General features: G+C 67.6%; 57 protein-coding genes (2 of these 57 running past the window's edge). 22 read left to right on the top strand and 35 right to left on the bottom strand.

All coding sequences use genetic code 11. The features are described from left to right. The 3 genes in view from ACFTSF_RS32935 to ACFTSF_RS32925 are tightly spaced (at most 27 nt apart) and all read left to right on the top strand, a layout consistent with a single transcriptional unit that may run on beyond the window. Positions 1–291 carry the 3' portion of an ABC transporter permease subunit gene (locus tag ACFTSF_RS32935; protein WP_380158435.1) on the top strand. Its footprint begins 666 nt before the window's first position, so only the last 291 of its 957 coding nucleotides appear in the window; its start codon lies off the left edge, out of view; the stop codon is at positions 289–291. Beyond that, positions 288–1169, top strand: a complete 882-nt coding sequence (locus ACFTSF_RS32930; RefSeq protein ID WP_380158434.1) for a carbohydrate ABC transporter permease — start codon at positions 288–290, stop codon at positions 1167–1169. Before ACFTSF_RS32935 ends, ACFTSF_RS32930 begins: the two co-directional genes overlap by 4 nt. A 27-nt stretch (positions 1170–1196) precedes the next feature. Continuing rightward, positions 1197–2759 (top strand): ABC transporter substrate-binding protein, encoded by a 1563-nt coding sequence (locus ACFTSF_RS32925; protein ID WP_380158433.1) that lies wholly within the window; start codon positions 1197–1199, stop codon positions 2757–2759. Here the strand turns inward: ACFTSF_RS32925 and ACFTSF_RS32920 are convergent. Together ACFTSF_RS32920 and ACFTSF_RS32915 are read right to left on the bottom strand one after the other, a co-directional pair. Then, entirely contained in the window at positions 2738–3457 is a 720-nt protein-coding gene (locus ACFTSF_RS32920) for an alpha/beta fold hydrolase (RefSeq protein WP_380158432.1), read from the bottom strand. The two genes, ACFTSF_RS32925 and ACFTSF_RS32920, sit on opposite strands and share 22 nt — an antisense overlap. Next, positions 3454–4488 carry a LacI family DNA-binding transcriptional regulator gene (locus tag ACFTSF_RS32915; RefSeq protein WP_380158431.1) on the bottom strand — a complete coding sequence of 345 codons (1035 nt, stop codon included), beginning with the start codon at positions 4486–4488 and terminating at the stop codon, positions 3454–3456. Before ACFTSF_RS32915 ends, ACFTSF_RS32920 begins: the two co-directional genes overlap by 4 nt. 53 nt (positions 4489–4541) lie before the next feature. On the opposite strand from ACFTSF_RS32915, the gene ACFTSF_RS32910 reads away from it, so the two are divergent. The 3 genes from ACFTSF_RS32910 to ACFTSF_RS32900 all read left to right on the top strand — a co-directional run bounded on the left by ACFTSF_RS32910 (position 4542) and on the right by ACFTSF_RS32900 (position 10190). Continuing rightward, entirely contained in the window at positions 4542–7958 is a 3417-nt protein-coding gene (locus tag ACFTSF_RS32910) for a discoidin domain-containing protein (RefSeq protein ID WP_380158430.1), read from the top strand. Positions 7959–7985: 27 nt separating this feature from the next. Continuing rightward, positions 7986–9176 (top strand): alginate lyase family protein, encoded by a 1191-nt coding sequence (locus ACFTSF_RS32905; RefSeq protein WP_380158429.1) that lies wholly within the window; start codon positions 7986–7988, stop codon positions 9174–9176. Between the two features lie 93 nt (positions 9177–9269). Then, positions 9270–10190, top strand: coding sequence for a DMT family transporter (locus tag ACFTSF_RS32900; protein WP_380158428.1), 921 nt, complete (start codon positions 9270–9272; stop codon positions 10188–10190). On the opposite strand, the gene ACFTSF_RS32895 is transcribed toward ACFTSF_RS32900, so the two are convergent. Then, positions 10156–11025, bottom strand: coding sequence for a S41 family peptidase (locus ACFTSF_RS32895; RefSeq protein WP_380158427.1), 870 nt, complete (start codon positions 11023–11025; stop codon positions 10156–10158). The genes ACFTSF_RS32900 and ACFTSF_RS32895 overlap by 35 nt on opposite strands. Positions 11026–11081: 56 nt before the next feature. Between ACFTSF_RS32895 and ACFTSF_RS32890 the strand changes: the two genes are divergently transcribed. Next, positions 11082–11597, top strand: coding sequence for an ArsR/SmtB family transcription factor (locus ACFTSF_RS32890; RefSeq protein WP_380158425.1), 516 nt, complete (start codon positions 11082–11084; stop codon positions 11595–11597). 17 nt (positions 11598–11614) lie between these two features. Here the strand turns inward: ACFTSF_RS32890 and ACFTSF_RS32885 are convergent, their stop codons facing one another. Further along, positions 11615–12826: an acyl-CoA dehydrogenase family protein gene (locus ACFTSF_RS32885; RefSeq protein ID WP_344162149.1), complete on the bottom strand. Its 1212-nt coding sequence runs from the start codon at positions 12824–12826 to the stop codon at positions 11615–11617. Beyond that, positions 12826–14142, bottom strand: coding sequence for an acyl-CoA dehydrogenase family protein (locus tag ACFTSF_RS32880; protein WP_380158423.1), 1317 nt, complete (start codon positions 14140–14142; stop codon positions 12826–12828). The genes ACFTSF_RS32885 and ACFTSF_RS32880 overlap by 1 nt, the downstream gene beginning before the upstream one ends. A 171-nt stretch (positions 14143–14313) precedes the next feature. Here ACFTSF_RS32880 and ACFTSF_RS32875 point away from each other — a divergent pair, with 171 nt between their 5' ends. Together ACFTSF_RS32875 and ACFTSF_RS32870 are read left to right on the top strand one after the other, a co-directional pair. Then, positions 14314–15246, top strand: a complete 933-nt coding sequence (locus ACFTSF_RS32875) for a bacteriocin fulvocin C-related protein (RefSeq protein WP_380158422.1) — start codon at positions 14314–14316, stop codon at positions 15244–15246. Continuing rightward, positions 15247–16515, top strand: a complete 1269-nt coding sequence (locus tag ACFTSF_RS32870) for a hypothetical protein (RefSeq protein ID WP_380158421.1) — start codon at positions 15247–15249, stop codon at positions 16513–16515. On the opposite strand, the gene ACFTSF_RS32865 is transcribed toward ACFTSF_RS32870, so the two are convergent. The 14 genes from ACFTSF_RS32865 to ACFTSF_RS32800 all read right to left on the bottom strand — a co-directional run bounded on the left by ACFTSF_RS32865 (position 16483) and on the right by ACFTSF_RS32800 (position 33120). Next, complete coding sequence (locus ACFTSF_RS32865) at positions 16483–17709, bottom strand: RNA polymerase sigma factor (protein ID WP_380158420.1); 1227 nt, start codon at positions 17707–17709, stop codon at positions 16483–16485. The two genes, ACFTSF_RS32870 and ACFTSF_RS32865, sit on opposite strands and share 33 nt — an antisense overlap. 2 nt (positions 17710–17711) lie before the next feature. Continuing rightward, positions 17712–18746, bottom strand: coding sequence for a DUF4037 domain-containing protein (locus tag ACFTSF_RS32860; RefSeq protein WP_380158419.1), 1035 nt, complete (start codon positions 18744–18746; stop codon positions 17712–17714). A gap of 53 nt (positions 18747–18799) precedes the next feature. Beyond that, a complete protein-coding gene (locus ACFTSF_RS32855) occupies positions 18800–19201 on the bottom strand; it encodes a TIGR03668 family PPOX class F420-dependent oxidoreductase (protein ID WP_380158418.1) in 402 nt (133 codons plus the stop codon). Beyond that, the gene (locus tag ACFTSF_RS32850) at positions 19198–20793 is read right to left on the bottom strand and encodes a phytoene desaturase family protein (protein ID WP_380158416.1); all 1596 of its coding nucleotides are present in this window, start codon (positions 20791–20793) and stop codon (positions 19198–19200) included. Before ACFTSF_RS32850 ends, ACFTSF_RS32855 begins: the two co-directional genes overlap by 4 nt. Positions 20794–21572: 779 nt before the next feature. Then, positions 21573–22394, bottom strand: coding sequence for an HpcH/HpaI aldolase/citrate lyase family protein (locus ACFTSF_RS32845; protein ID WP_380158414.1), 822 nt, complete (start codon positions 22392–22394; stop codon positions 21573–21575). 17 nt (positions 22395–22411) lie between these two features. Further along, positions 22412–23599, bottom strand: a complete 1188-nt coding sequence (locus tag ACFTSF_RS32840) for a CaiB/BaiF CoA transferase family protein (RefSeq protein ID WP_380158413.1) — start codon at positions 23597–23599, stop codon at positions 22412–22414. Next, positions 23596–25584 carry an SUMF1/EgtB/PvdO family nonheme iron enzyme gene (locus tag ACFTSF_RS32835; protein WP_380158412.1) on the bottom strand — a complete coding sequence of 663 codons (1989 nt, stop codon included), beginning with the start codon at positions 25582–25584 and terminating at the stop codon, positions 23596–23598. The genes ACFTSF_RS32840 and ACFTSF_RS32835 overlap by 4 nt, the downstream gene beginning before the upstream one ends. Beyond that, complete coding sequence (locus ACFTSF_RS32830) at positions 25581–26480, bottom strand: ribokinase (RefSeq protein WP_380158410.1); 900 nt, start codon at positions 26478–26480, stop codon at positions 25581–25583. The genes ACFTSF_RS32835 and ACFTSF_RS32830 overlap by 4 nt, the downstream gene beginning before the upstream one ends. After that, a complete protein-coding gene (locus ACFTSF_RS32825) occupies positions 26470–27759 on the bottom strand; it encodes an ADP-ribosylglycohydrolase family protein (RefSeq protein WP_380158408.1) in 1290 nt (429 codons plus the stop codon). The genes ACFTSF_RS32830 and ACFTSF_RS32825 overlap by 11 nt, the downstream gene beginning before the upstream one ends. Next, entirely contained in the window at positions 27759–28886 is a 1128-nt protein-coding gene (locus ACFTSF_RS32820; RefSeq protein WP_380158406.1) for an ADP-ribosylglycohydrolase family protein, read from the bottom strand. Before ACFTSF_RS32820 ends, ACFTSF_RS32825 begins: the two co-directional genes overlap by 1 nt. After that, a complete protein-coding gene (locus ACFTSF_RS32815) occupies positions 28886–30241 on the bottom strand; it encodes an ABC transporter substrate-binding protein (RefSeq protein ID WP_380158404.1) in 1356 nt (451 codons plus the stop codon). The genes ACFTSF_RS32820 and ACFTSF_RS32815 overlap by 1 nt, the downstream gene beginning before the upstream one ends. Before the next feature lie 109 nt (positions 30242–30350). Continuing rightward, entirely contained in the window at positions 30351–31184 is an 834-nt protein-coding gene (locus ACFTSF_RS32810) for a carbohydrate ABC transporter permease (RefSeq protein ID WP_344162106.1), read from the bottom strand. Beyond that, entirely contained in the window at positions 31181–32074 is an 894-nt protein-coding gene (locus tag ACFTSF_RS32805; RefSeq protein ID WP_380158402.1) for a carbohydrate ABC transporter permease, read from the bottom strand. Before ACFTSF_RS32805 ends, ACFTSF_RS32810 begins: the two co-directional genes overlap by 4 nt. After that, complete coding sequence (locus ACFTSF_RS32800; protein WP_380158400.1) at positions 32071–33120, bottom strand: LacI family DNA-binding transcriptional regulator; 1050 nt, start codon at positions 33118–33120, stop codon at positions 32071–32073. Before ACFTSF_RS32800 ends, ACFTSF_RS32805 begins: the two co-directional genes overlap by 4 nt. 160 nt (positions 33121–33280) lie before the next feature. On the opposite strand from ACFTSF_RS32800, the gene ACFTSF_RS32795 reads away from it, so the two are divergent. Together ACFTSF_RS32795 and ACFTSF_RS32790 are read left to right on the top strand one after the other, a co-directional pair. Then, a complete protein-coding gene (locus ACFTSF_RS32795) occupies positions 33281–34597 on the top strand; it encodes an MFS transporter (RefSeq protein ID WP_380158398.1) in 1317 nt (438 codons plus the stop codon). After that, positions 34594–35733: an LLM class flavin-dependent oxidoreductase gene (locus tag ACFTSF_RS32790; RefSeq protein WP_380158396.1), complete on the top strand. Its 1140-nt coding sequence runs from the start codon at positions 34594–34596 to the stop codon at positions 35731–35733. Before ACFTSF_RS32795 ends, ACFTSF_RS32790 begins: the two co-directional genes overlap by 4 nt. Here the strand turns inward: ACFTSF_RS32790 and ACFTSF_RS32785 are convergent. The 4 genes from ACFTSF_RS32785 to ACFTSF_RS32770 form a co-directional block, all read right to left on the bottom strand. Beyond that, complete coding sequence (locus tag ACFTSF_RS32785; protein WP_380158394.1) at positions 35730–36680, bottom strand: potassium channel family protein; 951 nt, start codon at positions 36678–36680, stop codon at positions 35730–35732. The genes ACFTSF_RS32790 and ACFTSF_RS32785 overlap by 4 nt on opposite strands. Beyond that, positions 36652–37764 (bottom strand): GNAT family N-acetyltransferase, encoded by a 1113-nt coding sequence (locus tag ACFTSF_RS32780; protein WP_344162088.1) that lies wholly within the window; start codon positions 37762–37764, stop codon positions 36652–36654. Before ACFTSF_RS32780 ends, ACFTSF_RS32785 begins: the two co-directional genes overlap by 29 nt. Before the next feature lie 100 nt (positions 37765–37864). Then, entirely contained in the window at positions 37865–38269 is a 405-nt protein-coding gene (locus tag ACFTSF_RS32775; protein ID WP_380158392.1) for a hypothetical protein, read from the bottom strand. Positions 38270–38285: 16 nt separating this feature from the next. Then, positions 38286–38780: a MarR family winged helix-turn-helix transcriptional regulator gene (locus ACFTSF_RS32770; RefSeq protein WP_380158390.1), complete on the bottom strand. Its 495-nt coding sequence runs from the start codon at positions 38778–38780 to the stop codon at positions 38286–38288. A gap of 81 nt (positions 38781–38861) precedes the next feature. Between ACFTSF_RS32770 and ACFTSF_RS32765 the strand changes: the two genes are divergently transcribed. The 4 genes from ACFTSF_RS32765 (at position 38862) to ACFTSF_RS32750 (ending at position 42851) form a co-directional block, all read left to right on the top strand. Further along, positions 38862–39311: a pyridoxamine 5'-phosphate oxidase family protein gene (locus ACFTSF_RS32765; protein WP_380158388.1), complete on the top strand. Its 450-nt coding sequence runs from the start codon at positions 38862–38864 to the stop codon at positions 39309–39311. A 37-nt stretch (positions 39312–39348) separates the two neighbouring features. Continuing rightward, positions 39349–39954: a hypothetical protein gene (locus tag ACFTSF_RS32760; RefSeq protein WP_344162075.1), complete on the top strand. Its 606-nt coding sequence runs from the start codon at positions 39349–39351 to the stop codon at positions 39952–39954. 276 nt (positions 39955–40230) lie between these two features. Further along, complete coding sequence (locus tag ACFTSF_RS32755; protein ID WP_380158386.1) at positions 40231–40959, top strand: hypothetical protein; 729 nt, start codon at positions 40231–40233, stop codon at positions 40957–40959. A gap of 110 nt (positions 40960–41069) precedes the next feature. Next, positions 41070–42851 (top strand): glycerophosphodiester phosphodiesterase family protein, encoded by a 1782-nt coding sequence (locus ACFTSF_RS32750; protein ID WP_380158384.1) that lies wholly within the window; start codon positions 41070–41072, stop codon positions 42849–42851. Here ACFTSF_RS32750 and ACFTSF_RS32745 read toward each other — a convergent pair whose 3' ends face one another. Then, positions 42852–43904, bottom strand: coding sequence for a glutamate--cysteine ligase (locus tag ACFTSF_RS32745; protein WP_380158382.1), 1053 nt, complete (start codon positions 43902–43904; stop codon positions 42852–42854). Positions 43905–43947: 43 nt separating this feature from the next. Between ACFTSF_RS32745 and ACFTSF_RS32740 the strand changes: the two genes are divergently transcribed. Together ACFTSF_RS32740 and ACFTSF_RS32735 are read left to right on the top strand one after the other, a co-directional pair. Continuing rightward, entirely contained in the window at positions 43948–44685 is a 738-nt protein-coding gene (locus ACFTSF_RS32740) for a HipA family kinase (RefSeq protein ID WP_344162063.1), read from the top strand. Then, on the top strand, positions 44682–45065 hold the full coding sequence (locus ACFTSF_RS32735; RefSeq protein ID WP_344162060.1) for a DUF3037 domain-containing protein: 384 nt from the start codon (positions 44682–44684) through the stop codon (positions 45063–45065). The genes ACFTSF_RS32740 and ACFTSF_RS32735 overlap by 4 nt, the downstream gene beginning before the upstream one ends. 9 nt (positions 45066–45074) lie before the next feature. Here the strand turns inward: ACFTSF_RS32735 and pgm are convergent, their stop codons facing one another. From pgm to ACFTSF_RS32710, 5 genes are read right to left on the bottom strand one after another with little or no spacing between them, the layout of a single operon-like run. Then, a complete protein-coding gene (gene pgm, locus ACFTSF_RS32730) occupies positions 45075–46697 on the bottom strand; it encodes a phosphoglucomutase (alpha-D-glucose-1,6-bisphosphate-dependent) (protein ID WP_380158381.1) in 1623 nt (540 codons plus the stop codon). A 26-nt stretch (positions 46698–46723) separates the two neighbouring features. Further along, the gene (locus tag ACFTSF_RS32725; RefSeq protein ID WP_380158379.1) at positions 46724–47080 is read right to left on the bottom strand and encodes an MmcQ/YjbR family DNA-binding protein; all 357 of its coding nucleotides are present in this window, start codon (positions 47078–47080) and stop codon (positions 46724–46726) included. A gap of 4 nt (positions 47081–47084) precedes the next feature. Continuing rightward, positions 47085–47741 carry a response regulator gene (locus tag ACFTSF_RS32720; protein WP_380158377.1) on the bottom strand — a complete coding sequence of 219 codons (657 nt, stop codon included), beginning with the start codon at positions 47739–47741 and terminating at the stop codon, positions 47085–47087. Next, positions 47716–48957, bottom strand: a complete 1242-nt coding sequence (locus ACFTSF_RS32715; protein ID WP_380158375.1) for a sensor histidine kinase — start codon at positions 48955–48957, stop codon at positions 47716–47718. Before ACFTSF_RS32715 ends, ACFTSF_RS32720 begins: the two co-directional genes overlap by 26 nt. A gap of 12 nt (positions 48958–48969) precedes the next feature. Beyond that, entirely contained in the window at positions 48970–49521 is a 552-nt protein-coding gene (locus tag ACFTSF_RS32710; RefSeq protein WP_380158374.1) for a hypothetical protein, read from the bottom strand. A 186-nt stretch (positions 49522–49707) separates the two neighbouring features. On the opposite strand from ACFTSF_RS32710, the gene ACFTSF_RS32705 reads away from it, so the two are divergent. Then, positions 49708–50262 carry a hypothetical protein gene (locus ACFTSF_RS32705; protein WP_380158372.1) on the top strand — a complete coding sequence of 185 codons (555 nt, stop codon included), beginning with the start codon at positions 49708–49710 and terminating at the stop codon, positions 50260–50262. 115 nt (positions 50263–50377) lie between these two features. Here the strand turns inward: ACFTSF_RS32705 and ACFTSF_RS32700 are convergent, their stop codons facing one another. Then, the gene (locus tag ACFTSF_RS32700; RefSeq protein ID WP_380158370.1) at positions 50378–50872 is read right to left on the bottom strand and encodes a hypothetical protein; all 495 of its coding nucleotides are present in this window, start codon (positions 50870–50872) and stop codon (positions 50378–50380) included. A 171-nt stretch (positions 50873–51043) separates the two neighbouring features. On the opposite strand from ACFTSF_RS32700, the gene ACFTSF_RS32695 reads away from it, so the two are divergent. From ACFTSF_RS32695 to ACFTSF_RS32685, 3 genes are all read left to right on the top strand, one after another. Then, positions 51044–51427 carry a hypothetical protein gene (locus ACFTSF_RS32695; protein ID WP_344162035.1) on the top strand — a complete coding sequence of 128 codons (384 nt, stop codon included), beginning with the start codon at positions 51044–51046 and terminating at the stop codon, positions 51425–51427. Positions 51428–51510: 83 nt separating this feature from the next. After that, on the top strand, positions 51511–51999 hold the full coding sequence (locus ACFTSF_RS32690; RefSeq protein ID WP_380158368.1) for an FBP domain-containing protein: 489 nt from the start codon (positions 51511–51513) through the stop codon (positions 51997–51999). Positions 52000–52019: 20 nt separating this feature from the next. Next, positions 52020–52265: a hypothetical protein gene (locus ACFTSF_RS32685; protein WP_344162029.1), complete on the top strand. Its 246-nt coding sequence runs from the start codon at positions 52020–52022 to the stop codon at positions 52263–52265. Between the two features lie 123 nt (positions 52266–52388). On the opposite strand, the gene ACFTSF_RS32680 is transcribed toward ACFTSF_RS32685, so the two are convergent. From ACFTSF_RS32680 to ACFTSF_RS32670, 3 genes are all read right to left on the bottom strand, one after another. After that, positions 52389–52907: an orotate phosphoribosyltransferase gene (locus ACFTSF_RS32680; RefSeq protein ID WP_380158367.1), complete on the bottom strand. Its 519-nt coding sequence runs from the start codon at positions 52905–52907 to the stop codon at positions 52389–52391. A gap of 9 nt (positions 52908–52916) precedes the next feature. Beyond that, positions 52917–54155 carry an exonuclease domain-containing protein gene (locus ACFTSF_RS32675; RefSeq protein WP_380158365.1) on the bottom strand — a complete coding sequence of 413 codons (1239 nt, stop codon included), beginning with the start codon at positions 54153–54155 and terminating at the stop codon, positions 52917–52919. Between the two features lie 71 nt (positions 54156–54226). Next, the gene (locus tag ACFTSF_RS32670) at positions 54227–54760 is read right to left on the bottom strand and encodes a hypothetical protein (protein WP_344162019.1); all 534 of its coding nucleotides are present in this window, start codon (positions 54758–54760) and stop codon (positions 54227–54229) included. Positions 54761–54880: 120 nt separating this feature from the next. Here ACFTSF_RS32670 and ACFTSF_RS32665 point away from each other — a divergent pair, with 120 nt between their 5' ends. Next, entirely contained in the window at positions 54881–55036 is a 156-nt protein-coding gene (locus tag ACFTSF_RS32665) for a hypothetical protein (RefSeq protein ID WP_344162016.1), read from the top strand. A gap of 147 nt (positions 55037–55183) precedes the next feature. Here ACFTSF_RS32665 and ACFTSF_RS32660 read toward each other — a convergent pair whose 3' ends face one another. After that, a complete protein-coding gene (locus ACFTSF_RS32660; RefSeq protein ID WP_380158362.1) occupies positions 55184–55675 on the bottom strand; it encodes a metallophosphoesterase family protein in 492 nt (163 codons plus the stop codon). A gap of 11 nt (positions 55676–55686) precedes the next feature. Next, positions 55687–56268, bottom strand: the 3' portion of a protein-coding gene (locus ACFTSF_RS32655; RefSeq protein WP_380158360.1) for an oxidoreductase. The gene runs 408 nt beyond the window's last position; only the last 582 of its 990 coding nucleotides appear in the window; the start codon falls outside the window, past its right edge — the gene reads right to left on this strand; the stop codon is at positions 55687–55689.

The raw sequence follows: 56268 nt of genomic DNA, 5'->3' as shown, positions 1-56268 counted from the left end.
CGGATCACCGTCCCGCTGCTGCGCCCCACCGCCGCCGTACTGCTGGTGCTCGGTATCGGCCGGATCTTCTACGGCGACTTCGGCACCATCTACGCGATCGTCGGCGACAACGGGACCTTGTTCCCGACCACCGATGTGATCGACACCTATGTCTTCCGCTCGCTGCGCCAAGCCGGCGACTTCGGCACCACCGCCGCGATCGGGCTGTTCCAGTCCGTCGTCGGATTCGTTCTGGTCGTCGCCGCCGTCCTGGTCCAGCGTCGCTACGCCAAAGAGACGAGCATCCTGTGACCAGCACCGCCGTACGACAGCGCTCGATCGAACCGTTCACCGTGGTCAGCGTGATCGGCGTGACCATCTTCGCGATCGTCTGCCTGATCCCGTTCTGGATGATCATCGCGGGCTCGTTCACCGCGGAGTCCAAACTCTCGGTCAGCGGCTACAGCCTGTTCCCCAAGCCGTTCTCGCTCGATGCCTACCAGACGATCTTCACCGGACCGGCGGTGCTCAGCGCCTATCGGACGAGCGCCTTCATCACCGTCGTCGGGACCGCTCTCTCGCTCGCGGCGACCTCCGGCATCGCGTGGGTGATCGCGCGCCGGTTGCCGTATCTCAGCAAGCCGCTGGCGATCTTCACCTACATCCCGATGCTATTCACCGGTGGACTCGTCCCGCTGTACCTGCTCGTCACCCAGTACCTGAAACTGCAGAACAGTTTGTTCGCGGTGATCCTGCCGCTGGTCGTCGCGCCGTTCTTGGTGTTCATCCAGGTCAGCTTCTTCCGGCAGTTGCCCGAAGAGATCCTCGAGTCCGCCCGGGTGGACGGTGCGAGCGAGTTGCGGATCTTCTTCCAGATCGCACTGCCGCTGTCGAAGCCGATCCTCGCAGTGGTCGGGCTGTTCTACGCCGTCACGTACTGGAACGAATGGTTCCACGCACTCCTGTTCATCTCCGACGCGGACAAGTACCCGCTGCAGCTGCTGTTGCAGAACCTCATCTCCAGTGTCACGAACGCGGCCACCCTGCCGCAGACCACCGCCCAGGCTGCCCCGGTCTACCAGATCCGGTTGGCGCTGACCGCCGTCACCATCGGCCCGATCCTCCTCGCCTACCCGTTCGCCCAGCGCTACTTCGTCAAAGGCCTCACCCTCGGCGCCACCAAAGGCTGACCGAGCATTCCCGAAGCAGGAGCACACATGTCCGCACCACATCTCATGTCCCGTCGCGCCCTCCTCGGCGCTACCGGCGGCGCTTCGTTGGCAGCGCTGTTCGGCCTCTCCGCGTGTGGCGATGGCGCCGGCCAGACCGCCGGCGGCGCCGCGAAGAATCAGAAGCTGCTGCTGCCCGGTGCCGTGCCGGACGGCTGGGACGGCGTACTGGCCGCCGTCAACAAGAAGCTGCAGGACGAGCTGGGTTTCACGATCTCGCCGCAGTTCATCAACTGGAACAACTACGGCAACCAGGCACTGCTGAAGTTCACCGCCGGTGAGAACTTCGACACCGCCCTGCAGGCGCGCTGGCTGAACATGTCCCAACTGGCCGGCAGCGGATCGCTCGTCGACGTCGCTCCGCTGATCGACAAGTACCCCAACCTGAAGAAGACGCTGAACGAGAAGCTGCTGCAGCTGAACAAGTGGAACGGCAAGCTGTGGGGTATCCCGCAGGTCAACAGCGCCGGCCGCATCCATCACTTCGCCATCCGGCAGGACCTGGCCGACAAGTACGGGGGCGGCCAGATCGAGGACTACGCGGCGCTCGAGAAGTTCTGGTACGACGTCAAGCAGCGCGACTCGCGAATCGTCCCGATCGCGCTCAGCCAGAACCAGTCGAACCTGACCTGTGTTCCCGGGCCGGTGGCGATGTTCAACGCGCACGCGTGGGAGAACCCGAACCGGATCGGACAGAGCTTCAGCGGCAACTCGATGCCGTTCTTCCTGGCTGCGGACGCGAAGTCGACCGGCAGTTCCCGGCCGATCCCGTTCTGGGACGAGCCCGGAGTCGTCGACGCACTGCGCACCATCCGGAAGTACTACCAGGACGGGATCATCAACCGCGACGCGCTCAACGCCGACGCCGCGACCAGCAAGGGGCTGTTCACCAACGGTCAGACGGCCAGTGCGTGGGCGACCACGGACGGTCTGTCGACCACGGGCTTGCTGCCCGGCCTGCTCAAGGCGGTCAAGTCGGCTGCGATGGCGAACGTCGTACCGCTGAAGGGTGGCAAGGCCAGCAAGCCGAACCAGACCTTCCAGTCCGACAACTTCACCGTGCTGAACGCGAAAGGCGCGAGCAACGAGCACGCGTTGCAGCTCCAGGACTGGTTGTCGATCAAGGCGAACCACGACCTGCTCTCGTACGGCGTCGAAGGCAAGGACTGGAAGCCCGTCGGCGACGACAAGTTCGAGCAACTGAGCACGTACGCGTTCCCGGGGTTCGCGCTGTGCTGGCGGACCTCGCTGGAGCGGCGGTCGGCCAAGATGACCCAGTCCGAGGCCGACTGGTTCAGCTGGGCGCAGGACTACGACAACTTCACGGTGGACACGTTCGCCGGTTTCATCCCCGATGTCACTCCGGTGAAGCGCGAGGACACCCAGATCTCGCAGGCCTTCACGCAGTTCGGGAACCCGCTGTTCTTCGGCGCGGTGGACGTCGACGCCGGTCTGGACAAGCTGAAGAAGGCCGTGTCAGCGGCCGGCCTGGACAAGGTGCTGGCCGAGATGGAGAAGCAGGCCAACGCCTATCTCGCGGCCAGCCGCTGATGCCAGTCGGCGAGCAGCTTCGCGAACCGGTCGGGGTGCTCCTGGTGCAGATAGTGCGTGGTGCCGGGCCAGACCTCGATCGCGGAGCCCGCTGGCCAGGTGAGTGTGCGCGCGAAGTCTGCGGCGTACTCGTTGGAGTAGAGGCTGAGGCAGGGTGTGCTCAGCCCTGCCAGGAAGGTTCTGGTCGCCGGGCGGGCACCGACGCTGCCCGGCGCCAGATACATCGACTCGTAGAGGTCGGCCAGGACCGGGCCCGGCGTGCGCGCCATCTGGGCCCGAACCTCGTCGTACAGGGCGTTGCCCGCCAGCGCTCGCTCGACGAATTCGACACCCGCTGCGGTGCCCCGGTGCCGCAGCTCCGCCAGTACGCCGGGACTTCCCGCCATCTCGGCGTCATCGGCGCCGTACGCCGGGTCGATGACGCCGATCGCCCGCACCAGCTCGGGATTCCGCACGGCGAGCCGGGCGACGATCTGTCCACCCATCGAGTGGCCGACGGCAACAATCGGTCCGCCGTCGACCACCAGTTCATCCACCACCTTGTCGATCGTCAGACCGTCGTCCGCCGCCATCTCGCCATGACCCGGCAGATTCGGCACCAGCACGTCGGCCCAGGGCTCGACCAGCTTGGCGATGTCATCCCATGACCGGCGATCCGCTCCCCAGCCGTGCACGAACAGCAGCCGTGCCCTGGTCATCGGCGGCGGCCCTTCCGGGCGGCCGCAGTGGACTCCCGGATGACCAGGGACGGCGTCGCGACGGACGTCGGTACGCCGCGATCACCAGCCAGGATGCGGGCGAGCGCTTCGAAGGCGCGGGCGCCCAGGTCGTTGAAATCCTGGTACACCGTGGTGAGCGCCGGTCGCAGCATCTCGACGTACGGCTGATCGTCGAAGCCTGCGACCGACACGTCCTCGGGCACCCGGACGCCGCTGTCGAACAGTCCCCGCAGGACACCGACGGCGATCTCGTCGCTGCCGCAGAACACCGCCGTCACCTCGCGCTGCGTGGCGATCTGTTGTCCCCAGGCATAGCCGCTGCGCGGATCGAAGGTGGCATGCATGATCTCGGGGACAGTTGCCCCCGCTGCCTTCAGCGCAACGCGCCAGCCCTCGGTCCGGCCGGAGTGCTTGCCCATCGTCGGACCGGCGAGGTGATGCACGGTCTTGTGACCGAGACCCAGCAGGTACGACGTCACCTCGCGACCGCCCGCGCGCTCGTCGATCAACGCGTAGGCCCGCGGACCGGTACGGCGGGATCCGCCACCGGCGACGACGGTCGGAACCGTGGCCGGCATCGCCTCGATCACGGCGAGCCCGGGCCGGTCGAACTCGAGCACGATCGTGCCGGCCACCGGTTGCACCAGCACCTGGTCGATCGTTGCCGACACCACCTCGGGGTCGGCGGCATCGATGACCGTGATCCCGATGTCCATCGACGCCTTCCGGGCGGCCTGCTCGATCCCTTCGATCGTGCGCGCGTAGCCGTAGCCCGACGTCGCTCCGGCGATGACCGAGACCAGCGACCGCCGTCCCGAGACCAGCATCCGGGCCGCGCCGTTGGGCCGATAGCCGGTCTTCTCGACAGCACGCCGTACCCGCGCCGCCACCTCCGCACTGACCGGCTTGGATCCGGTCAGCACCCGCGAAACCGTCGGTACCGATACCTCCGCAAGCCGTGCCACGTCGCTCAGAACGGGTGCGCGCTTGCTCCGCGAAGTTGTTGCCATACAGGGATGATAGCGATTTCCCCGGACCCGCCTGCACTGATCGGAGATTAATCATGCATGTCCCAGTCAGATGGCTGGCCGTCTTGTCGGTCCTGGCCTGCTCCATCATCACCTCCCCCGCGGCCGATGCAGGCCCACAAGCCACCTACCCGACGGTGACGCTGAACCAGGTCACCAGTCGCGAGGGATTCGTCCATCCCGGCATCGGCGTCAGCGCGCAGAACCTGGTGAACGCGCGTCAGCAGGTCCTCGCCGGTACCGAACCCTGGGCGTCGTACTACGCGGCGATGACCGAGACGAGGTTCGCGGCGCGGACTGTTCGTTCCGCCAACCAGGGCACTGAGACCGACCGGCCGGCCAACGACGCGTTCAACTCGCAGGCCATCCAGTCGAAGTTCATCGAGGATGCCTTTGCCGCCTACACGCAGGCCATCCTGTACGTCATCACCGGCGATCCCGGGTATCGCGAGAACGCGCTGCGGATCGTGCGGATCTGGAGTCATATGGACCCGGCGAAATTCGCGGTCTATCCGGATGCCCGGATCCACAGCCCGATTCCGTTGATGCGGCTGCTGACAGCCGCGGAGCTCATCCGCTACTCGAGCGTCAATCCGGGCGAGTCCGGGTACGACCTCGCATGGCACTCGTCCGATACCGCGAACCTGACCACGAACCTCGTCGTACCGCTGACCGACACGTTCCTGCACAACAACGGCTACTTCATGAACCAGCAGGCCTATGCGAATGTCGGTGCGATCGCCGGCTACATCTTCACCGACAATCTCCCGCGGTACCGCGAAGGCGTTGAGTGGTTCTCGGTCAATTCCACCGCTCCGAACCCGCACACCAACGGCGCGCTGTCGGCGTACATGCGCCGGATCGACAAGCGCGACCCGCTGAACCACTTCGGCTATTCGTACGTGCAGGTCCAGGAGATGGGGCGCGACCAGGCCCACGCGTGGGACGGCGTCAACGCGCTGACCACGACGGCCCGGATGCTCACCATCCAGGGCACCCGGCTCGACCCGGTTGCCGGGACCGTGTCGACCCGGCGCAACGCGGTCTCGCCGTACCGGTTCGGTGACGACCGGCTGCTCGCCGGCAACGAGGCGTTCTTCGCCTACATGCGAGGCAAGGACATTCCCTGGATCGACACGACAGGCGGACCGGGGAAGCTGTCCGAGGCTTATCGCGGCCGGCAGTTCGAGCCGAGTGACGAGCTGTACGACGTCTACAAGTACAGCCTCGGCGTCGACGTCGAGCGGCAGGCGCCGAACGTCGCGGCGATGCGCCGGCAGGCGGACGGACCGAAGTTCTTCTGGGGCACATCGGCGTACAACTTCTGGAACAGCAATCCCGACTACAACCCGGACTGCTGGCTGTCGCTTCCGGCGGCTGTCGCCGGAAACGCCCGCCCGGTCCAGGCCAACGCCCTGGTCCAGGTCGAGGATCGCAGCCTCCTCCTCGACAAGCGCTCGGCGGTGATTCGCGAGCCGGACCTCGGTTTCGTGCGAATGCATGCCGCGGGCAACATCGCCGTACGGACTCTGCTGTATGACAACCGGAACGGCTACAGCCCGGTCGGGATCCGGATCCGCACCAACGGCCGGGCGACTCTGCAGATCAGGAAGGATCGGGACCTCGCGCCGTACCATTCCTTGACGCTGCCGGACACGCACGGCGAATGGCGCTACTTGACCTACGACATGGATTACGCCGTCCTGCCGGGCAGCAGCGGTGGCGAGAACCTCGCGTACTTCACGGTCCTCGGCAATGACGTCGACATCGATCACGTCGAGCTACAGGCCAAGACCAAGCTCAGCCCTCCGGTGTTCCCCGACGGCCGCAAGGTCAGGATCATCGGAGTCGCCGGCGTTCAGCTCGCGCGATCGTTGGCCGCGACCGACAAGCCCGGCGAGACCGTGACCTATGAGGCTCAATCGGCTCCGGCTGGTACGACGCTCGACGCGGCGACCGGCGTACTGCGGTGGAAGCCCACCAGCAAGCAGGTCCGGACCCACACGGCGTCCGTGGTGGCATCAGACGGTACGACGAACTCGGTGCTCGACGTCACCATCGTGGTCGCCGCGGATCGTCGACGCGCGGTCACCGCGGCACTCCAGGGGTTCGATCCGGGCGAGACCTATGTGAAGGCGACGTTCGACGAACTCACCAGCACCCGGGCCGCGGTCGAGGCCTCGATCGAGACGGCCGATGACCCGACCTTCCTTGCCGGGCTGACCACGCTCCAGAAGGCGGTGTCGAAGCTCCGGCTGCTCAACCCACACCTCGCGGACGGCTCACTCGACTATCCGCTGCAGGTCAGCTCAACCCTGCCGGCCACTGTGCTCGCCAACCTGGTCGACGACGACATCAACACCACTTCGGGTGACCTTCGGGCGCCGTTCACGCTGGACTTCGGTGCCGGTTTCGCGGTCCGGGCCGATGCCTTTGGTCTGCAAGCCCGGTACAACTTTGGGAACCGGTCGCAGGGTGCGAACGTGTATGGCTCGAACGACGGCACGACCTGGAAGCTGCTGACCTCGCGGGAGACGACCGACACCACTGCCCAAGGGTTCGCGATGGAGACGATCCCAGTCCGCGACGATGTCCGCGACAAGACCTTCCGGTTCTTCAAGGTGCAGGTCGACCACCCCGGCGTACCGACCGATCCGGCGTACCCAGGTCTCTCGTCCTTCGGCGAACTGCGGATCCACGGCACGCGCCTCGAAACGGCCCAAATGATCTCGACGGCCACGCTCTCCAGCAGCAATCCGGACCCGTCGACTGCGGTCAATGGCGACACCGTCACGCTCGATCTTGTTGCTACGCAGGCGATCGACGCCGTCAGCGTCGCGATCGAGGGTGTCGAGGCCGAGGTCACCAGCAGTGACAACCAGCACTGGCGAGCGACCGCCGTACTGCCTGACGACGTCGACTACGGGCGCGCACTGCGGTTCAGTGCCGACTACACGACCGATGGCCGGCCGGGCGCGACTGTCTTCCAGACCACGGACGGGTCGGCACTCGCCTTGTGGAACAACCATGTTCGGATCATGCCGGTCGACCGGGCGTGGGTGAACGCGTCCACGCCCGCGTGGCCCGGCACCGGAAGCACGGCCGACAACGGTTGGCGCATGTTCGACGGCAACCTCGCCACGGCCACCGACACCACCAGCGCGAACGGGTGGGTGACGGTCACGCCGGCGACCCCGCTGGAGTTCGACGCGATTCGGGTTCGGCCGCGCGTCGGCTTCCCGGCCCGCGCGAACGGCACCACAGTGCAGGCCTCGAATGACAGCGGCGCCACCTGGCAGACGCTCGCCACGATCAACGGAGTGACCTCCGACCAGCAGTGGTACGTCTTTGCGTTGCCGCAGCACGTGGCGGCTCCGATGATCCGCATCCTCGATGAGCACGGCGGCAACACCAACGTCGCCGAAGTACAGCTCCTGCAGTTCGACCGATAGCACCTTCCACCGAAGGAGATCCGCCCCATGCATCGACGTACCATCCTCACCGCAGCCGCCGGGTTGGCGGCCACTGCCGGCCTCGGCGCACTCATCAGGCAGGCGGACGCGGCACCAGCCACGTTCACCCATCCAGGCGGCCTGCACAACTGGGGCGACCTCAACCGCGCCAAGGTCCGAGTTGCCGCCGGCAACGATCCCTGGCTCTCCGGCTGGAACCGCCTGACCGCCAACTCACACTCGCAGTCGACCTGGCGACCGAACCCCCAGGCCACCATCATCCGCGGCGGAACCGGCGAGAACTACGGCATCCTCTACAACGACCTGCACGCCGCCTACCAGAACGCCCTGCGCTGGTCGATCCAAGGCACGAGCGCACACGGCGACTGCGCCCGCAACATCCTCAACGCCTGGTCAGCCACCCTCACCACCGTGACAGGCAACGCAGACCGCTTCCTGGCAGCCGGCATCTACGGCTACCAGTTCGCCAACGTCGCCGAACTGATGCGCGGCTACCCAGGCTTCGACCTAGCCCGCTTCAAAACCATGATGACCACCGTCTTCTATCCCCTGAACAACCAGTTCCTCCGCGACCACAACGACGCCTGCATCACCAACTACTGGTCCAACTGGGACCTCTGCACGATGAACTCGATCCTCGCGATCGGCATCCTCTGCGACGACGCCGCCAAGTACGACCAGGCCGTGACCTACTTCAAAACCGGCCCCGGCAACGGCTCGCTCCGCAACGCGATCCCCTTCGTCTACCCCGGCCAGAACCTGGCGCAGTACCAGGAATCCGGCCGCGACCAGGGCCACACCATGATGGGCATCGGCCAACTAGGCGCCTTCTGCGAGATGGCCTGGAACCAAGGCGAAGACTTCTACGCCTACGACGACAACCGCCTCCTCAAAGCCGCCGAATACGTAGCCAAATACAACCTCGGCCACGAAGTCCCCTTCACCAAGTACACCTGGGGCAGCGGCCAGAACTGCGCCCCCAACGAACACACCACAATCTCCCCCGCCAGCCGCGGCCAACTAAGACCAGTCTGGGAAATCCTCCACTACCACTACGCCCGCCGCAAAAACCTGACCACCCCCAACATCTCCGCCATGGCCGCCAAACTCCGCCCCGAAGGAGGCGGCGGCGACTACGGCACCACCAGCGGCGGCTACGACCAAACCGGCTTCGGCACCCTCACCTACGCCAAGTAGTCAACGCCGGAACCGACCGATCAGCGTTTGGTCCTGTTGATTCGACGGCTTTGGACCTCTGCAGGGGAGCTCCACCAGCCTATGTTCGTACGCATGCGGACAGCGACAACAAGTGCAGCGGCGGCCATGTTCCTCGTGGGAACACTGGCCGCCGTCTCCGGAATCGTCAACGCGTATCCCCTGTTCGGCGGACAAGCATTCCGGTATCTGCTGTCGGCGATACTGTTGCTGATAGCAAGCAGATTCTACGGACTGCGCTATGTGCGGCCGACATCGCGCGAGCTGGCACTGCTCCTTGCACTGACCGGCACCGGCCTGGTGCTGTTCAACGTGTTCGTCGTGTACGCCACCCGGCACACCAGCGCGGCTACTCTCGGCACCATCATCGGCAGCGTGCCTTTGGTCCTGGCGACTGTAGGGCCTGCAGTGGCCGGGCGACGACCATCGCCGAAGGTGCTGGTTGCGGCAGCCGTCGTGGTCGCCGGAACCGCGGTCACGTCCGGCCTCGGCCGGACGGACGTCGCCGGTGTCCTGCTCTCCATTGGAGCACTCGCATGCGAGGCCTGCTTCACCCTCCTCGCCATCCCTTTGCTCGCACGGCTCGGCCCGATCCGGGTCTCCGCCTACACCGCGACTCTTGCCGTTCCGCTGTTTCTCGCGGTCGGCGCGGTCGTCGAACCGGAAGAACTCCTTCGCAAGCCCACCCTTGCCGAGATCGGTGGCTTCGCCTACCTGGCCGTGGTGGTCGGAGCCGGCGCCTTTCTGCTGTGGTACAGCGCCATGCCTCGTCTCGGCGCCGACCGCGCCGGACTCTTCGCCGGGATGATCCCCATCGGGGCGATCACAACCTCGGCTGTCGTCGGCCTCGGACTCCCAACCTTCGGTGAGCTGGCCGGCGCTGCGATCGTCGTGGCCGGCCTCGTCATCGGCTTGGCGCCATCCTCGGGGCGACGAGACCAGCGCAGTACCGGCCCGAGCCTCAGGGTTCGATCGGCGGGGTCCCGAGGGTCTTGAGGGCGTGGTCGAGAGCGGTCTCAGCTTGGCATTCGATGTCCGGGATCACGCCGACCTGCTCCCAGTTGGTGCCGGTGACGATGTTCACCGAACGGGCGATCGGCACGGTCAGCTCCAAAGTGTCGGTCAACTCGAAGATGTCGACCGGATGTGCGCCGCCGCCGGTTCGCTCGCCGATCACGGTCGCGCGGCCGTGCGCCTGCAGGTTGTAGGCCAGCTCTTCACAGCCGGAGAAGGTGTTGGCGCTGGTCAGCACACAGATCGGGACCGACAGCGGCAGCCGTCCGGCGGCGGGGTTCGTCCAGAACTGCCGCACGGTGCCGTCGCGCGAGACGAGATCCTGCAGGTGCACGGGCTCGTTGCCAAGGAGGTAGCCACAGATCAGGGCCACCGTCTCGGGGACGCCGCCGCGACCGGCGCGGAGGTCGATGATCAACCGGTCGACGCCGGCCAGCAGTTCGAAGGCAGCGACGACGTACCGCTCGGCCATGTGCACCGGCGACGTGTACGGCGCGATCGCCAGCAGGCCGGTGTTGTCGGCCAACCGCTCCACCCGGTTGATGCCGCCCGCGATGCGGACCGCTTCGGCAGCGTAATGCTGCTCCCAGTCGTCGGGGCGGGACAGAGCACCGGACGGACGGTATCGCGCGCGGAGGTGGCGGTCCTGGTTGACCGCCTGCAAGCGCTCGGTCAGTCGGGCAGCGGTCTCGGCCGGGTCTGTGTCGGCCGCGGTCGTGTCGACATCGGCCAGCCCGGCCACGATGGCTTCGGCGACATCGGGAAAGACGTAGTTCTCGCTGACCAGGGCGGCGATGCGTTCGTTCAGGTTCGTCATACCCCTAGTCCAGCAGCGGTCTTGACAAAGCGACAACTGCTCTTGACGCTTGATTTGTGAACCCGCCAGAGCTGTTCGACGCCACCAGCGCGACCCACGCTCGCGCCCTGAGCCATCCGACCCGGCACCGCTTGCTGCTCGAGCTCGGAGAGGGCGCGGCAACCGTCAGCCAGTTGACCAACCGCCTGATGATCAACAAGGGAAACGTCGCGCACCACCTGGCAGTCCTCGTCCAGGCCGGCCTGGTCCGCAAAGGCCCCACGCGGACTGTGCGCGGCGGCACCGAGCAGTACTACGTCCGTCCGGCCCGAGCCATCAAGTTCGAGGGCGGACCGGACAATGCCGCACTGTTCGCGATGATGAGCAACCTGGCCAACGAGATCGCCGGCGACCAGCAGGCACTACTGAATCACCGAACCCTCCGACTGACCGAACGCCAAGCCGCCGCGCTGACCTCGCACCTCGACAAACTCATCCACAGCCTCGAGCCGGCAAACCCACCCGAGCCCCGCTTCGGCGTCGTAGTCAGCGTCTACCGCCACGGCCGGCACCCTGGGACCAACCTGTCCTGAATCTCTTGCCTGCAAGGCTATTTCAGTTCGGCGGAGGTCTTTCCCAGGAGGCGGCGGGCGACGATCAGTTGCTGGATCTGCTGGGTGCCTTCGAAGATGTCGAGAATTTTGCTGTCTCGGGACCACTTTTCGAGGAGGTGGTTCTCGGAGTAGCCGAGGGTGCCGGTGAGTTCTACGCAGCGGAGGGTGATGTCGTTGGCGGTGCGGCCGGCTTTGGCTTTGGCTATGGAGGCTTCGAGGGAGTTGGGGCGGGCGTTGTCGGCCATCCAGGCGGCTTGGAGGGCCAGGAGGTGGGCGGCTTCCCAGTCGGCTTCCAGTTGCAGGTAGGTGGCTGCGGCGGCTGGCTGGCGGTGGGTGGGGCGGTCGTAGTCGATGTCGACGCCGGCTTCGGCCAGGAGGTCCTTGGTGAGTTCCAGGGAGGCTCGGGCGACGCCTACCGCCATGGCGGCGACCAGGGGGCGGGTGTTGTCGAAGGTTTGCATGACGCCGGCGAAGCCTTTGCCGGGGTCGATGTCGGGTGAGCCGAGGAGGTTGGCGGCCGGGACGCGGCAGTTGTCGAAGCGGATGGTGGCGGTGTCTGAGGCGCGGATGCCGAGTTTGTGTTCGAGGCGTTCGACTGTGACGCCGGGGGTGTCCTTGGGGACGACGAAGGACTTGATGGCGGCGCGGCCGGCCGACTTGTCCAGGGTGGCCCAGACGACGACGGCGTCGCAGCGGCCGCCGGCGGTGACGAAGATCTTCTCGCCGTCGATGATGTAGTCGTCGCCGTCGCGGCGGGCGGTGGTGCGGATGCTGGCGGAGTCCGAACCGCACTCGGGTTCGGTGATGGCCATGGCCGCCCAGACACCTTCGAAGCGGCGGAGTTGTTCGTCGGAGGCGACCGAGGCGATCGCGGAGTTGCCGAGGCCCTGGCGCGGCATCGACAGCAGCAGCCCGACATCGCCCCACGACATCTCCATGATGGAGAGGACCGAGGAGAGGTTCGAACCGTTCTTCACGCCGGTGTCTTCAGTGCCTTCGGTACGGCGGACGCCCGCCGCACCGGCGCCGGAACCGGTGCCCGAGGCCCCCAACCCGTCGACCATCGCGGCCAGCATGTCGAGTTCGACCGGGTACTCGTGCTCGGCGAGATCGTAGCGGCGGGAGTTCGGCCGGAGCATCTCGGCGGCGACCTGGTGAGCTTGGTTGACGAAGGCCCGGAACTTGCGGGGCGTCTCGAGGTTGATCATCAGACCAGCACCGTGCCTTCCATGATGCCGATGGCGCGCAGGTCGCGGTACCAGCGTTCGACCGGATGTTCCTTCACGAACCCGTGCCCACCCAGGAGTTGTACGCCGTCGGTGCCGATCTGCATGCCCTTGTCGGTACACAGTCGACGGGCCAGCGCGACCTCGCGGGCGAACGGGAGTCCCTGTTCCGCACGGGATCCGGCTCGGTAGGTCACCAGGCGCATCCCTTCGAGCTCGATCGCGATATTCGCGACCATGAAGGCGACGGACTGGCGATGACTGATCGGTTCACCGAAGGCGATGCGCTCGTTCACGTACGGCGTGACGTAGTCGAGCACGGCCTTCGCCGTACCGAGGGAGAGCGCGCACCAGCCGAGTCGCGAGAGCCGGACGCACTCGACGTAGTCGTCGAAGGTACCGAGCTGAACCGCCGGTACGTCGTCGAAGATCACCCGACTGAGTGAGGCGGCCCGCAGGCCCATCGACGGCTCAGCCTCGATCGTGACACCGGGATGACCGGACTCGACCAGGAACAGCGCCGGGCCGCGGTCCTCAACCTGGGCGGCGATGACGAAGAGTTCGGCCTCGGCTCCGCGCGGCACGAGCGACTTCACGCCGGTCAGCTTGCCGCCGGTCACTCGGGTGCGGAGGTCGAACGGGTCGAAGAGTGGACGCGGCTCCAGGATCGCGAGCGCGGCAGCCGGGGCCGATTCGCCGGTGAAGGCCGGGAGGTAGGTCGCCTGCTGGGTCTCGTCTCCCCACAGAGAGATCGCCGTACTCACGGCGGCCGGTGCCAGGCACGCGACGGCCTGGCCCATGTCCCCGTGAGAGAGCGCTTCCGCGACGAGTACGCCGGTCATCGCGGATCGCTCGGTGACGATGCCGCCGAGCTCCTCCGGGACCTCGATCAGGCTCAGCCCGAGATCCGCCGAGGCGGACAGCACCTTGGGTTCGGTCGCGCAGTCGCTGTCCGCGACCGCGGCGGCCGGGCGCAGCACCTCGGCTGCGAACTCGCGCACCACCTCGACGACCGTCTGCTGGTCCTCGGTCGGCGTCAGGTCGAACTTCCCGGTCCCCCGCGCGGCCGGCAACCGCGACGGTTTCGCCAGCTTCGAGGCCGCCGAGAAACTCCGGGAGAGCGCTCCCGCCGTTCTGAAACCGCTCTTCGTCGCCTCGAACACCACGCGCTCGGTCTGCTTGCGCCACCCGAACCGGTCGATCGTGCGCGACTTCGCCAGCCGGTTCAGCCAGGCGACCCCGACCCCGATGACATCCCGCCGCCGCTCCCGACCACGCGTCCGCTCCAGAAGGCTCATACCCGCCACTGTAAACCGAAGTTACAACCGGAGTCACGTGACCCAGACCACAGTCCCCTTCGGGACTCCCCGAAGCCGCGGTTCGGCGTTCGTCGAACGCCTTGCCGCCTCCCCGGCCGGGCCGCCACGGTGGTCTGGTCTACTCCACAATGAGATCGGATGGAGCCCTCGATGCCCGACGAACGCTGGATCCTCGCCTTCGACGCGTCCTGCGGAAACTGCCGAGCCATCGCCACTGCCGCTCAAGAAGCCTCGGCCGGCCGGCTCGACGTACTGCCGCTGCAGAACGACGACGTGACCCGCTGGCGGAACGAGACGCTGGGAGCGGACGCGCCGTGGCGGCCGACGCTGCTCCGAGTGCGGACGGCAGCCGGCCGGGAGTCCGCCACCGCCTGGACCGGACCTGCCCTGGTCAGGCCGCTGGTTCGCGCGCTCGGCGTCCGGGCGACGCTCGCCGTACTCCGCGGTCTCGGTCAGCTGCAGCAGTCGTCGCGACCCGCCGCGGGGTTGAACCGCAAGCAGTTCCTGCGGCTCGGGGCCGGTGCCGGAATGGCTGCCGGCATCGTGCTCACCGGCCGCGCCCCCGCGTTCGCGACCGGCCGCGCCGCCGACATCCCCGCCTGGATCGCCGCGAACAAGGACAAACTTCCGCGCAGCTACGACAGGTTCACGAGCTTGCCGATGGCCTATCGGAAGGCCGTGTACGGCGAGCTGCCCGTGTCCGTCCGCCAAGAGCTCTGGCTGGAGCAGACCCGCCGCCACCGCGCGGCCGCCCGAGTCGTGTCGCGCGACCAGGCGACCGCTCTGGACGAGTTCGAGGCGTTCGTACGACGCGGTTTCGAATACCCCGCCGAGGACTTCGCCGGCCGGGACCGCTTCGGCGAGCTGGTCAACTCGGCGTACGAGAGGCGCGAGGCCGGCAAGCTGTTCCGCACCCTCGGTCCGTCCGACAACGCCGGGATGGCGCCCGCCGGCGACTGCTCGTGCTCCACCTGGGACGACTGGTGCGACGGCACGTGCTGGTTCCGGGCGAACAACTGCACGCGGACAAGATTCGGCTGCGGCGACGCCTGGTCGTACCACTGCGACGGGCACTGCGGCTGAATGACGCCATACAAGAGAGCGTTTGCTCTGCCGCCATTCGCGGAGAACACGCCTGAAGTCGTCGCGGCGCTGCTCGAGCTCGGCCGTCCGAACGGCCCGCTGGACGCCCGCGACGACCTCACCCTGAGCCCGGAGGTCCTCGCCGACCAGCCGGGAACGGGCGTTCAGAACGCAGAGAGCGCTTTCTTCGGACAGTTCATCAGCCACGACCTGTCGCTCGATCCGCGCTCCCGGCTCGGCCGCCCCGCCGATCCGAGTGTGGTCACCAACCAGCGCACGCCGGGACTGGACCTCGACTCGGTCTACTCCGACGGCCCGCCCGGACTGCAGTTCGACCCAGCGGACCCCGGCAAACTGCTGGTGGGGCACGGCGGTCGGTACGAAGACGTGCCGCGCGCTCCGGACGGTACGACGATGACCGTGGACTTGCGGAACGACGACACCGTGATCCTCGCTGGACTGCATGCCGCGGTGCTGCGCTTCCACAACCACGTCGTCGATCGACTCCGGTCTGCCGGTGCCGGGAGTTTCGCCGAGTACCGCCGCGAGGTCGTCTGGCATTACCAGTGGATCGTCCGGCACGAGTATCTGCCAGCGCTGACCCAGCCCGGCAGCTGGGCTCCGGTCTCGGGACGACCGGCCGATGCGCTGCCGATCGAACTCCAGATCGCGCTCCGCATCGGCCATGCCCAGCTGCGGCCGGCGTATCGAGTGAATGACGACCTGGCCTGCTATCTCTTCCACCCTGACGGGTCGGACCTGCGCGGCGGCCGCAGCGATCCACAACGCTTCGTCGATTGGCGACAGCTGCAGGCCGCACGAGGGCAGCGGCTGGATCGCTCCATCTGCACCCCGCTGTTCCAGCTTCCGCGGGAGGCGTTGCCGAGCGGCGATGCGCCCGTCTCGCTGCCACAGCGGGATCTGTTGCGCCACCTCACCTGGCAGGTACCGTCCGGCCAGGCGATCGCCGAGACAATCGGCATACCGGTCCTCGCGTCCGCCGACCTCGCAGAGCTCCAGCCTTACGGCCTCGATCGCTCCACTCCCCTGTGGTACTACCTGCTCGCCGAAGCCGAGGTCGTGACCGCCGGTGCCACGCTCGGGCCGCTGGGCAGCCGTCTGCTCGGCGAAGCCCTGCTCGCACAGCTCACCGTGCCGGACGACTGGCGTCCTACCCTGCCCAGCCACGAGTCAGGGTCGTTCACACTGACCGACCTGTTCGACCTCGCCGGCGTACTAGATCGTGCAGGCGTCAGCCTTGGCGGTTAGGTACCGCTGCTCGGGGAGGCTGGTGGTACGGCGGGCGGCGGCGAGGTAGAGGTCTCGGGCCTCGGTGAGGTTGCCGGCGCGTTCGTGCAGGTGGGCGCGGACGGCGTCCAGGCGGTGCGATTCGGTGAGGCTCTTGTTGCCATCCAAGGTGGACAGCAGGTCCAAGCCGGCTTGCGGGCCTTCGACCTGGGACAGCGCAATGGCCCGGTTGAGCGTGATCATCGGGTTCGGCGTCAGCTGCTCGAGGATCAGATAGAGAGCGTGGATCTGCGGCCAGTCGGTCTCCTCGGCGCTCGGCGCCTCGGCGTGCACGGCGGCGATCGCGGCCTGCACCTGGTACGGGCCGACTCCCCCACGCGCCATCGTGGACAGGATCAGCGTGGTGCCTTCGTCGATCTGAGCGCGATCCCAGAGAGCGCGATCTTGTTCGTCAATAGGGATCAGCGAACCGTCGGCCGTACTTCTCGCCGTACGGCGGGAGTCGGTGAGCAGCATCAGCGCGAGCAGACCCGCGACCTCGCCGTCGTCGGGCAACGCACTCCGCAGCATCCGGGTCAGGCGAATCGCCTCGGCGGTCAGCTCGACGCGTTGCAGCGACTCACCGGAGCTCGCCGTGTAGCCCTCGTTGAAGATCAGGTAGAGCACCTGCCGTACGACGCGCACCCGGTCCGCGAGTTCGTCCGCTGGTGGCATTTCGAAGGAGCTCCCGGCCTCCTTGATGCTCTTCTTCGCGCGGCTGATCCGCGGCGCCATCGTTGCCTCAGGCACCATAAACGCGTGGGCGATCTCGGCGGTGGAGAGACCGCCGACCGCACGCAGCGTGAGCGCGACCTGCGACGCCGGCGTGACGGCCGGGTGGCAACACAGGAGGAGCAGCGTCAGCGTGTCGTCCTCATCCGGAGTCTCGACCGAGTCGGCACCGGGCGAGACAAGCTCGTCCGTCCCAGCCATCGCGGCGACCGAGTCCTCGCGCCGCCGCCGCGCGCTCTCACTGCGGAACTGATCAGTCAGCCGCCGCGTCGCGACCGTGATCAGCCAGCCGCGCGGATTCGCCGGTACGCCGTCGGTCGGCCACTGCGTCGCCGCCGCCAGCAGCGCCTCCTGGACAGCGTCCTCACACAGATCGAACTGCCCGTAACGCCGAGTCAGGAACCCAAGCACCTGTGGCGTCAGCTCACGCAGCAACTCCTCCATGCTCACTCCGCCGATTCTGCCACCCGGTCATAAGCCCCGATCAGCCGCCGGTACGCCGATGGGTCGCTCAGCAGATCGGTGTTGTCGGCGAACTGATCCACCGTCCCGATCGACGGCAACCCCAGCAACGCCGTGTCACTCACCGTCGCCAGGCAGACGGCTGCGAACCGGCCGGCGTCGAGTACCAGCGCGGGCCGCTCATGGAACGGCCGCGGCGCCGGATCGATCGGTGGTGTGATCGCCAGCGCGTTGTGCCGCTCGCCCAGCAAGCGATACGCGGTCGTCAGCGCTTGCTCGCGGGCCGGATAGTTGTCAGCGGCAAGCACATTCGCCAGCACGCGGTCGAGCCCATCCGCATGGCCGAGGTGGGCGAACGCCGTACCCAACCATTTCGAGTACGGCGCGTACACCCGCGACTGGAGTAGCGCCAGCCGCATCAAGTCCCGGGTCAGCCGAGCCGCGAGCACACGTGAGCCCAGTTCGTCACCAACCTCGCTGGTGCGCTGGACGAACGTCTCCTCCTGCCCGATCCGCGACCACTGACACGCCATCGACCAGCGCCAGATCTCGTCGGGATACCACTGCAGCTTCGCACGAACCGCGTCGAGCCGCCCATCATCGGCGTACACCGGTCCGGCGACGACGCCCAGCAACATCTGCTGCGGCGTGATCAACCAGTCCTGGGCGTCAATTCCAGCCGACGCATCGAATCCGAGGAGATCGGTGAGCCAGGAGCTGATCGTCGTCACCGTGATGTGGTGGATCGGCTCCTGCGTATCCCACCCGAACCGCACCGGATGCCCGTCGTACTCGTCGGGCAGCGCCTTCTCGATCACATCGCGCACCAAGTCCGGTTCGTCCACGAACACATGCAGCCGCGGTCCCCACCCGTGATCCATCGACCGCTCGGTGTCGTACCCGAGGACATCCGATCCCCACCCGAGCAACCCGGCAGCATGCGGTACGTCGACCACCGGCCGAATCACGTCCTCGTAGAACGCCGCACTGAGCTCCCGAGCCGATCTGAATCCAGTCACCCGACTCATCATTCAAGGTCCGATCGCCGGATGTATAGGCAATTTCCGCCCGCTCAGGCGAACGCCCAGCCGCTCCAGCGATCGACCCGTACGACGATCACCGGTCCGCGCGGCGGATCGTCGACGTACTGCGAATACTTCGCGACCAGCAACTCGACCGCCTCGTCCTGCACGTGGGCGGTTCCGTCGGCACGGACCCACCACAGCTGGGTCCAGTCGTCATCGTCGTACTCGTCGACCAGCAGTGTGACGGCTGGATTCGCGGCGATGTTGCGCAGCCGCCGCAGGTTGAGCGTCGTCTTCGGCTTCTGGTCGATCGCGATGAACACCTCGTCCCCGGCGACCGCAAACGTGACCGGAACCAGGTGCGGTACACCGTCCGCCCCGACCGTCGCGAGCCGTGCCACCCGCGCGGCGGAGAACCGGGTGCGGCAGGTCGACTCGGGCAGTTTCACTTCTGCAGGCGGCGCAGTGCGGCAGCCGGGATCGACCGGGTGACCGGACCAAGCAGGGACGCGTCGCGCAACGCCGTACGGGCCGCGAGGTGACCGCAGGCACCGTGGACTCCGCCACCCGGGTGGATCGCCGAGCTGCCGAGGTACAGACCGGTGACGAAGGTACGCGGACTGCCGAGTCCGATGGTCGGCCGGAAGATCAGCTGCTGCTGGAGCTGCATCGTGCCGCCGCCGAGCGCACCGAATCCCAGGGCCGCGTTTCCCTCCTCGAGAACACTCGGCCGCTGCAACTCCCGATCGATGATCAGTTCCCCGAAGCCCGGCGCGAACCGCTCGATCGCGCGCTCCATCCGCCCGGCCAGCTTCCCGGCAGCCTCATCGTCCGCGATCCCGCGCGGCAGGTGCGCATACGCCCAGACCGCCTCGGTACCCGCAGGCGATCGCGACGGATCCGACTTCGTGGTCTGCCCAACCAGCAGGAACGGCTGCGTCGGCACCCGCCCGGTATCCAGGTCGGCCGACAGATGCACCAGCTCATCAGCCGTCCCACCGAGATGGACGACCCCGGCCGACCGCGCCTCGGCGGCCTTCCACGGGACCGGCCCGCTGAGCCGGAAGTTCAGCTTCACGGTCGGGTAGTCCCACTCGAACCGCTCATCCAGATCCCGCCGCAAGCCGGCCGGAATACTTGCCCCCGACAACAGTACGTCGTACAGCGCAGGTGCCGACGTGTCCGCGATCACCGCCCGCTCGACCGCGACCCGCTCCCCCGAAGCAGTCAGTACGGCGGTCGCCCGCCCACCGCTCACCTCGACGGACGTCACCGGCATCGACGCAGCGAACAACACACCCGCCCGCTCGGCCCGCGCCACCAGTGCACCGGAGAACGAACTCGATCCGCCGACTGCCACCGGGTACCCGACGTCTTGCGCGAGCATCGCCAGCAACCACCCCATCGTCCCGCTGACACTGCCCGACAACGGCGCGTCCGCATGCAGCGCATTCCCGGCCAGCAGTGCGGCACCGCGCGGCCCGGCGAACAGCTCCTTACCCATCCGATGCATCGGCATCGCCATGAACCGCGCGAACCGCAGCAACTCACCGGCCGACCCGAGCTTGCGCACAAGCTTGATCGCCGGCGACACCGGCGGCCACGCCGTGAGCAACGACTTCAGCAGCGGCTCGCGGATGGCGACGTACTGCTGGTACAGCCGCAACCACGCTTCGCCATCACCCGGATGCTCAGCGCCAACCGACTTCGCCGTGTCCTCAGGATCAGGGTGGATCGCCACCGCCGTCCCCTCGTCCGCATCCAGCAAATGCGCCAACGGCAACGGCGCATGCCCCCACTTAAGCCCGAACCGCTCAAGCTCCAGCGCCCGAATCACCGGCGACGCAACACCCAGCGGATAGTTCGAACTGAACCGGTCGCTCACCCACCCGTCACTGGCCGTAGACCGAACAGCACCCCCAAAGGTGTCCGCAGCCTCCAGCACCAGCACATCCCAACCGGCATCAGCCAGCCCGATCGCGCTCACCAGCCCATTAGGCCCCGAACCGATCACCACAGCATCAACACTGCGCGGCAACATGCCTACGACCTTAACTCGCTCCCCACCGGATACAGGTGATCCCCCACCCCTGCACGTGATCGAGCCGTACATGTGGTGTCGCCCACCCGTGAACGCGGTCGACCAGTCGAGTGCGATTACCCCACCCACCAGCGAGGTCGACGGCGCAGGCGGTTCGCCCACCCGTGCACGTGATCGAGGCGTGGTCTGGCGTCACCCACCCGAGGACTTGGCCGAACCAGACGCATGTGATCGCCCCACCCACCCCTGCACGTCGTCGATGGCTGCCTACCAGGCGACGGCAGCCGACCTACCCAGCCACAGCCCGGGACCACCCGACCGACAGGACGTAGGTGCCTACGTACACGCCGACTCACGCCTGCCGTCAGCTCCGCTAGCCGCGATTCGGCAGACACCTCCTGTCGGTCGTGCAGCTCTTGCCGATCCGGTTTGGGTCGGGCGGTGCGCCGGGTCGAAGTCCTGCCGTCACCCGGGTTGGGGAGCAAATTGAGCGAGGCAGGGCGACCCCAACCTGGCGGTCACGTGTCAGGCGACGGCAGTCACCACCCGACCGACAGGACGTATATGCCGAACTGCGCCAGTCACCACCCACACTGAGCGTGCAGATATCGCCTGGTACACCTATACGTCCTGTCGTTGCGCAGATCGCGCACGCGGCATCGCTCCCCGGGCGCCAACCCCAGCCGTGGCTGTGGGCGGGCAACGCCACCCCTGCCGCTCAACCGCACCCGCGGGCGGGGTCGACCGCACTCGCCCCTCAACCGCGGTCGCGGGTGGGGTTAACCGCGGCGCTTGATTTCGGTGGCGAGGGTTTTGAGTTCTTGGGCTCGGCCGATCATGGCGGGGTCGGCCATTCGGCCGTCTGGGAGGACGGTTACGCCGCCTGTGGTGACTCCTGCTTTTTCGACTGCGGTTAGCAGTTCGAGGGCTTCGGCGAGCTGTACGGCGGTTGGGGTGAAGGACTCGATGATTGTCGCGAGTTGCCGCGGGTGGATGGCCATTCGGCCGACGAAGCCGAGGGCTCGGCCTTCGAGGCTGGTGCGGCGGAGGCCGTCGAGGTCGTCGACGCGGGGGTGGACCGACATCATGGGGGCGCCGAGGCCGGCGGCTCGGGACGCGGACACGAGGCGGCCGCGTGCCCAGGCCAGGCCCTCCGGACCGTCTACACCGAGGGAGCTGCGTAGGTCGGCCTCGCCTAGGGCGACTGCGACCACCCGGGGATCAGCCGTGGCGATCTCGAAGGCGCGTTCCAGCCCGAGGGGTGACTCGATCAGGGCGGTGATTCTTGCCGACGGCACCTGTTCGAGGACGCGCAGGACGTCTGCGGCGCTCTCCACCTTTGGCACGCGCAAGCGGATCTCCGGCACGGCGGCCACCGCGGCCAGGTCGTCCGCCAGCCACGGGGTCCCCGGCGCGTTCACCCTCAGCTCTGAGCTCGCCTGATGCGCCGCGACCCACGCGACCGCCCACTCCCGCGCCGAGGCCTTCGCGTCGACCGGTACGGCGTCCTCCAGGTCGAACACGACCAGATCGGGGCCGGCGGCAACGGCCTTGGCGAATCGATCCGGCCGATTGGCCGGCACGTACAACCCTGTCAGCACAACATCCCCCAAGAAACCTAGACCACGCCGGCTGCCCTCAGCGCAGCAAGCTGTTCCGGCGAGACCCCGATCTCGGCCAGCACTTCATCGGTGTTCGCCCCATGCCGCCGCCCCGCCCAGCGGATCGCCCCCGGTGATTCCGACAGCCGGAACAGCACGTTCTGCATCTGCACCGGCCCGCCCAGCTCATCGTCGTCAACGGCAACAATCGTCTCCAGAGCCGCGTACTGCGGATCGCTCATGATCCCCCGGATGTCGTGCACCGGACCGACCGCGGCCTCGGCCTTCTCAAAGGCATCCATCACCGCAGAAAGCGGTCGCGCAGCGATCCACGACCCGACCGCCTCATCCAGCTCGTCCGCATGCTCAGCGCGCTCACGCCCGGTCGCGAACCACGGCTCGGCCACCAAATCAGCCCGCCCGACCAACGTGACCACCCGCTCGGCAATGCTCTGCGAGCTCGTCGACACCGCCACCCACCGACCATCCGCGGTCCGATACACATTCCGCGGCGCATTGTTCGACGAGCGGTTCCCCAGCCGCGGCTGCACGTACCCGGTCTGCTGGTACGCCGTGATCCCGCCACCAAGCATCATCAAAATCGGCTCAATGATCGCCATGTCGATCACCTGCCCCGCCCCCGACCGATCCCGCTCCCGCAAAGCCACCAGTACGGCGTACGCGGTCGCCAGCGCGGTGATCCCGTCCGCGAGCCCGAACGGCGGCAACGTCGGCGGCCCATCCGGCTCACCGGTCACCGCGGCGAACCCACTCATTGCCTCGGCCAACGATCCGAACCCAGGCCGACGAGACCAAGGCCCGACCTGACCAAACGCCGTCACCCGCGCGATCACCAACCGCGGATTCGCCGCCAGCAACACGTCAGGCCCGAGCCCCCAGCGCTCCAACGTCCCCGGCCGGAAGTTCTCCACCAGTACGTCGTTCCGCCGCACCAACTCAAGGAAGACCTCAGCGCCCGACGACAGGTCGAGCGTCGCGAGCCGCTTGTTCCGGCCGAGCGTCTTGAACCACAGCCCGACACCGTCTTTCGACGCACCATGGGTCCGCGCCGCGTCCGGTCGCAACGGGTGCTCGATCTTGGTGACGTCCGCCCCGAAGTCACCCAGGAACGTCGCCGCCAGCGGGCCCGCGAACAGCGTCGCCGCCTCCAGCACCTTCACCCCGTCAAGAGGAGCAGGCCTCATCCCGCACACCTGAAACCGATGGTCTCCGACCGGTCGAGACCGCCACCGGTCAGGACCAACTTGAAGCTCACTTCCGGTTCCTGCGGGCCACCATCGGCGTACCAATCGGAGCCCTGGGCAATATAATGCGAGCCGCCCTTCAGGATGCAGAACCGGCTGCGGCCGTCGCGGTGTTCGCTCTCGGTCAGGTTCCACACCAACGGCGAGGCGCGAACGAAACCGTCGAGCCCGGCCGCGACCTGCCACTCGTCCTCGGTCGGCAACCGCCCACCCCGCCAAGCCGCATAGGCCCGCGCATCCGGCAGATCGACGTACGTCACCGGCTCATCGAGAGTCCCGGCCACCGGCGCACCATCAACCCAGTGCGCGAGGAAGCGGTTCGCGATCATTGGTCGATACCCCGAGCTGGCAAGGAACTCGAAGTACTGCGCGTTCGTCACCTCGGACACCGCCACCGAGATCCCAGGCAAGGAGACCTCGCGCGTCACCGTGCGGATGTCATGCAGGCGAGGCGGCAGCGGCTTCCACTCCTCCACGTACGGCGCCTGGTCGTACAGACCGGTCTCGCGCCGCCGGTGCCGCACGGTCAGCACCTGCGGCCCAGCCGGTACGTCGACCACCGGCCCGATCGACGCCGTACCGGGAACCGCGGAAACGGGCAGCCGTTCCGCCGGCCGAAGCGGGAAGGCGGAGTCGGAGACGTGCGGTCGCGGCCGAGTGCCGAGCATGCGCGCGGTCGTCCGGCAACTCGCTCCCGCGGTCGCGCCGACCCGGACGATGCCGGTCACGCCACGACCCGGTACGACGAGGTGCACGCCGTCGTCGTTCGCCGTGATCGGTACGCCTGACGTCACGTCGTACCAGTCGCCGACCTGATCCTCCGACCGCAGCACGATGCCCTCGAAGTCGTCCTCGTGCCGGTTGATCAGCGTCCAGAACGTGATGTCCTGCAGGTCGAATCGCGAACCGTAGATGCCGTGCACCCGGGCCTTGTCCGGGATCTCCGGGGTCAGCTGGATCCAGTCGCCGTCGATCAGTACCGGTGCGAACGCACGTTGCGCGGCCACCATCCGGCGCAGGGTCGCGCGGTCGCGGGCGTTCCAGCCGACCCAGCTGGAGAACACCGATTCCCAGACCAGGATGCCGACGCCGTTGATCCACGCGGATTGCAGCTCGGCGCTGTGATCGCGGTTCCAGCGGCGGGTGTGGTGCATCATGTGCCGGCGCTCGAACAGGTGCGCCCGCAGCACACCAGGCGCCGGTGTGTCGGCGAACCACTGCGCCCAGGACAACGCGTGATCGCTGACCCTTGCCATCGGCAACCGCGACTCACCCTCGAGCGCGATCGCCGGATTGGCTGCCCGCAACGCCCGCGTCAAGACCGGGTCGCCTTCCTTCAACGTGTCCAGGAAGACGCCGTCGACGGCATAGTCCGTCACGAGCGAAGCGAACTCCTCGGCGTCCGAGCGCGCGGCCCGCCGGGTCCCGACATCCCACGGGTTGTAGTCGAAGAACACCTTCAGCCCGAGCCGGTGCAGGTCATCGATCAGTTGCCGAAGGCCCGGAACGTCGCGATAGAAGTCGAACTGGTTCCGCGAATCGATCCCGATCACCGGGTAGGCGTGCCACAACACGATCGCGTCGTGTCCGCCGAACTCCTCCACTCCGTGCCGGACGAATTTCTCCGGGGTGAACCGACCGGTCGACACGTCGTACAGCAGGTCGTCCCAGAGCCAGACCAGCGCCACCGAGTACGCCGTCTGGGTCCACTCGCGACCGGGAACCTCGTACTGGGAGCCGTTGTACGGCGTGCGCTCGTACGAACCGATCAGCCACTCGGCCAGCTTGGCGCGCCAACGCGGCAGATCCGCTGGGTCGTCGGGCGCACCGAGGATCTTCGCGTCGTCGAGAAAGGACAGGTCGGCCCGGAGCCCCAGATCCACCCGGGCGGGCAGGTCGATGGGCCGCGGTTCGAGCGGACTCACAGATACACCTCCGCATAACGCGCGTCGATCGCATCCCCGTGAGGCACCGAGGCAATAGCTCCCGCGGTTTGAACACTCAGTGAAGCAGCAACGTTAGCGCGTCGGACCGCGTTCGTCAGGTCGCGGGGGGTGATCGGCTCGATCGCTGACCCCGCAGACAAAGTTGCCGCGAGCACCCCGCAGAAGGTGTCCCCCGCGGCGGTGGTGTCGACCACGTCGACCGGTACGCCGGGAACCGTGATCTCGTCGTTGCCGCGGGTCAGGATCACCGCGCCGTCCCCGCCGAGCGTGACCACCGCGGCGGGAACCAGCTTCAGCAGCGCGCTCCGGTCCGGACCAGCGATCACCTCGGCCTCACTCTCGTTCACCACGAGCAGATCAATGTCGGCGAGCAGCGCATCCGGCAATCCGGCTGCCGGGGCTGCGTTCAGGATGAAGTACGAACTGGTCGCCGCAGCCTCCTGCACGGTCTCCATCGGGATCTCGAGCTGGGCGAGCACGATCTTGGCGCCGCCGATGGCATGGGCGGCCTCCGGCGTCAGCGCGAGCTCGCCGTTGGCGCCCGGGGCGACGACGATCGAGTTCTCACCACTCTCCTCGACCGTGATGATCGCCGTACCGGTCGGGGCGTCTGAGGTCGTCGCCAGCGACAGGTCAACACCGGCGCCGGTCAGCGTCTCGCGGAGCAGCGCGCCACCGTCGTCGGCGCCGAGCGACACGACCATGGCCGTCTGCGCGCCGGCTCGCGCGCTGGCAGCGGCCTGGTTGGCACCTTTGCCGCCGGGGCCTCGGGTCAGCACGCCCGCGAGCACGGTCTCACCGGGGCGCGGGATGCGCTGCACCGGAAGCACCAGATCCACGTTCGCACTGCCCACGACGACAACGTCAGGCTCCACCCCGGGCCACCTCCACAGTCCTGTCCGCCAACTCGTCGAATGCGATTCGGTCCATCCCCGGCAGGCTGGTAGCCAACCGGTTCTTCAGTGGTACAGACCACTCTGCCGGAACTCCCCGGATGGCACCAACTACGGCACCGACCGTCGCACCCACGGAGTCCGTGTCCCACCCTGCCATGACCGAGCGGCCAATCGCGGTCGTGAAGTCGGGCGCCGTGAGCGCATATCCGGTCAGTGCCGAATTGTTCACAGCATGTACCCAGTGCAGACCGCCGTACTCCTCGTGCAGGGCATCGAGTGCGTCGTCCAGCGGGTGATCCCCCAGGGCCAGGCCGAAGCGGACCGCGCGCGAGATCGCACCGTCGACCGGGATCACCTCGAGACCGGCCAGCGCCGCCTCGATCGGCGAGTCGAGCACCATCGCCGCGGCCGACATCGCGGCCACCCACAACGCGCCGTCCGCGCCCGCCCCGGTATGGCTCAGCCGCGCGTCGACCAGCGCGAGCCGGGCGGCCGCCGTACGGTCGCCCGGGTGCGTCCAGCCGTAGACGTCGGTCCGGATCTGCGCGCCGATCCACTCGCGGAACGGGTTGCCGACCACGGCGGCCCGCGCCGGCTCGACGCCGTTCAGAAGATTGCGGTACGCAACGCGCTCGGCGGTGAAGACGCGGGCGGCCGGCAGATCGCGCAACCAGGTTTGGGCGACATCTTCGGTGGTCAGCGCGTCGCCGTACTGCTCGAGCATCCGCAGCGCGAGCAGGGCGAAGTTGAGGTCGTCGTCCTCCGGCATCCCGTCGATGACCTCGCGGAGGCTGGTCGGCGCGGAGGTCCGGTTCCAGGGCCAACGCCGCAGTACGTCGTCCGGTACGCCGACGGCCGTCACGTACCGGGTGAGCGGCCACTGGCCGGACGACTGGAGGATCTCGCGGATCCCCTCGCGCGGGATCTTCTCGACAGGTTTGCCGAGCAGATTCCCAGCGGCCCGGCCCAGCCAGGCGGCCGCGATGCGATCCGTCGATCGGCCGAGCTGCGGCAACTCCGGGATCTTGGGCTCGATCCACTCCGGAGTCCGCGCGTCCAGCTCCGCCAGGAGGTCTCGCGCCAAGGCGCGCAGTTCCGAACCGGCGGGCTTGTCGGATGCGCCCGAGACCGGAGCCTCGGTCGCCCCACCGGCGGCCCGCCAGCGTCGCTCGACATCCGCGACCTCGACGCCCTCCGACCGGGACTGCACCAACAGATGCGGCAGCAGGTCCTCCGGCTGCACCCAGGTCAATCTCATCAGGTCAGATTCTCCAGTACTTCGGCCCGTCGCGCCCACCGACGCGTATCGGCTTCATGCAGCTCGCGAGCCACCGATGCCATCAGCACGCCCGGTCGCACGAGGTCGGTCCGGCTCGCCTCGGCGATCTCGCTCGCCCACTCCTCCGGTACGCCGCTCAGTCCGCTGAGGGCACCGGTGATCGCGCCGGCCATCGACGCGATCGAGTCGGCGTCCCGGCCGTAGTTCGTGCCGCCGAGGACAGCCCGCCGTACGTCGCCCTCGGCAACCATCACGAACCCGAGCGCGACCGGAAGTTCCTCGATCGCCATCGTCCGGCTCGGCCGACGGGCATCCAGGGACTGGTCGCGATAGTCCGGACCGACACTGTCGAAGGGCTCAATCGCCTTGCGTAGCAAGGGAATCGCTGCTTCCCAGTCGGTCACGCCACTCGCCGCTTCAGCCACAGCCTGGATGGCTTTCCGGGTACCGTCTTTGGCCAGTGCCAGCGTTGCTTCGATCACGGTGGCAGTTGTTGCCCCGGGCACCATCGCGGCGGCGACGGCGGCCGCGAACACGCCCGCCGCTTCCCGTCCGTAGCTCGACTGATGTGCACCGGCGATGTCGATCGCCTCGGCGTACGCGCCCTCGGGATCGCCGGCGTTGGCGATCCCGACCGGGGCCATGTACATCGCGGCACCACAGTTGACGATGTTGCCGACACCGGCCTCGCGTGGGTCGACATGTCCGTAATGCAGCCGGGCGACGAGCCACTTCTCGGCCAGGAAGACGCGCTGCAGCAACAACGCGTCCGCCTCCAGCTCCGGTACCCAACGACGGCCGGTGATCATCTTCGGCACCAGCGACTCGGCGATCGCGTACGCATCCAGGTGCGTACGGCGTTCGTCGTACACCTCGACCAGCGCGTGCGTCATCAAGGTGTCGTCGGTGATGTGCCCATCGCCCTTGTGGTACGGCGCAATCGGGCGCGCGGTGCGCCAGTCGTCGTACCAGGGACCGACGATCCCGGTCACCCAGCCGCCGTGCCGCTCCCGGATCGCCGCCGGGGTCCAGCCCTCGACGGCACCGCCGATCGCGTCACCGACGGCGGAACCGACAAGGGCACCTGTCGACTTATCTTCGAGCATCAGCTGTTGACCTGACCCCATCCGTCATTCAGTTTCTTGCCCAGGGCACTCAAGTCCGTCTTGTTCGCCAAGTACTCCTGCAGCGCCGGAGTTGCGATCTGGTCCTTCCACTTCGGGTAGTTCTCCACACTCTGGAACGGCGCCTTGGTCAGCTCGGCCCCGCTGGCCAGCGTCTGCTGCCAACCATCCTTGCCGCCGGTCGTCTTCAGGATCGCGTCCCGCGCCGCTTGCGTGGTCGGGATCAGCCAGTCGCCCTGCCCGACGGCGGCCAGGTTCTCCGCCTTCATGAAGTAGTCGATGAACTGCGCCGCCTGCTTGACGTTTTTGCTCTCCGCCGGCACCGACAGCGTCTGCGGGTTGGCGGCCTGCTTGGCGGACGTACCCTTCAGAGGCGGGAGCACCTCCCATTGGAAGCCCTTAGGTGCTTCGGCAACGATCTGCTGCGCGGCGTAGTTGCCACCAACAACCATCGCATACTTGCCGGCGTAGAAGCCCGGAAGCACGTCCGATCCGCTCTGCGTCAACGAGGTCGGGTCGATCGATTTGTCGGTATAGGCCATCGCGTGGATCCGCTTCGGCACCTCCAGCTCGGCGTCCCCGATCGACGCCTTGGCGTCGCGCCCGGTGCCGTCGAAGAACTTACCGTCGAAGTTCATCCCGAGGTTGAGCACGGTCGCGGTCGGGCTCTTCAAACCCCACCCAAGACCGTACTTGCCACCGGCGGTGAGCTTCTTGGCGTTGGCCGCCAGGTCGTCCCAGCTGAGCGAGTCCCCGGTCGCGGCGATCCCCGCCTGCTTGAGCGCCGCGGTGTTCGCGAACACGACGTACGACTGCAGAAGCGTCGGAGCGGCGTACACCTTGCCATCGCTGGAGACGGTGTCCCAAACCCCTTGCGGTACGGCGTCCTTCGTCGCCTGACTCAGGTACGGCGAAAGGTCCGCGAGGTAGCCCTGATTGATGAACCCGGTGATATCGGCGGACTCGTCGTGGATGATGTCCGGCGCGGTCCCGCCCTGGAACTGGGTGACCAGCTGGTCGTGCACGGAGTCCCAGCTGCCCTGGACGTACTCGACCTGGATGTTCGGGTTGGCGGCGTTCCAGTCCGCGACGATCTTCTTGGTCGCGGCGACCGTGGTCTTCTGGAAGGCGAGACTCTGGAACTTCAGCGTCACCTTCTCGTTCGAGTCGCCGCCGGAGTTGTTGTCACTGTTGCCACCGCACGCCGCAAGCGCCACCAGAGCGGTTGCCGCGAGCAACGTGGTTGCCAGTGTCCTGCGCCGAAGGTTGTTTGAGTGATTGCGGTGTTCAGGTGCGTGCATCGGGGTGCCGGAGGGGCGGCCTCGATGCCTTTCCATCGTGGCTGTTCCTCCGGTGCCGCGAGGTGCGTGCCTGGGCATCGCAAGCGCCAAAGAACCTTTGGCGCAGGACACTAGTTTCCTCATCTGTCTCTCCTCAGGGGAATCGTCAGCCCTTGACAGCGCCGCTCATGAGGCCGGAGGTCAACCGGCGTTGCAGGAAGGCGAAGAAGACCAGGCTGGGCACCGTCGCCAGCACCGACGCGGCGGCGAGCGGGCCGAACTGCACCTGACCCTCGGCGCCGACGAAGCGGGCGAGGACCAGCGGCAGGGTTTTGAGCTCCGGGTCCTGCAGCAGGACCAGAGCGAAGAAGAACTCGTTCCACGCCGAGATGAACGTGAACATGGCGGTCGCGATCAGACCTGGCCGCAGCAGCGGCATGACGATCGCGATGATGGTGCGGATCCGGCTCGCGCCGTCCACCGAGGCGGCTTCTTCCAGCTCGCGCGGGACAGCGGCGACGTACCCCTGGAGCATCCACAACGCGAACGGCAGGGACCAGACCAGGTAGACCAGTACGACGCCGGGGATCGTGTTCGTCAGGTGCAGCGGTCGCAGGATCATGAAGAGCGGGATCACGATCAGGATCACCGGGAACACCTGGCTGACCAGGATCCAGCCGTTGGTGATCGGGCGGAGCCGGCTGCGGAACCGGGCCAGGGCGTAAGAGACGGGCAGCGCGACGATCAGCACCAGGATCGTGGTCAGGATCGAGATCTGCAGGCTGTTGCCGAGCGATCGGACCAGACCTTGCTCCTCGAGAGCGTTGGTGTAGTTCGAGAAGTCGATGTTCTTCGGGAGCAGGGTCGGCGTGATCGCGGCGAACTCGCGCGGCGACTTCAGCGAACTGGAGATCAACCACAGCAGGGGGAACGCGAGAAACACCAGGTACGCGAGCACAGCGACGTACTGGAGGACTCGGGCGAACGGTCGCGTCCTCATGCTTGGCTCCGGAGGCGGTTGCGCAGGTAGAAGGCGAGGAACACGATGATGACGACGACCATCACGTCACCCATCGCCGCGGCCATACCGAAGTTCCCGTAGCGGAAGGCCTCGTTGTAGGCGAACAGCATCGGCAGCATGGTCTTGCCGCCCGGCCCGCCGGCGGTAAGCACGTAGACGAGGCCGAACGAGTTGAAGTTCCAGATCAGGTCTAGGCTGGTGATCGCGACGATGACGGTCTTGAGCTGCGGCAGTGTGATGTGCCGGAACTGGTGCCAGGCGCTGGCGCCGTCGACCGCCGCGGCCTCATAGAGAGAGCGGTCTATCCCTTGTAGCCCGGCCAGCAGGGTCACGGTTGTCATCGGCATCCCGACCCAGATTCCGACCACGATCACCGCCGGGAGCGCCGTACTGAAGTCGCCGAGGAAGTTGATCGGGTGATCGGTGAGGTGCAGGTCCTGGAGGATCTTGTTCACCGGACCGTTGGTCGGGTGCAGCAGCAGCCGCCACATGATCGCGACCACGACCGGCGGCATCGCCCACGGGATCAGCGCGAGCGTCCGGGCGACACCGCGGAACTTGAGGTTGGTGTTGAGCAGTAACGCGAGACCGAGTGCGGCGACGAACTGCAGGATCGTCACCGAGAGAGTCCAGATCACGCCGATCCGGAACGACTCCCAGAACAGGTCGTTGTGCAGCAGCTTCCCGAAGTTGCCGAACCCGATGAAGTCGGTGTCGACGCGCAACCCGGCGCGGGCGTTGGTGAACCCGAGAGCGATTCCCCGGATCAGCGGGTAGACGCTGAGCAGCAGAACCGGCAGCAGCGCGGGCAGGAAGAGGAAGATCGCCTCCCTGTTCTGCTTCGGTCTCGTGACCGTGGTTGTGCTCACGTCGACCGCCGAACGCTCAGCGACGGATGCACGATGATCCGCTTCGGGGAGCGCTCTCCGTCCTCGATCCGAGCGAGCAGCAACTCGGCCGCCCGCCGCCCCCGCTCGGCCGACCCGAGGTTCACACTCGTCAACGGCGGGAAGCACTGCTCAGCCAACTCGCTGTCATCCATCCCCACCAAAGCAACATCCCCCGGTACGTCAAGCCCCGCCGCCGCCAACTCGTGCATCAGCCCCACGGCCAGCAGGTCGTTGGCCGCAATCACCGCGTCAAACGCCGGCCGAGCAGCCGCCGCACCGCGGTCGGCCCTGGCCGCCACCTCGTGAGCGACAGTCCCGCGCCCCAACTCCAGCAGCGCCCGCCCACCCTCGCGTCCTGCTGCGAAGGTGAAGTCCTCCGCCTCCACCTGCGCAACTGCCTGCAGCTTGTGTGCTCGCAGCGCGTCGGCGAAACCTTTCGCGCGCGCCTCGCCGGGAACCGTGTCGGCTGGGCCGTTCAGGAAGGCGATTCGCCGCCGTCCGCGCGACACCAGGTGTTCGACCGCCAGCGCCATGCCCTTCGGCGAGTTGGCGCGCACGGTGTCGACCCCGGCCTTCGCCGGGACGTTACCGGCGACGACCACCGGTACGTCGCACTCCTGGATCGACTTGATCAGGTCGTCGTCGACCCGCAGCGGGCTGATCACCAGACCGTCGGCGTACCCACGCGCCATCCCGCGCACCAGCGCGACCTCGTCGACGATCTCCGGCCCGGTCGTCGTCACCACCAACCGATAGCCCGCCGCCGACACGACCTCTTCGACGGCCCGCATCATCGTCACGTAGACGGGGTTACCGACGTCCGCGACCGCCAGGGTCAGCTGGAACGTCCGCCCCACCTTGAGCGACCGTGCCCGCGCGTCCGGGACATACCCGAGCTCGTCGACAGCCCGCCGTACTCGCTCGGCCATCTCGTCGGTCGCCGGCAAACCGTTCAGCACCCGGGACACCGACGCCACCGAAACCCCGGCTGCCCGAGCGACCGCGGCAATCGTAGGACGGCTCACCAGGGACTCCTGTAATCGTTCTTGTAATCGTTTACAGGCCGACCATAAAGCGCCGCGGCGATGCCGTCAACAGCTCACATGCTGGGATCGCCACCTCACGCAGCGAAACCCAACTAACCTCATCGACTTAGTACCTCTTGCCCACCGCCCGGGAGACGCGATGACCGACCGACCACCGCCCTCGCCGCGCAAGGTCGCGATCGCGGCCTGCGTCGGCGCGACCATCGAGTGGTACGACTTCTTCCTCTACGGCACCGCCGCCGGACTCGTCTTCAACAAACTGTTCTTCACCGGCCTGAGCGGCTCGGCCGCCACGTTCGCGTCGTTCGCGACCTTCGCGGTCGGGTTCCTGGCCCGGCCGATCGGCGGGCTGGTGTTCGGGCACTTCGGCGACCGGATCGGCCGCAAGCAGATGTTGCTGCTGACGCTGGTGATCATGGGCGTCGGCACCACGCTGATCGGCGTCCTGCCGAGCTACGACAGCATCGGCGTCTGGGCGCCGATCCTGCTCGTCGTGCTGCGGATCCTGCAAGGCATCGGAGTCGGCGGCGAGTACGGCGGCGCGGTCCTGCTCGCGGTCGAGTACGCGCCACCCGGCCGGCGCGGATTCTTCGGCAGCTTCGCGCATATCGGCGTACCGGCTGGGTTGTTCCTGGCATCGGCCGCGTTCTCGCTGGTCGGTCTGCTGCCCGAGGACGCGTTCCTGGCCTGGGGCTGGCGGATCTGCTTCCTGGTCAGCGCCGGGTTGCTTGCCATCGGCGCCTATATCCGGTTGTCGGTGCTCGAGACGCCGGCGTTCGCGAAGGTGCGTGAACGCAAGGAGGTGTCCAGCGTCCCGCTGGTCGACCTGCTGAAGCAGCACCCGCGCTCGCTGCTGCTCGGGATGGGTACGCGGTACATCGAGGGCTTCACCTTCAACCTGTTCTCGGTCTACCTGCTCTCGTACGTCGCCAACGATCTGAAGCTGCCTCGCAGTTATGCGCTCAACGGCATCGTGGTCGGCGCCTTGATCGGTGTCGCGCTGATCCCGATCGCGGGAGCGCTCTCTGACCGCGTCGGCCGCAAACCCGTGTACCGGGCCGGGACCTGGGCCGCGTTGCTGTTCGCGTTCCCGGCGGCAGCACTCGTCCAGCACGGTACGTCGGTCACCGTGTTCATCGCGCTCGCGGTCGGCGTCGGCGTACTGGACGGGGTGATCTACGGACCGCTCGCGGCGTTCTGGGCCGAGCTGTTCAGCACCCGGGTCCGGTACACGGCGCTGGGAGCGCTCTATCAGCTCTCCGGGATCGTCGCGTCCGGGCTGACGCCGTTGATCGCGGCCTGGCTGGTGAGCCTCGGCGACGGCGATCTGTGGTGGCTGGCGACGTACAACGTGCTGATCGCGATCGTCAGCCTGCTCTCCGCGAGAGCGCTCCCCGAGACTCTCGGCCGTTCTCTCGACTCCGACAACCGCGCACTGGATGGAGCAGCTCGATGACCTTGACCTTCCACTGGTTCCTGCCGACGTCGGGCGACTCGCGCCACATCGTCGGCGGCGGGCACGGGGCGGACGTCGTACACCGGGATCGTCGGGTGACGACGCGGTACCTGCGGCAGATCGTCACCGCGGCCGAGGAGCTCGGGTTCGTCGGCGCGCTGACACCGACCGGGCTGTGGTGTGACGATGCTTGGTTGTCGACGGCATCGTTGCTCGACTCGACCGATCGGCTGAAGTTCCTGGTCGCGTTCCGGCCGGGGCTGCTCTCCCCCACGCTCGCTGCGCAGATGGCGACGACGTTCCAGAACCAGTCCGGTGGGCGGCTGCTGCTCAATGTGGTGACGGGTGGTGAGCCGACCGAGCAGAAGGCGTTTGGCGACTTCCTCAGTAAGGACGAGCGCTATGCGCGGACGGACGAGTTCCTGGCGATCGTGCGGAAGCTGTGGGAGCACGGTGACCCGTTCGACTATGCAGGCAAGCATTTGCGGGTCGAACAGGCACGACTGGTGTCAGTCCCCGACCCGACACCACCCATCTACTTCGGCGGTTCCTCCGCAGCCGCGGGACCAGTGGCTGCCGCCCACAGCGACGTCTACCTGACCTGGGGCGAACCACCGGCCGCCGTCGCGGAGAAGCTCACCTGGATCCGCAAGCTCGCCGCCGACGCCGGTCGTACCGTCCGCTTCGGTATCCGCCTGCACGTCATCACACGCGACACGTCCGAGGATGCGTGGCGCGAGGCACGGCGGTTGCTCGACGCACTACCGCCGGAGACGATCGCCCGTGTCCAGGAAGGCCTGCGGCGCAGCGAATCCGAGGGTCAGAAGCGCATGCTCGCCCTGCACGAAGGCCGCCCCGAGGACCTCGAGATCTACCCGAACCTCTGGGCCGGCGTCGGCCTCGCCCGCGGCGGCGCCGGTACGGCGCTCGTCGGCAGCCACCGCGAAGTCGCCGACCGCATCAAGGAGTACGCCGACCTAGGCATCGACGAATTCATCCTCTCCGGCTACCCCCACCTCGAAGAGGCCTACTGGTTCGGCGAATCCGTCCTCCCCCTCCTGGCCCGCGAAAACCGCTGGCACCACCCCGCAGGAGACCGGTCGACCCGCCAGAACGCCGTACCGTTTGCGACTTAGTCGTCGTCTTCGTCGGCGCCGGGGCGTTCGGCCCAGGGGGTTTCTTTGGCGGGGCGGACGACGATGAGTTTGTCGCCGGCGGCCAGGACCGAGACGTTGGCGTCGTAGTAGCGGTGGACCTTGCCGTCGCGGACGACCGAGACGACGCGGTCCGGCAGCGCGGACGGCGGCTTGCCGACCTCGCGGCCGAGGACCGGGCGTTCGGCGACCTCGAGGCCCTCGCCGTACGTGAGCAGGTCCTCCATCACCTCGCCGAGGTTCGGGCTGACCGCGGACAGACCGAGCAGTCGGCCGACTGCCTCGGACGAGGTGACGACCGCGTCGGCGCCGCTCTGGCGCAGCAGCGGGACGTTGTCCTCCTCGCGGACCGCGACCACGATGTGTGCGGTCGGGTTCAGCTGCCGTACGGCGAGGGTGACCAGGACCGCGGAGTCGTCGCGGTCCGTGGTCACGATCACCTCGCGGGCCGTCATCACCTCGGCCCGGCGCAGGACCGTGCGGTTCGTGGCGTCACCGTGGAACGCGGCCATCTGGTCGTTGCCCGCGTCACCGACCGCCTGTGCGCGCGGGTCGATCACGACGATGGCGTCGCGCTTGACCCCGTTGCTGAGCAGGGTTTGCACCGCTGCCCGTCCCTTGGTGCCGTAGCCGACGACAACGACGTGGTCCTTCATGCGCTTCCTCCATCGGGTGTCGCGCATGATGCGGCGACCTTCGTTGGCCAGGACTTCCAGTGTCGTGCCGACCAGTACCACCAGGAAGGAGATCCGCAGCGGCGTGACCACGAAGGCGTTCACCAGCCGGGCCGTCGGCGTCACCGGGGTGATGTCGCCGTACCCGGTGGTGGTGAGGGTGACGGTGGCGTAGTAGATGCTGTCGATCAGATTGACAGAGCCGTCGTAACTGTCCTTGTAGCCGTCACGGTCGACCACCACGATCAGCACCATCAACGTCAGCAGCCCGAGCGCGATCAGCAATCGGCTGAAGAGCTGAAAGAGCGGCGAGCGTGTGCTCGCGGGCAGGTTGACCAGTAGGCCGTGCGGATTGCGACCGGGCAGGGATGGCACGGGATCGACCATATTGCACCGACGGCCGATCCACTGCATGCGACAGGCTTTCGGGCGACAGTGCGACGGTGACAGTCAGGTTGTCGCCGTCGTTGACCACCCTGGTTCGCATCCGCAAACCCTCGATCGTGCGCAGCATCGCCGCGTTCTCCGGCTGGACCACACAGACGGCCCGATCGGCGCCCAGATCCCGTGCCGCGCCGATCAACTGCCGCAGCAGCTGGGCTCCCAGACCACGGCCCTGCCAGCCGTCCTCGACCAGTACGGCGACCTCCATCGTCGTACCGCCGAGCTCCTCCCACGGAGCAGCCGTCGCCATCCCGACCACGGCGTCACCGACACCCGCGATGATCGAGACGCCACCGGCCGGGGCCGACAAGTGTCTCGCCGTACGAGTGGTCAGCCGCGGCATCGGCACGTGATAGCGCCGGGTGCGGCTCTCGTGCGAGCAACGCTCGTGCATCGCGACCACAGCTTCGGCGTCCTCGACGGATGCGCGACGCAACTCCGGTACGCCGCTCCCCGGCCGCGGGCCGTCGACCACCGGCTCCTGCAACCGCTCGGCCAGCCGGCCCGCGATCTCGACCAGGACATCGGCCCGGGCCCACTCGGCCGGCGTGTACTCGCCGAACCCCTGCAGCGCGCCGAGCTCGTCGTCCACCGACAGCGGGTCCTCGACGAGCCGCAGTACGGCCCGCAGATACCGCGTCGGAGCATCACTCAGGACGTCGGCCTGACACGGCTGGACCGTGGTTCGAACGCAGCCCGCCTCGGCGACCAGGGCGGTCAGGTCCTCGGCGGACCAGCCCACTCCGGTGGACACGACCAGTTCGTCGACAGCACCGGTTTCGGCGGTGAAGACTTCCAGGCTCAGGATGTTGATGTCGTCCGCACCACACCGTGCAGCGAGTTCGGCCAAGGCACCGGGCCGGTCGGCGAGTTCGGTCCTGATCTTCCAGAGCATGCGGACGCCCTCCCTCGTGGAGCTTCGTCCTTCTACTCTGCGGTCGGCCTGTTGCCTCGCCGGGTCGCGAATGTTACGCCCGCGTCAACCTTCGCCCTACCTACTTGCGGCGGATCATTTTCGGCAGCCGGGCGCCGATCCGCGGCCGGCGGGCTGCTCGGGCGGCGGCCAACTGCTCGGCCGACTCCCGCTTGTCCAGGTCGGCGTGCCGCAGCAACTCCGGATAGGTCGCCTGCGGCACCGACGGGTACGTCGTCACGATCGCGTCGCCGGAGAAGACGAAGAAGATCGACTGGCCGTCCTTGATCACCTTGAGCAGCGACCCCTCGCGCACGGTCAACGCGTGCTCGAGCGCCTTCTTCCGCGCGGTCCGCCGAGCCACGGCCGCCTGAACCGCCTGCTGGGCCGGTTCGCGCCCGTGCTTGACCGCTTCGGCGACGAGCGGTCCGTAGCGCACGCCGTACTTGATCAAGTTCTTGGCCAATTGGCCTCGCCCAGCCACCATGACTTGAGCCTACTGGTCAGGTGGTGGCCTCCACATGCGTCAGGAGCCGGCGGAGGAGGTCGTTGAGGGTCTCGCGGTCCTCGGCGGGGAGTGCGCCGGCGAACATCTGGTGGTGGATCTCGACCATCTGGTCGGCGAACCGGTGGTGCAGCACCTTCCCCTTGCCGGTCAGGTCGACCTGGATCTGGGCGCGATTCCCCGGCTGGACCGTCCGGGTCAGGTAGCCGCCGGACTCCAGCCGGCCGAGGCGGGCGGTCATGCTGCCCGCGGTGATGTGGAAGATCCGGGCCAGCTGGCTCGGCGTCCTCTCGGGAGCCTCGAGATGAGCCAGCCGCAGGATCACCTCGCAGTCGGCCAGCGACAGGCCCGCCTCCGCGGCGACCGCCCGCTGCCACTCCCGGTGCAGACGCGCGAGCTCGACGATCCGGTAGAGCGCGGCCTCGATCACCCGATCGGCCGCATCGTGCCCGGCCAGGTGGTGGTCGAGCTCGACCTCGACGGAATCCGCCACGATCCCTCCTTGACAATCATAGACTTTGAGAGTCAAACTCTTGGACAAGCAAAGTGTATGCCAAGCGTGAGGAGTAGTCGAATGCCCGGACCGATGAGCAGCGCCGGCCGCGAGGCCTTCCTGGCCGCGTCCCATGTCGCGATCCTGTCGATCGCCCAGCCGGACGGGCGGCCGCCGCTGGCGTCGCCGGTCTTCTACCACTACGAGCCCGGCGGCGAGCTGACGTTCTTCACCAACACCCTCGGCCGCAAGACCCGGAAGGCCGACCTTCTCGCCACCGCGAATGCGCTGTCGGTGACCGTGCAGACCGAGGAGATGCCGTACAAGTACGTCACCATCGAAGGCGCGGTCGTGAAGTCGGGCCCGGCCACTCCGGACGAGATGGAGAAGATCGCCGAGCGGTACATGCCGAGCGAGTACGCGCAGGGTTTCGTGCAGAACGAGTTCGCCCATCCGGAGTCCGCACCCGTGCTCTACACAGTCGAGCCGAGACGTTGGTTCAGTAGCGACCTGTCGGACGAGCCAGCTTGAGATGCGAGGGTTTCTCGCGTCAGGCACCATGGAGGCCGTGAGCTCTCCCAATCCGCGCCGACCGATCATGCCGGGCAACAAGCTGTTCGAGTCGTTGCCGGGTGCTGCCGACCCGGCGGCCGTGACCGAAGTCGCGCACCGGACCGCCGAGCTGCTGGTCCGCGGGGTGCGGTCGTCCGAGGACGCCGAGGTGCACGCGCGGGTCGTGAAGCTGGCCGATGACTACGGTCTCGACGAGCTCGCCGAGCTGTGGTCCGACGCGCCGTCGGATTCGTTGCCCGGTGCACTGTGGCGGCTGTACCTGTTGCGTTCCTGGGTGCATGGGAATGCGGATCAGGTGTCGCGCGAGTTCAGCACCGGCCGCAAGTATGCGGAGGTGCACGCGGTCGTCGCCGGCGTCGCTGAGCCACCAGGGCCAGCCGAGGTGCGCGACATGGTGGACGCCGTACTGCGCGGTGTCGCGACCGGAGACTTCGCCACGACGCTGGATCGGGCGGCCGCGTTCGCGCGGATCATCGCGACCGGCCGGGCACATCTGGCCGATGACGGTCACGACGAGGTGCTGTCGGCGTCGAAGCTGGTCGAGATGGCAGACCAGTTGCAAACCTCGGCGCGCGCCGAACGCGCCGGCCAACTCTGGTAGCTACCCGCGAGTGTTTGCCCCGACGGTGGTTGCATAGTGCGGCGCAAGATGTTATGGCGTCCAGCGCCCCGAGAACTCAACAGGACAAGGGATTTGGGCACCGGTTACACTGTTCGAGGTGTCGGGCCGGTGCAAGCCCCGGGTCCCAAATAAAGCCGCTACGAGCGGCCACGCGCCGTGAGGCGCTTCCCGGTCCGGCACCCCTACTTTTCACCCTGCTGGAATGCTGCTCGAGTGCTCGGGCGGGTGAGCCCCTGCGGTGCTAGCTTCCGGCGAGTGAGGCTTATCGCAGGTGTGGTCGCCGCCGGTCTGATCGTGACCGGCTGTTCGACGGCCGATTCCAAGGACATCCGCACGAGCGGAATCAAGGCCGGTCTGCACGTGACGGTCAAGGACCACGAGCAGCGTGCCGACGTGCTCGCAACTCTGCGCGCCGGCACCTTGACCTTCGTCAAGCTGAACGACGGCGAGTCGATCAGCGCGTCGGGCGGCGGTGGGTCGGTCAAGCTCGAGCGCCACAAGTCTCTCGGCGTCACCAACTACTCCGGCCGGCTCGACGGCACCCTGAACGCCGGTACCGAGGTCACCTTCGACCTGCAGCGGAACAGCGAGAACGACCCCGCTCCACGCTCGGTCGTCTCGCTCCCCGAGCGGGTCCTCCTGACCGCACCGGCCAACGGGACGACGTACTCGCGCCGCGCAGCGATCCCGGTGCGTTTCGAGACCGTGCCGACCGATCAGCAGACGAAGGTGCAGTGGGACGGGATCTGCGTGCAGCAGGGCGAGATCCAGGTGCCGTCCGGCGCAAGCTCAGTCGTCATTCCGGGCGGCAAGATCACGCTCGTACCGCCGTCCACCGCGTCACCGGCCGGTCAGAGCTCGACCACCTGCAACGTCCGCATCACCGTGATCCGGACGACCACCGGTTCGCTGGACCCGGCGTACAAGGAAGGCTCCGTGATCGGCGAGGCGCAGTCCGCCCGCGACATCGTCTCGACTCCGTGAACGTTTGACGGTTACCCGTCGGCCTTTTGTCGGTTACCTTCACGAAGGCACAGGTATCCCTGCGGCCGCAAGCCTCAGGGAGTCCGCCCTCCCTTCGGAAGGAATCCCTCATGCACCGCCTTCCCCGTGCGCTGCTGCCGCTTGCCCTGGTCGGCGGCCTGCTGCTGCCGGCCGCGCCTGCGGCCGCTCATCGCGGCAGCTTCGACATCCAGGGACACCGCGGCGGCCTCGGCCTGACGGTCGAGAGCACGATCGCGTCGTTCGCCCACGGTCTCGAGGTCGGTGTCAGCACCCTCGAGCTCGATGTGCAGATCACCCAGGACGGCCACGCCGTGGTCACCCACGACCGCAAGATCGGCGCGAACAAGTGCCGCGACACCGCGCCGTACACGCCGAACGACCCGGAGTACCCGTATGTCGGCAAGTACATCAACACGCTCAGCCTGAACCAGGTCAAGCAGCTCGACTGCGGTTCGCTGACGCAGCCGGAACACCCGGCCCAGCAGCCTGACCCCGGCGCCCGGATGCCCGAACTGCGCGAGGTCTTCGCGCTCGTGCACCGCTTTCACGCCAACGACGTGAAGCTGAACATCGAGACCAAGGTCGAGGCCGGCGCGCCGAACGAGACCGCACCGCGCGAGGAGTTCGTCCAGGTCGTCGCGCAGGAGATCCGCAAGGCGCGGATCGCTCGCCAGGTGACGATCCAGAGCTTCGACTGGGGCGCACTGATGCGGATGCGCCAGGTCGCGCCCGAGCTACCGCTGGTCGCGCTGACGAACTACGACTTCCTGCAGACCGGTCAGCCCGGCAAGTCGCCGTGGCTCGGTGGGATCGACATCGACGACTTCGGTGGTGACCTGGTCAAGGCGACCAAGTCGTTCGGCGCGTCGGCGATCTCGCCGGTGCACGGGTTCCCGCAGAACGGCAAGATCACCGACCCGAACTACAAGCCATACGTGACCGCGGACATGGTGAAGTCGGCACACCAGGCCGGGATGAAGGTCGTCCCGTGGACGATCGACGACCCGGCGACCATGCAGTCGCTGATCGACAAGGGCGTCGACGGGATCATCACCGACTACCCCGATCGGCTGCGTTCCGTCGTACGGGACAACGGGTTCCGGTTGCCGCGCACGTACGACGCGCCTGCTGTCCGCGCGTTGCCGTCGGCGCACGCGCACAACGACTACGAGCACCGGCGGCCGTTGCAGGATGCGTTGGACCGTGGGTTCAACAGTGTCGAGGCGGACGTCTGGCTGGTCGACGGCGAACTGCTCGTCGCGCATGATCTGGAGGACGCCAAGCCGGGTCGCACGCTGGAGAGTCTGTACCTGAAGCCGCTGGCCGATCGGGTCCGCGCGAACCACGGCCAGGTCTACCGGCATGGCCGCGACTTCCAGTTGCTGATCGACATCAAGAGCGACGGCCCGTCGACGTACGCGGCTGTCGATGCGGCGCTGCGCAAGTACCGCGGGATCAGCACGATCTTCGCCAACGGCCGTGTCCTGAAGGGTGCGGTCACCTCGGTGATCAGCGGCAACCGTCCACTCGACGTACTGAAGGCACAGAAGATCCGGTACGCCGGGTACGACGGCCGCCTGAGCGATCTCCGCTCGGGGATGCCGGCGTCGCTGATGCCGCTGGTCAGCGACAACTGGACCAACAACTTCACCTGGGTCGGTGTCGGCCCGATGCCGGCCGCCGAGCAGGCGAAGCTGCGTGAGATCGTCCAGACCGCCCACCACGCCGGATACCGCGTCCGGTTCTGGGCTACTCCGGACACTCGCGGTGCGGCGCGCGAAGCGCTCTGGTCCGAACTGACCGCGGCCGGTGTCGACCACCTCAACACCGACGACCTGCACGGCCTCGAAGACTTCCTCCGCGACCGCTAACTAGGTGACTTCCGTGAGGGCGATGACATCACCGCCCTCACGGAACATCCGCTGCTGCCGCAACGCGCCGTTCCCGTCGGAGAGCGCTCGCGCAATCCCGTCGGCGACCAGGTCTTCATCGCCAAGCTCCTGCAGTGCGGGACCGACGTGTTGCAGCAACCGCTTGAGCACTTCCGCGACCGGCAGCAACTCCCCCGTCGTCACCTCCAGGCCGCCCGCCGTGAGACCGTCGCGAGCGGCCAGCCAGTACGCCGCTCGCAGGATCTCCGGCTGCAGTGTCGGGCCGAGGTCCCTCGCTTCCAAGGCGGTCATCACCAGCGCCCGGCTCAGCGTCGCGAGCAGTACGGTCTCGTCGACGGTCAACGGGACGTCGCTCACCCGCACCTCGATCGTAGGCAGATGGGAACACGGACGCACGTCCCAATAGATCATCTGCTCGTCCATGGCCGTGCCGACCGCGACATGCATCGCGACGAGCGCCTCGTAGTGCTCGACGGACTCGAGGTACGGCGGCGGTCCGGCACTCGGCCAGCGCGACCACATCAGCCACCGCCAGCTGGCGAACCCAGTGTCCTGTCCGAGGTAGATCGGTGAGTTGGCCGTGAGCGCCAGCAGCGCGGGCAACCACGGCCGCAGGTGATTGGAGACCCGAACCGCCGCGTCCTGGTCCGGCACATCGACATGCACGTGGCACCCACAGATGCCCTGCTCCCGGGCGAGCAGACCGAACTTCTCGGCCATCTCGCGGTACCGCGGTTTCTTGGTCACCAATTGGGCGGCCTTCCCGGCCGGCGGTACGGCGATCGCGAGCAGGCGGGCACCCTCGCTGTGCGCCGCACCGGCGAGCTCGGAACGCATGCTGATCAGGTGCTGATGCAGTTCGGCCGCGGAGTCGCAGACCGGGCTGTTGATCTCGACCTGGGCGCGGGTGAGTTCGAGCGTGACATCGAGATCGGGCAGGTCGTCGACGACGGCTTGGCTACGGGGCAACGGGTTACCGGTGGCGGAGACCAGAAGAAGCTCTTCTTCGACACCGATGGACGGATGCTTCACCCCTTGCCGGTACCCCTGGGAGAAACGGGTTACCCTCGTCCGCGTGAGTCTGCCGATCGTCACTGCCACCCGGTACGTGCTGCCGTTGCGTGAGGGAGGGTCACTGCCCGGAGTTGTCGAGGGCAACGACCTTGGCACCTACGTGATCAAGTTCCATGGCGCCGGGCAAGGACCGAAGGCGCTGGTCGCCGAGGTGATCGTCGGCGAGTTGTTCCGGCGGCTCGGTCTGCGGGTGCCCGAGCTGAAGCGGATCATGCTCGATCCGGTGATCGGCAAGTCGGAGCCCGACTACGAAGTGCAGACGCTGCTGACGAACAGCGCCGGCCTGAATCTCGCGGTCGACTTCCTGCCCGGCTCCTTCGGGTACGACGGCTCGGCCGGCAACCCCGGTGATGCGGGGATGGCCAAGATCCTCTGGCTGGACGCGTTCGTTGCGAACGTCGACCGCTCTTGGCGCAACACCAATCTGCTGGTCTGGCACAAGAACCTCTGGCTGATCGACCACGGTGCCGCGTTGTACTTCCACCACTCCTGGATGTCGGCCGAGAAGTTCGCGACGCTCGCGTACGACGCCGATGACCACGTGTTCTCGATCGCAGCACCCGGCGTACCGGCGGTGGCGGATGAGCTGGCCGCGGCGATCACGCCCGAGTTGCTCACCGAGGTGATCGCGCTGGTCCCGGACGAGTGGCTTGGTGAAGGTGATCGTGAGCGCTATCTCGGACACCTGCTGGCGCGGTTGGAACATCGGTCCGCATGGCAGCCGGGTGGTGCATCGTGACTGACTTGGTTCCGTTCGACTACGTGATTCTGCGCGCTGCGCCGCGCATCCATCGTGGCGAGTTCGTCAACGTCGGCGCGGTGTTGTACTGCCGAGCGCTCGACTTCCTCGGCGCTGCCTGGGACGTCGAGCCGACCCGGCTGCGCGCACTCGATCCGGCCGTCGACGTGGACGTGGTGTGCGCGTCACTGGAGCACATCCGAGCGATCTGCGCCGGTGATCCCGCGGGCGGTCCCGCGGCGGCGACCCGGATCGGCGAGCGCTTCCGTTGGCTCGCCGCGCCGCGCAGTACCGTCGTACATCCGAGTCCGATCCACAGCGGGCTCACCAACGCGCCCGCCGCGGATCTGGATCGTTTGCTTGAAGCGTTCGTCCGTTAGCCGGAGCTGTTAGCCGAGGGCCTTCGAGACGACCTCGCGGGCCTCGACGAAGACCTCTTCGAGGTGCTCGGCGCCCTTGAAGGACTCGCCGTAGATCTTGTACAGGTCCTCGGTCCCGGACGGCCGGGCCGCGAACCACGCCGACTCGGTCGTCACCTTCAACCCACCGATCGCGGCGCCGTTCCCCGGTGCGCTGGTCAGCCGGTCGACGATCGGCTCACCGGCCAACTCGGTCGCGGTGACCGCATCGGCCGACAGCCCCGACAGCCGCGCCTTCTGATCGCGGGTCGCCGGAGCGTCCACCCGCGAGTACGCCGATGCTCCGAATCGCTCGACGAGTTTCGCGTGCGCCTGGGACGGGGTTTCGCCGGTGACCGCGGTGATCTCGCTGGCCAACAGTGCGAGCAGGATGCCGTCCTTGTCCGTCGTCCACACCGTGCCGTCGAACCGCAGGAAACTCGCGCCCGCCGACTCCTCACCACCGAAGCCGACCGACCCGTCGATCAGGCCCGGCACGAACCACTTGAAGCCGACCGGAACCTCCCACAACCGCCGGCCGAGATCCGCGACCACGCGGTCGATCAGCGAGGACGACACCAGCGTCTTGCCGACAGCGACCTCCGGACCCCACTTGCGGTTCGCGAACAGATACGAGATCGCGACCGCGAGATAGTGGTTCGGGTTCATCAGTCCGGCGTCCGGCGTGACGATGCCGTGCCGGTCCGAATCCGCGTCGTTCCCGGTGGCGACGTCGTACCGGTCCTTCTGAGCGACCAGGGACGCCATCGCGTACGGCGAGGAGCAGTCCATCCGGATCTTGCCGTCGTGGTCCAGCGTCATGAACGACCACGCCGGGTCGAGCCGCGGGTTGACCACGGTCAGGTCGAGCCCGTGCCGCTCGGCGATCGCGGCCCAGTAGTCGACGCTCGCACCGCCGAGCGGGTCGGCGCCGATCTTGACCCCGGCGTTGCGGATCGCGTCCAGGTTGAGCACCGACGGCAGGTCGTCGACGTAGTGGCCGAGGAAGTCGTAGGAACCCGCGTGCTGGCGCGCCTCCCCGAAGGGCTTGCGGTGGACCTCACGGTTGCCGCCGGCGATCAGTTCGTTCGCCCGGTTCGCGATCCAGCCGGTCGCGTCGGAGTCGGCCGGTCCGCCGTGCGGCGGGTTGTACTTGATACCGCCGTCCCGCGGCGGGTTGTGCGACGGGGTGATGACGATGCCGTCCGCACCTGCACGCTCGACGCGGTTGAGCCGCAGGATCGCGTGCGAGACACCCGGCGTCGGCGTCAGCCGGTCGTCACTGTCGACCAGCGTCTGGACGTCGTTCCCCGCGAGCACCTCGAGAACCGTCCGCCAGGCCGGCTCGGACAGGCCGTGGCTGTCCCGACCGACCAGGAGCGGACCGGTGGTCCCCTCACCGGCTCGGTACTCGCAGATCGCCTGGGTGATGGCCAGGATGTGCGCCTCGTTGAAGGCGCCGTCCAAACTCGAGCCGCGGTGGCCCGACGTACCGAAGACGACCTTCTGAGCGGGGTTCTCGACATCCGGCGTGATGCTGTCGTACGCCGTGAGCAGTGCGTCGACGTCGACGAGATCGCCGGGCTGGGCGGGCTGGCCTGCGCGTGGGTGCATGACCACATGCAAGCACAACATCCGCCCTAGGCGTCCAGCTGGGCGATCAGGGTTTTGGGGGCGATCTGGCGGAAGGCGTTCTCGACGAGGTCGGCCAGGTGGTCCCAGTCCACGTCCTCGACGTCCAGGTAGACCCCGAGCCAGCCGCGATGGCCGACGTACGGCGGGCGGTAGAAGTGCTCGGGGTCGTCGGCGACCAGCGACTCCTGCACGCCCGGCGGCGCCGCGCACCACAGGCCGATGCGGTCGTCGTGATGCTGGTTGGCGAACATCACGAACACCTTCTTGTCCCGCACGAACCAGGTCGGTTCGCCGTGGCTCAGCCGCTCGGTCGCCTCCGGCATCGCCAGGCACAGGGCTCTGAGTCGCTCGAGTACGTCCATGACCTCAGTGTCGCGGACCCGGGACCACGACGCCCGCTTCATAGGCGTAAACCACCGCTTGCGCGCGGTCCCGCAGATCGAGTTTGGTCAGGATGTTGCTCACGTGCGACTTGACCGTCTGCTCCGCGACGCTCAGCTCGGCCGCGATCTGCCGATTGGCGAGTCCGCGCGCGACCAGCCGCAGTACATCGGCCTCCCGTGGCGTGAGCTTGTCCGGAGGGGTCGTGGCGACCGGTTGGGCCCGCGTGAAGTCCTCCACCAGCCGACGCGTCACGGACGGCGCCAGCAAGGCATCTCCGGCAGCGACGACCCGCACCGCACCGGCCAGCTCATCCGGCGTCGAGTGCTTCAGCAGGAAGCCACTCGCGCCCGCCCGCAGTGCGGCGTACACGTAGTCGTCCAGGTCGAACGTGGTCAGCATGATGACGCGTGGTGCATCCGGACCCGCCAGGATCTCGCGGGCGGCGGCGAGTCCGTCCATGACCGGCATCCGCACGTCCATCAGGATCACGTCCGGGCTGAGTTCGGCGGCTGCGGTGATCGCCTGCGCGCCATCACCTACCTGACCGACCACCTCTATGTCGGGCTGCGCGTTCAGCAGTGCGCCGAACCCAGCGCGCACCATCTCCTGATCGTCAACGACCAGTACGCGAATCGGCACCAGCCACCTCCTCTCCTACCGGTATGGCGACGTACACCAGGTAACCGCCATCAGGGGTCGGCCCGGCCGACACCGCGCCGTCTACCAGCTCGACCCGCTCGCGCATCCCCATCAGACCGTGCCCCCCACCGCCAGTGGACGCGGGAGTTGCGCTGGGTCCGTTCCGCACCTTCACCTGGAGGTGCGCGTCAGCACGCCGTACCTCAACCCGTACGGCGGAGCCTGGCGCGTGGCGGACCGCATTGCTCAGCGCCTCCTGCACGACTCGGTATGCAGTCAGCTGGACGGCTGGGTCGATCTCCACGAGCCACTCGGCATTGAGCTCAACCACAGCACCAGCCTGCCGAGCGGTCTCGACGAGGTCGGGCAGCTGGTCGAGACCGGGCTGCGGCTCGAGCTCCTGGTGCTCCTCGGACCGCAGCAGCCGCAGTACCCGTCGCATCTCGGTCAGCGACGCACGTGCCGCCTCCCCGATCTCAGCGAACTCCTTCTGCACGTCCGCCGGTACGTCGGGCAGCCGGTGCGGCGCACTGTCGGCCCGGACGACGACCACCGACAAATGGTGTGCCACCACGTCGTGGAGCTCACGGGCGATCCGGGCCCGCTCCTGGAGACGTGCTCGCTCGCCGCGTTCGGTTTCGCTGATGACCTCCTGCTCGGCCAGCCTTCGTCTGGCCTCGGTGCGCGACCTGAGTAGGTCGCCAACCACTACACCGGCCGCCGACACCAGGGCCATCACGATCCCGGAGGCGAAGTTGGTGGTGGCCAGCGCCCAGCCCGGCACGTAGGCGACGACGCTCAGCACTTGGGCAGCGGTCCACCACCGGATGAGCTGGCGTCTCGGCATACCCCGCGCGCCGGCGATCGCCAGGATGGCCGCGTAGCCGAAGACGCCGGTGACTGCCCACGGCCAGGGTTCACTCGAGCTGACCGCCTCACCCGTCGCCGCCGTGACCGCCGTGGTCGTGAGCGCAATCCCCAGGCCCAGCCGGGGCCGGGACCAGGCCAGCGCCAGGCTGATCGCCCGAGCGAGACCAAGCGCCAGCGCCAATGACCCACTGGCCGCGGTGAAGCCGAACGCCGCGGCCAGCGAACCGTAGCCGATTGTGTAGTGCTGATAGAGGTCGAGCGACGAGAGCCCGAAGAGGAGCACTACGCCCAGGGCAGCTATCCAATACCACCTGCCCTGCGGCCAGGAGCCCTGTTCAGTGGTCACGATCGGACTCTTTCACAGCTGCTGGATCCACGACCAGAAGAACAACATGCCACCGGCGCAGACCACGATGGTTGCCGGAAGCACCCACCTCGCGGTGCTGACGCCGTACAGCTTGCGGATGAGTGCGGCGTGCAGGGCCGCGATCCCGCGGAGGACGAACGGGATCAGCACGATGATCGGGATCGACACCGCCGCGTGCACCGCCCAAGCGCCGGCTCTGGTCGGGCCACCCCAGGTGCCGGGACCGTACGGGCCTGGTTCGACGAAGCCGTAGAACGGGCCGCGGATGATGGCCGTCACGAGGAGGAGTAGCAGGAACCAGCTCATCAGTCCCAGCACCGAACTCGCCAGGCCGGCGCCGAACACCGCGACTCCGCTCGCCTTGCGCTCGCGGGGCAGCTGCTGCCAACGGGCAGTCGCGTCATCGGGGCGGCCGATGATCGCGTCCGCCATCGCCTGGATACCGGTCGGGACGAGCCGAACGACGTACCAGAACTGTCTGGCGACCGTGGTGGCGCGCCTGCGCAGCGGCTGGATCCGGTGGTTCGCAAGCGTTTGTGTCATGTCGTCGAGCCTAGAAATCTCTGACGTTGTGCACCTCCGGCCAGGGAGCCAACTTGAACCCGGTACTCCGGTAGGGGGTGACGTGTGACCTAGGTCACAGTGACCACGGTCCGTGCCGTCGCGTTACACGGTCAGTGCCGAACGACGTTCTGCGTCGGCGGCGCGCGGCCAGAGTGGAGGTTCGGCATGCGCATTCGGAGTCTGGCAGTTTCCGCCGTTCTAGTCCCGGTGATGGTCCTCGCCGGGTGCGGTACCGAGGGGGCGTCGTCCGACGTCGCCGCTTCGTCCCCGGGCGCCAAGAAGGCGTCGAAACCCGGTCTCACCGAGCAGGTCAGTGGGCCCGCCGTCGGCTCCGCCGACCCCGTCGTCAACGCGTACTACGACTACCGCACCGCTCTCGACGAGATGATGCGCAGCGGCGGTGTCCAGACCGCGCAACTCAAACCCTTGATGACGACGAAGCTCTTCCAGTCGATCAGCGTCCAGGCGAAGTACTACCGGACCAAGAAGCTGCGCAACACCGGTACCACGACGGTCCTCTGGGCCAAGCGCACCCTCGCCTCCAACGGCGTCATCGTGACCGCTTGCTACGACACGACGGCCGCCAGCACCGTGGACGCCACCGGCCGCAAGGTCCTCCCGGCCGGCACCCCCACCCGCTGGCTCGACCACATGCGGGTCCAGCAGCAGAACTCCCGCTGGATCGTCGACGGCGGCAGCACTGCCGCGACTTCCTGCTAGCGGGTCCCTAGTCCTTCGGTTCGCCGCCATTCGGCACACCTCGCGTCCCGAAGCCAGCAGCGCGGAGACGCCCCTCTCCGCGCTGCTTCCCTAGAGAAATTGACACAGCCCCCGGTCACTGGTGGCGGACCATCTGCCGGAGGAGGGCTTCGACGGCGCCGTGCAGGTCGGCGTCGTGATGCGGGCCTGACCAGACGACGACACAACCCTTGTCGCCGAGCATCTCCGCCACGAGTTCGCGGGCGGGCGTGGGATCACCCTGGTTAAGGACGACGACCAGCCGCCGCCCATCGCGCTGCAACCGATCCAGCAGCGGCGGCAGCGTGGAGCCGCGGAACACCCCGGGATCGCTCTTCACCTTGGTCTCGACCATCACCCCGCGGCCGCGGATCACGAGCAGGAAGTCGGCCCGATCCCGGGTGAACTCACGGTCGTGGTAGATCCGCGCCTTCGGCCAGAGCCGTTGCAGCGCCGCATCCACCTCCGCGTCGTACCGGTCGGCGAGCCGGCTCACCTTGGAGCTCGTCCCGCGCGGCCGGAAACGCTCCGGCGTACGACGCCTTGGCCGGCTGTGACCGAACAGCCAACGGGTGAATTTTGTGTCGATCATCGGCGGACCCCTCGACCTCGTCGGCACTCATCGTCAGTCTCCCCAGCCGCACCGCGGACCGAACCCGGCCACTCCGATCGTGATCGCACCGCCACACAACGGGGTCTAATCTTGGTCTAGACCGTTGCGAAATCGATTGCCCGCCCCGCCCGCTCGTGAAAGGTGCCCCGGTTGCCCACCTGGAAACTCCACTTCAAATCCGGCCCGAGTGACGTCTACCGCGCCCTGAGCACCCCGGGCGGCCGCTCGCGGTACTGGGCCGACGCGCCCGAGACGGACGGCACCATCACCTTCACCTTCCCCGACGGTTCCACGACGGAGGCCCGGATCGAGGAAGCGGTCCAGGACCGCCGCTACCGCTTCACCTGGTACGACGACCGCGTCCTCACCTTCACGCTCGACGTCGACGAGGTCGGCGGGACCGACCTCACCGTCACCGGCCCCGACGGGCCCCTCGACATCTCGATGCTGCTGCGACTGAAGGCGTGGGTCGACTTCGGCGTCGACCTCCGCAACCACGACGGCACCCGCCGTACCGGCTATCTCGACAGTTGATGCCTTAGGCAACTGTTTATTTCGGTTGCGCGCGGGGTCCCCGGCCGGGTCTGATGGATGGCCGGGACAACGGAAGGACCGAGGTGGAACCGCTCAGCATCGACGAGATCAAAGGCTCGTTCGTCAATTCGACCAGGAGCCTGGTCAAGGCGATGACCCCGCCACCGGGGTTCACCGAACTCCCCTGGGAGTCCCTCGACTACCTCGGCTGGCGCGACCCGAAGGCCCCGAACCGCGGCTACCTCGTCGTACGGCGCGACGCCGGCGTCACCGGGATCGCCCTCAACACCCAGGCAACGAGCAAACCGCGCCGCGGCACCGGCCTCTGCGACCTCTGCAACACCGCCCACCAGATCACCGACGTAGCCCTCTTCGCCGCCCGCCGCGCCGGCCCCGCAGGCCGAGCCGGCAACACCGTCGGCACCTACATCTGCGCCGACCTCGCCTGTTCCCTCTACCTCCGCGGCCTCCGCGACCCCGAAGTACCCCAGGGCGAAACCATCTCCCCCGAACTCCGCGCCGACCGCCTCACCACCCGCCTCGACACCTTCGTCACGCGAGTCCTTGCCTGACCGCCCACTAAACTGATCGCATGACGGAGTTCAGGATCACCCACGAGATTCACGAGGCCCACCCGGACATCCGCGAACGCCTCACCGCCACCACGATCGAGGCGATCAACGAGTCCAGCGCCCGCTCCGCCGAGGACGCCGCCCGCGTCCTCCTCCACAAACTCGCCGAAATCGGCGTCCACATGAGCGAAGCCGCCTGCCTCGCCGCCGTAGAACGCATCCGCTCCGGCAAACAACTCCGCTTCGAAATAGAAGAAGCCAACTAACCAGTTGCCCGTTCATCGCTCCGGGCACCTGGCCGCCTCCGGCGCGCTCGCTGGAGGCAACCGGCCAGTTCGGTACGGGATGGCTGTTCGGCCGGATGGGTGGGACGTCCGGCGCTCCGACCATCAGCTCCTGAGGTCGGCAGGGGTGAGGAGTGGGTGGAGAGTCAGGCCGGCTTCGGTCAGCGGGGTTGGCGTGGTCGGGTTGCGGTTGATGACGCAGATGGCGTGGGTGATGGTGGCTCCTGCGGTGCGGAGGTCCTGGGTGGAGAGGACGATCTGACCGCCGGTCGTCACCACGTCTTCGACGATCGTCACGCGGCGGCCCGCTACGTCGGCTCCTTCGGCCAACCGGCGGGTGCCGTACTCCTTCGCGCGCTTCCGCACGAACGCGCACGGCAACCCGGTGTGCCGACTGAGCGCGGTCACCACCGGGATCCCGCCCATCTCGAGCCCGGCCAGCACCTCGGTGTCGGCGGGGACCAGCGCGACCATCGCCGCGGCGATCTCATCGAGTAGGACCGGGTCGGCCTCGAAGCGGTACTTGTCGAAGTACTCCCCCGTCGTCTGTCCCGACCGCAGCAGAAACTCCCCGGTCAGATGCGCAGTCTGATAGATCCGTCGCCCCAGGTCAGCAGTCTCCACGTGCGCACCCTAACTCGCGTGCTGCTGCGGTATCTCCTCCGGCGGCAACAGTCGCCGGAACGCATCCACCGAGATGATCGGTACGCCGAACTCCCGGGCCGCTCGTGCCTTCACCGACAAACTGTCCGGGTCCGCCGCCACCACGAACGTCGTGTCCGGCCGCACCGCCTCTTGCGGCGCAAACCCGGCGGCGACCGCGCGATCCCACCACACCTCGCGCGGCTCGATCATGTCGCCGGTGAACACCAGCGTGCTCCCCACCGGGAACCCATCCGCGCCGGGTCGCGACGGTACGACGTACTCCCCGCAGCTTGCCTTGAGCAACGCATCGTCCACGTCGGAATCCAGATACCCCAGCATCACGGCCACCCGGTCGAGATCACTGCGCCGCTCCGGCGTGATCCCACCGGCCGCCCAGGACGCGTCGGCCAGCCCGGAAACGTAGTCACAGTGGAGATCCTGAACCTGCAACCGCGTCAACCCAAGCTCTGTCGCAACCTGCACCAACTGATCGGCATCGGTCGCCGTGATCTCCCGGTTCGCCAGAATCCCGTCAAGCAACGCCAGATACGAATCGGCCTGCGGCGGCTCCGGAACCCGCGGCAGCTGGTCGACAAGCCGGCTCATCCACCCATGCCGACCCCCAGCATGCACCGGACGAATCGTCGGTGTGAACTCACTCCCCGGCAACTCCGGCCACCGCAACCCGCGGATCTCTTCGTACGCCCATTGCCACGGCGGTGGTGACGGAAACGCCTGCAGATACTGACCGAACAGCTCAGCCGTAGCCCGAGTATCGGCCAGCGCCGAGTGCCAACCTTCAAGCGAGATCCCAGCCGCCGCACAGCACGCGCCAAGGGTCCGCTTAGCTCCCGGATACAGATGCCCGGCGAGCGCCATCGTGCACATCGACCGCTCGGTGATCAACGGCACCACCACACCCAGCCGCGCGAACTCCGCCCGCAAGAACCCGAGATCGAACTCGACGTTGTGCCCGACCACCATCCGCCCCGCCAGCAGCTCCCCCAACCGCCGCGCCACGGCAACGAACTCCGGCGCACCCAGCACATCGGCCGTGAGAATCCCGTGGATGTGCTGCGGTCCCAGGTCGCGCTGTGGATTCAGCAGCGTGACCCACTCGTCCTCGACCTGCCCACGCGCGTCCAGCAGGACAACCGCAATCTCGATCACCCGGTGCCGATGGCTCGGCAACAGGCCGGTCGTCTCAGTGTCGATCACGGCATACATCGCGGGCCTCCTCGAACTCGGTTTCCGACCCACGACAAGCCAATCAGATGCCACCGACAGTTTCCGCGCGGCTACTCCGCCGGAACGTCGACCGCGATCTCGTCGCCCAGTTTCGCACCGTGCATCAGCGCGAGTTCGTCACCACTCCAGAACCGGCCCGGGTCGTACCAGTTCGGCCGCCGCCCCGGCATCAGCAGTCCCATCTCCTCGTACGTGACCGCCACGACTTCGGCGCAGTACGCGAACTCCAGCTCGAGCTCGCGCCGGCCGCGCTTCAGCGCCGGGATCCGCCCACGCACCCACCGCGAAGCAAGCCGAGCCGTCGACGGGAACGGCGTACCGTCCAGGCGCGCGACAGTCCGCAGTACGGCGTCCTCCATGTCGTGCGTGACCGGGTGGTCCAGCTGCCGCAACCAGCCGCGCTGACCGTACTTGCGCGCCCACACCGTCACCGCGTCCCGCAGGTCGTGCAGCTGCACACCGCGGTGATGCGTACCGGTCCAGATGTCGGGTAGCGAGCGGCCGAGTTCCGCGTGCCACAGCAGCGGCGGCAGATCGTCGATCACGATCGCCATCCCGACATGGTTGACAGGGCTGTTGGTCATCGTCTGGATCGCTCGATCGGCGGCACTCTCACCGCGGAACAGCCAAATGTCACCTGTTCGTGTCAGATCCGTAGCGTCATCCAGTGAAATCCGGCTTTCCACGTCGCTAGATTAGTCGCCATGAAGGTATGGAAGGTCGTAGGACTTGCGGGGCTCGTCGGCGTGGCCGCAACGGGCGTGGTGATTGCACGGGGCGAGCGGAAGCGTCGCGCCTACACGCCCGAAGAGGTGCGGGACCGCCTCAAGGAGCGCGTCAAGCAGTCCGCACACGCCTGACTCAGCAGCTCAGAACCCGGTACGACGATCGGCCGGGCGCGAGGACGCCGTAACTCGGTGGTACGGCGACACCCCTCCGCGCCCGGCCGAAGCCATGTCCAGATCCTACGCCGGGCCTGGGATCACGGTCCTGATTGCGCGTTTCGGCTAAAGGTTGTGTAGGGCAACTTCTTTGAGCTGACCGGCCGTGATGGTGGCCGTTTGAAACGTGCAGTACAGCTGCCGGCGCCGGTCTGTGGGTGATCCCGGATTCAACAGCCGCAGCCCGCCTGGAGCCGTCGTGTCCCAGGGGATGTGGCTGTGGCCGAAGACGAGCAGGTCTACTCCCGGGTAAGCCCGCTCGCACCGCTCCTCGCGACCCTTCGACGCGCCGGTCTCATGCACGACCGCCACGGACAGCCCGTCGAGCGTCACCCGCGCGACCTCCGGCAGCCGCGCGCGTAGCTCGGGACCGTCGTTGTTACCCCAGCAGCCGATCAATCGGGCGGACCGCTCCTCCAGCTCGTCGAGCAGGGCGACATTCACCCAGTCACCGGCGTGAATCACCACGTCGGCCCCGTCGATCGCCTCCCACACCGCATCGGGCAGCCGCTTCGCCCGCACGGGCAGGTGAGTGTCCGAAATCAGCACCAGGCGCATCCCCACACCTTCTACTCCTCCAGCGCCGCGATCAACTCCTTCTCCCGTCCGAGGGTCAGACCGGCGCGGCGCTCCCGGTCCAGACCCAACTCGCGCTCCCAGGCGAGCGCGTCGGCCAGGAACTCCCGGCGCGGCCGATGCACCAGCCCGGCCGCTTCCGCCGCAACCCCGCTCCGGCAGGACCAACCGGCGTACTCGGGGTCGGTCATCCACATCGTGAGCGACTCGGGCCCCATGTACTGCTCGACCTTCCGCTCCTCCAGCCACTCCGGCTTCGCGAGGACCACGGGCCCGGTATGACCGCCGACCTCCCGCGCAAGCTCGATCCACTCACCGAACGGCACGATCGGGCCGCGGGTATCGAACGTGCCGGTGCGACCCTCGGTGGCGCAGTCCAGCAACCACGCGGCGAGATCACGCACATCGATCACCGCCGTCGGCAGGTCTGGTGAGTCCGGGACGAGCAGCGGCTCCGACGGCTCCAGCGCAGCGCGCGCCACCCACGCCCCAGACCGATCACTCTGGTCACCCGGCCCACCGATCAGCCCCGCCCGCGCGATCACCAGGCGATCCCCGACCGCGTCAACCGATGC

Origin of the sequence: Kribbella sp. NPDC056951 (assembly GCF_042674205.1) — a bacterium.
Taxonomy (GTDB): domain Bacteria; phylum Actinomycetota; class Actinomycetes; order Propionibacteriales; family Kribbellaceae; genus Kribbella; species Kribbella yunnanensis.
This window is presented reverse-complemented; position numbering and strand designations above follow the sequence as displayed.

What these genes read in the sequence shown, in the direction of transcription:
- ACFTSF_RS32925 (WP_380158433.1), top strand. Translation starts at nt 1,197, where the DNA reads ATGTCCGCACCACATCTCATGTCCCGTCGCGCCCTCCTCGGCGCTACC.
- ACFTSF_RS32920 (WP_380158432.1), bottom strand. Translation starts at nt 3,457, where the DNA reads ATGACCAGGGCACGGCTGCTGTTCGTGCACGGCTGGGGAGCGGATCGC.
- ACFTSF_RS32915 (WP_380158431.1), bottom strand. Translation starts at nt 4,488, where the DNA reads ATGGCAACAACTTCGCGGAGCAAGCGCGCACCCGTTCTGAGCGACGTG.
- ACFTSF_RS32910 (WP_380158430.1), top strand. Translation starts at nt 4,542, where the DNA reads ATGCATGTCCCAGTCAGATGGCTGGCCGTCTTGTCGGTCCTGGCCTGC.
- ACFTSF_RS32905 (WP_380158429.1), top strand. Translation starts at nt 7,986, where the DNA reads ATGCATCGACGTACCATCCTCACCGCAGCCGCCGGGTTGGCGGCCACT.
- ACFTSF_RS32900 (WP_380158428.1), top strand. Translation starts at nt 9,270, where the DNA reads ATGCGGACAGCGACAACAAGTGCAGCGGCGGCCATGTTCCTCGTGGGA.
- ACFTSF_RS32895 (WP_380158427.1), bottom strand. Translation starts at nt 11,025, where the DNA reads ATGACGAACCTGAACGAACGCATCGCCGCCCTGGTCAGCGAGAACTAC.
- ACFTSF_RS32885 (WP_344162149.1), bottom strand. Translation starts at nt 12,826, where the DNA reads ATGATCAACCTCGAGACGCCCCGCAAGTTCCGGGCCTTCGTCAACCAA.
- ACFTSF_RS32880 (WP_380158423.1), bottom strand. Translation starts at nt 14,142, where the DNA reads ATGAGCCTTCTGGAGCGGACGCGTGGTCGGGAGCGGCGGCGGGATGTC.
- ACFTSF_RS32875 (WP_380158422.1), top strand. Translation starts at nt 14,314, where the DNA reads ATGCCCGACGAACGCTGGATCCTCGCCTTCGACGCGTCCTGCGGAAAC.
- ACFTSF_RS32870 (WP_380158421.1), top strand. Translation starts at nt 15,247, where the DNA reads ATGACGCCATACAAGAGAGCGTTTGCTCTGCCGCCATTCGCGGAGAAC.
- ACFTSF_RS32865 (WP_380158420.1), bottom strand. Translation starts at nt 17,709, where the DNA reads ATGGAGGAGTTGCTGCGTGAGCTGACGCCACAGGTGCTTGGGTTCCTG.
- ACFTSF_RS32850 (WP_380158416.1), bottom strand. Translation starts at nt 20,793, where the DNA reads ATGTTGCCGCGCAGTGTTGATGCTGTGGTGATCGGTTCGGGGCCTAAT.
- ACFTSF_RS32840 (WP_380158413.1), bottom strand. Translation starts at nt 23,599, where the DNA reads ATGAGGCCTGCTCCTCTTGACGGGGTGAAGGTGCTGGAGGCGGCGACG.
- ACFTSF_RS32825 (WP_380158408.1), bottom strand. Translation starts at nt 27,759, where the DNA reads ATGAGATTGACCTGGGTGCAGCCGGAGGACCTGCTGCCGCATCTGTTG.
- ACFTSF_RS32820 (WP_380158406.1), bottom strand. Translation starts at nt 28,886, where the DNA reads ATGCTCGAAGATAAGTCGACAGGTGCCCTTGTCGGTTCCGCCGTCGGT.
- ACFTSF_RS32815 (WP_380158404.1), bottom strand. Translation starts at nt 30,241, where the DNA reads ATGGAAAGGCATCGAGGCCGCCCCTCCGGCACCCCGATGCACGCACCT.
- ACFTSF_RS32810 (WP_344162106.1), bottom strand. Translation starts at nt 31,184, where the DNA reads ATGAGGACGCGACCGTTCGCCCGAGTCCTCCAGTACGTCGCTGTGCTC.
- ACFTSF_RS32795 (WP_380158398.1), top strand. Translation starts at nt 33,281, where the DNA reads ATGACCGACCGACCACCGCCCTCGCCGCGCAAGGTCGCGATCGCGGCC.
- ACFTSF_RS32790 (WP_380158396.1), top strand. Translation starts at nt 34,594, where the DNA reads ATGACCTTGACCTTCCACTGGTTCCTGCCGACGTCGGGCGACTCGCGC.
- ACFTSF_RS32785 (WP_380158394.1), bottom strand. Translation starts at nt 36,680, where the DNA reads ATGGTGCTGATCGTGGTGGTCGACCGTGACGGCTACAAGGACAGTTAC.
- ACFTSF_RS32780 (WP_344162088.1), bottom strand. Translation starts at nt 37,764, where the DNA reads ATGCTCTGGAAGATCAGGACCGAACTCGCCGACCGGCCCGGTGCCTTG.
- ACFTSF_RS32775 (WP_380158392.1), bottom strand. Translation starts at nt 38,269, where the DNA reads ATGGTGGCTGGGCGAGGCCAATTGGCCAAGAACTTGATCAAGTACGGC.
- ACFTSF_RS32765 (WP_380158388.1), top strand. Translation starts at nt 38,862, where the DNA reads ATGCCCGGACCGATGAGCAGCGCCGGCCGCGAGGCCTTCCTGGCCGCG.
- ACFTSF_RS32750 (WP_380158384.1), top strand. Translation starts at nt 41,070, where the DNA reads ATGCACCGCCTTCCCCGTGCGCTGCTGCCGCTTGCCCTGGTCGGCGGC.
- pgm (WP_380158381.1), bottom strand. Translation starts at nt 46,697, where the DNA reads ATGCACCCACGCGCAGGCCAGCCCGCCCAGCCCGGCGATCTCGTCGAC.
- ACFTSF_RS32725 (WP_380158379.1), bottom strand. Translation starts at nt 47,080, where the DNA reads ATGGACGTACTCGAGCGACTCAGAGCCCTGTGCCTGGCGATGCCGGAG.
- ACFTSF_RS32710 (WP_380158374.1), bottom strand. Translation starts at nt 49,521, where the DNA reads ATGACACAAACGCTTGCGAACCACCGGATCCAGCCGCTGCGCAGGCGC.
- ACFTSF_RS32705 (WP_380158372.1), top strand. Translation starts at nt 49,708, where the DNA reads ATGCGCATTCGGAGTCTGGCAGTTTCCGCCGTTCTAGTCCCGGTGATG.
- ACFTSF_RS32700 (WP_380158370.1), bottom strand. Translation starts at nt 50,872, where the DNA reads ATGATCGACACAAAATTCACCCGTTGGCTGTTCGGTCACAGCCGGCCA.
- ACFTSF_RS32685 (WP_344162029.1), top strand. Translation starts at nt 52,020, where the DNA reads ATGACGGAGTTCAGGATCACCCACGAGATTCACGAGGCCCACCCGGAC.
- ACFTSF_RS32675 (WP_380158365.1), bottom strand. Translation starts at nt 54,155, where the DNA reads ATGTATGCCGTGATCGACACTGAGACGACCGGCCTGTTGCCGAGCCAT.
- ACFTSF_RS32670 (WP_344162019.1), bottom strand. Translation starts at nt 54,760, where the DNA reads ATGACCAACAGCCCTGTCAACCATGTCGGGATGGCGATCGTGATCGAC.
- ACFTSF_RS32665 (WP_344162016.1), top strand. Translation starts at nt 54,881, where the DNA reads ATGAAGGTATGGAAGGTCGTAGGACTTGCGGGGCTCGTCGGCGTGGCC.
- ACFTSF_RS32660 (WP_380158362.1), bottom strand. Translation starts at nt 55,675, where the DNA reads ATGCGCCTGGTGCTGATTTCGGACACTCACCTGCCCGTGCGGGCGAAG.